Annotated in this window: 47 protein-coding genes, 4 tRNA genes and 2 pseudogenes (1 of these 53 only partly in view); 29 read left to right on the top strand and 24 right to left on the bottom strand. The window is 59.5% G+C overall.

Annotated features, from left to right (window positions below; translation table 11 throughout):
- From DWW12_RS02955 to DWW12_RS02940, 4 genes are all read left to right on the top strand, one after another.
- Window positions 1-436, top strand: the 3' portion of a protein-coding gene (locus tag DWW12_RS02955) for a B3/4 domain-containing protein (RefSeq protein WP_117641034.1). It extends 284 nt beyond the left edge of the window; 436 of the gene's 720 nt are visible here — the last part of the coding sequence; its start codon lies beyond the left edge, outside the window; the stop codon is at window positions 434-436.
- Between the two features lie 172 nt (window positions 437-608).
- Window positions 609-1,058, top strand: coding sequence for a MarR family winged helix-turn-helix transcriptional regulator (locus tag DWW12_RS02950; protein WP_117854908.1), 450 nt, complete (start codon window positions 609-611; stop codon window positions 1,056-1,058).
- 119 nt (window positions 1,059-1,177) lie between these two features.
- Window positions 1,178-2,032 (top strand): DegV family protein, encoded by an 855-nt coding sequence (locus DWW12_RS02945; protein WP_117641033.1) that lies wholly within the window; start codon window positions 1,178-1,180, stop codon window positions 2,030-2,032.
- A gap of 79 nt (window positions 2,033-2,111) precedes the next feature.
- Window positions 2,112-2,432 (top strand): MGMT family protein, encoded by a 321-nt coding sequence (locus DWW12_RS02940; RefSeq protein WP_117854907.1) that lies wholly within the window; start codon window positions 2,112-2,114, stop codon window positions 2,430-2,432.
- 326 nt (window positions 2,433-2,758) lie between these two features.
- Here the strand turns inward: DWW12_RS02940 and trpS are convergent, their stop codons facing one another.
- Together trpS and DWW12_RS02930 are read right to left on the bottom strand one after the other, a co-directional pair.
- Window positions 2,759-3,808 (bottom strand): tryptophan--tRNA ligase, encoded by a 1,050-nt coding sequence (gene trpS / locus DWW12_RS02935; RefSeq protein ID WP_117635005.1) that lies wholly within the window; start codon window positions 3,806-3,808, stop codon window positions 2,759-2,761.
- Window positions 3,809-3,969: 161 nt separating this feature from the next.
- Window positions 3,970-5,169, bottom strand: a complete 1,200-nt coding sequence (locus DWW12_RS02930) for an MraY family glycosyltransferase (protein ID WP_099431892.1) — start codon at window positions 5,167-5,169, stop codon at window positions 3,970-3,972.
- Window positions 5,170-5,693: 524 nt separating this feature from the next.
- On the opposite strand from DWW12_RS02930, the gene DWW12_RS02925 reads away from it, so the two are divergent.
- The 5 genes from DWW12_RS02925 (at window position 5,694) to proB (ending at window position 10,158) form a co-directional block, all read left to right on the top strand.
- Window positions 5,694-6,632: a radical SAM protein gene (locus tag DWW12_RS02925; protein ID WP_117854905.1), complete on the top strand. Its 939-nt coding sequence runs from the start codon at window positions 5,694-5,696 to the stop codon at window positions 6,630-6,632.
- Window positions 6,633-6,783: 151 nt separating this feature from the next.
- Window positions 6,784-6,856 (top strand) — tRNA-Ala (locus tag DWW12_RS02920).
- A gap of 64 nt (window positions 6,857-6,920) precedes the next feature.
- On the top strand, window positions 6,921-7,361 hold the full coding sequence (locus DWW12_RS02915) for a hypothetical protein (RefSeq protein WP_117854904.1): 441 nt from the start codon (window positions 6,921-6,923) through the stop codon (window positions 7,359-7,361).
- 84 nt (window positions 7,362-7,445) lie between these two features.
- Window positions 7,446-8,951, top strand: coding sequence for a nicotinate phosphoribosyltransferase (locus DWW12_RS02910; RefSeq protein ID WP_117854902.1), 1,506 nt, complete (start codon window positions 7,446-7,448; stop codon window positions 8,949-8,951).
- 79 nt (window positions 8,952-9,030) lie between these two features.
- A complete protein-coding gene (proB, locus tag DWW12_RS02905; protein ID WP_117583750.1) occupies window positions 9,031-10,158 on the top strand; it encodes a glutamate 5-kinase in 1,128 nt (375 codons plus the stop codon).
- 101 nt (window positions 10,159-10,259) lie between these two features.
- Here proB and DWW12_RS02900 read toward each other — a convergent pair whose 3' ends face one another.
- Window positions 10,260-11,678, bottom strand: a complete 1,419-nt coding sequence (locus DWW12_RS02900; protein WP_117854900.1) for an alpha/beta fold hydrolase — start codon at window positions 11,676-11,678, stop codon at window positions 10,260-10,262.
- A 112-nt stretch (window positions 11,679-11,790) separates the two neighbouring features.
- Between DWW12_RS02900 and DWW12_RS02895 the strand changes: the two genes are divergently transcribed.
- Window positions 11,791-13,077: a glutamate-5-semialdehyde dehydrogenase gene (locus DWW12_RS02895; RefSeq protein WP_117583748.1), complete on the top strand. Its 1,287-nt coding sequence runs from the start codon at window positions 11,791-11,793 to the stop codon at window positions 13,075-13,077.
- Between the two features lie 70 nt (window positions 13,078-13,147).
- Here DWW12_RS02895 and DWW12_RS02890 read toward each other — a convergent pair whose 3' ends face one another.
- On the bottom strand, window positions 13,148-13,747 hold the full coding sequence (locus tag DWW12_RS02890) for an HD domain-containing protein (protein WP_117854899.1): 600 nt from the start codon (window positions 13,745-13,747) through the stop codon (window positions 13,148-13,150).
- Window positions 13,748-13,863: 116 nt separating this feature from the next.
- On the bottom strand, window positions 13,864-14,349 hold the full coding sequence (locus tag DWW12_RS02885) for a CarD family transcriptional regulator (RefSeq protein WP_089572030.1): 486 nt from the start codon (window positions 14,347-14,349) through the stop codon (window positions 13,864-13,866).
- A gap of 342 nt (window positions 14,350-14,691) precedes the next feature.
- Here DWW12_RS02885 and argS point away from each other — a divergent pair, with 342 nt between their 5' ends.
- The 4 genes from argS (at window position 14,692) to DWW12_RS02865 (ending at window position 21,820) form a co-directional block, all read left to right on the top strand.
- A complete protein-coding gene (gene argS, locus DWW12_RS02880; RefSeq protein ID WP_117563961.1) occupies window positions 14,692-16,545 on the top strand; it encodes an arginine--tRNA ligase in 1,854 nt (617 codons plus the stop codon).
- Window positions 16,546-17,075: 530 nt separating this feature from the next.
- On the top strand, window positions 17,076-19,649 hold the full coding sequence (gene rho, locus DWW12_RS02875; RefSeq protein WP_369832404.1) for a transcription termination factor Rho: 2,574 nt from the start codon (window positions 17,076-17,078) through the stop codon (window positions 19,647-19,649).
- 313 nt (window positions 19,650-19,962) lie between these two features.
- Window positions 19,963-21,363 carry a hypothetical protein gene (locus DWW12_RS02870; protein ID WP_117772975.1) on the top strand — a complete coding sequence of 467 codons (1,401 nt, stop codon included), beginning with the start codon at window positions 19,963-19,965 and terminating at the stop codon, window positions 21,361-21,363.
- Between the two features lie 7 nt (window positions 21,364-21,370).
- On the top strand, window positions 21,371-21,820 hold the full coding sequence (locus DWW12_RS02865; protein WP_117842594.1) for a VanZ family protein: 450 nt from the start codon (window positions 21,371-21,373) through the stop codon (window positions 21,818-21,820).
- Window positions 21,821-21,934: 114 nt separating this feature from the next.
- On the opposite strand, the gene DWW12_RS02860 is transcribed toward DWW12_RS02865, so the two are convergent.
- Together DWW12_RS02860 and DWW12_RS02855 are read right to left on the bottom strand one after the other, a co-directional pair.
- The gene (locus tag DWW12_RS02860; RefSeq protein WP_055252294.1) at window positions 21,935-22,825 is read right to left on the bottom strand and encodes an ROK family protein; all 891 of its coding nucleotides are present in this window, start codon (window positions 22,823-22,825) and stop codon (window positions 21,935-21,937) included.
- 136 nt (window positions 22,826-22,961) lie between these two features.
- On the bottom strand, window positions 22,962-24,143 hold the full coding sequence (locus DWW12_RS02855) for a pyridoxal phosphate-dependent aminotransferase (protein WP_055252293.1): 1,182 nt from the start codon (window positions 24,141-24,143) through the stop codon (window positions 22,962-22,964).
- A gap of 166 nt (window positions 24,144-24,309) precedes the next feature.
- Between DWW12_RS02855 and DWW12_RS02850 the strand changes: the two genes are divergently transcribed.
- The 3 genes from DWW12_RS02850 (at window position 24,310) to DWW12_RS02840 (ending at window position 24,600) form a co-directional block, all read left to right on the top strand.
- A tRNA-His gene (locus DWW12_RS02850) sits at window positions 24,310-24,386 on the top strand.
- Window positions 24,387-24,408: 22 nt separating this feature from the next.
- Window positions 24,409-24,484, top strand: a tRNA-Lys gene (locus DWW12_RS02845).
- A 43-nt stretch (window positions 24,485-24,527) separates the two neighbouring features.
- Window positions 24,528-24,600 (top strand) — tRNA-Lys (locus tag DWW12_RS02840).
- A 264-nt stretch (window positions 24,601-24,864) separates the two neighbouring features.
- Here the strand turns inward: DWW12_RS02840 and dinD are convergent.
- The 5 genes and pseudogenes from dinD to DWW12_RS02820 all read right to left on the bottom strand — a co-directional run.
- A pseudogene (dinD, locus tag DWW12_RS02835) lies at window positions 24,865-25,569 on the bottom strand (DNA damage-inducible protein D); the annotation flags it as partial.
- Window positions 25,570-25,581: 12 nt separating this feature from the next.
- Window positions 25,582-25,725: a hypothetical protein gene (locus tag DWW12_RS09925; protein ID WP_199570650.1), complete on the bottom strand. Its 144-nt coding sequence runs from the start codon at window positions 25,723-25,725 to the stop codon at window positions 25,582-25,584.
- A 161-nt stretch (window positions 25,726-25,886) separates the two neighbouring features.
- Complete coding sequence (locus tag DWW12_RS02830; RefSeq protein WP_117854895.1) at window positions 25,887-27,413, bottom strand: FAD-dependent oxidoreductase; 1,527 nt, start codon at window positions 27,411-27,413, stop codon at window positions 25,887-25,889.
- Between the two features lie 256 nt (window positions 27,414-27,669).
- The gene (locus DWW12_RS02825; RefSeq protein ID WP_117790827.1) at window positions 27,670-28,674 is read right to left on the bottom strand and encodes a GGGtGRT protein; all 1,005 of its coding nucleotides are present in this window, start codon (window positions 28,672-28,674) and stop codon (window positions 27,670-27,672) included.
- Window positions 28,675-28,692: 18 nt separating this feature from the next.
- Complete coding sequence (locus DWW12_RS02820) at window positions 28,693-29,427, bottom strand: iron-sulfur cluster assembly scaffold protein (RefSeq protein WP_006235554.1); 735 nt, start codon at window positions 29,425-29,427, stop codon at window positions 28,693-28,695.
- A 403-nt stretch (window positions 29,428-29,830) separates the two neighbouring features.
- On the opposite strand from DWW12_RS02820, the gene DWW12_RS02815 reads away from it, so the two are divergent.
- On the top strand, window positions 29,831-30,631 hold the full coding sequence (locus DWW12_RS02815; protein WP_117854894.1) for a transposase: 801 nt from the start codon (window positions 29,831-29,833) through the stop codon (window positions 30,629-30,631).
- Window positions 30,632-30,696: 65 nt separating this feature from the next.
- Here the strand turns inward: DWW12_RS02815 and sufU are convergent, their stop codons facing one another.
- The 5 genes from sufU to sufC are packed head-to-tail and all read right to left on the bottom strand — an operon-like array spanning window position 30,697 to window position 35,942.
- A complete protein-coding gene (gene sufU / locus DWW12_RS02810) occupies window positions 30,697-31,131 on the bottom strand; it encodes a Fe-S cluster assembly sulfur transfer protein SufU (protein ID WP_117583738.1) in 435 nt (144 codons plus the stop codon).
- Window positions 31,124-32,449 carry an aminotransferase class V-fold PLP-dependent enzyme gene (locus tag DWW12_RS02805; RefSeq protein WP_197032756.1) on the bottom strand — a complete coding sequence of 442 codons (1,326 nt, stop codon included), beginning with the start codon at window positions 32,447-32,449 and terminating at the stop codon, window positions 31,124-31,126. Before DWW12_RS02805 ends, sufU begins: the two co-directional genes overlap by 8 nt.
- A complete protein-coding gene (locus DWW12_RS02800; protein WP_117854892.1) occupies window positions 32,446-33,717 on the bottom strand; it encodes a SufD family Fe-S cluster assembly protein in 1,272 nt (423 codons plus the stop codon). The genes DWW12_RS02805 and DWW12_RS02800 overlap by 4 nt, the downstream gene beginning before the upstream one ends.
- Window positions 33,717-35,129, bottom strand: coding sequence for a Fe-S cluster assembly protein SufB (sufB, locus tag DWW12_RS02795; RefSeq protein ID WP_117854891.1), 1,413 nt, complete (start codon window positions 35,127-35,129; stop codon window positions 33,717-33,719). The genes DWW12_RS02800 and sufB overlap by 1 nt, the downstream gene beginning before the upstream one ends.
- 12 nt (window positions 35,130-35,141) lie before the next feature.
- Window positions 35,142-35,942 (bottom strand): Fe-S cluster assembly ATPase SufC, encoded by an 801-nt coding sequence (gene sufC, locus DWW12_RS02790; RefSeq protein ID WP_117854889.1) that lies wholly within the window; start codon window positions 35,940-35,942, stop codon window positions 35,142-35,144.
- 220 nt (window positions 35,943-36,162) lie between these two features.
- On the opposite strand from sufC, the gene DWW12_RS02785 reads away from it, so the two are divergent.
- The 3 genes from DWW12_RS02785 to DWW12_RS02775 all read left to right on the top strand — a co-directional run bounded on the left by DWW12_RS02785 (window position 36,163) and on the right by DWW12_RS02775 (window position 40,550).
- Complete coding sequence (locus tag DWW12_RS02785) at window positions 36,163-36,594, top strand: Rrf2 family transcriptional regulator (protein ID WP_117736724.1); 432 nt, start codon at window positions 36,163-36,165, stop codon at window positions 36,592-36,594.
- Window positions 36,595-36,733: 139 nt separating this feature from the next.
- Complete coding sequence (locus tag DWW12_RS09810) at window positions 36,734-38,548, top strand: hypothetical protein (RefSeq protein ID WP_158564364.1); 1,815 nt, start codon at window positions 36,734-36,736, stop codon at window positions 38,546-38,548.
- A 202-nt stretch (window positions 38,549-38,750) separates the two neighbouring features.
- On the top strand, window positions 38,751-40,550 hold the full coding sequence (locus DWW12_RS02775) for an AAA family ATPase (protein WP_117854888.1): 1,800 nt from the start codon (window positions 38,751-38,753) through the stop codon (window positions 40,548-40,550).
- A 20-nt stretch (window positions 40,551-40,570) separates the two neighbouring features.
- Here DWW12_RS02775 and DWW12_RS02770 read toward each other — a convergent pair whose 3' ends face one another.
- On the bottom strand, window positions 40,571-41,590 hold the full coding sequence (locus DWW12_RS02770; RefSeq protein ID WP_117655869.1) for a glycosyltransferase: 1,020 nt from the start codon (window positions 41,588-41,590) through the stop codon (window positions 40,571-40,573).
- Between the two features lie 185 nt (window positions 41,591-41,775).
- Window positions 41,776-42,891 (bottom strand): acyltransferase, encoded by a 1,116-nt coding sequence (locus DWW12_RS02765; RefSeq protein WP_117854887.1) that lies wholly within the window; start codon window positions 42,889-42,891, stop codon window positions 41,776-41,778.
- A gap of 112 nt (window positions 42,892-43,003) precedes the next feature.
- Here DWW12_RS02765 and DWW12_RS02760 point away from each other — a divergent pair, with 112 nt between their 5' ends.
- The 5 genes from DWW12_RS02760 (at window position 43,004) to DWW12_RS02740 (ending at window position 49,914) form a co-directional block, all read left to right on the top strand.
- Window positions 43,004-44,107: a glycosyltransferase gene (locus DWW12_RS02760; RefSeq protein WP_117854885.1), complete on the top strand. Its 1,104-nt coding sequence runs from the start codon at window positions 43,004-43,006 to the stop codon at window positions 44,105-44,107.
- A gap of 6 nt (window positions 44,108-44,113) precedes the next feature.
- Window positions 44,114-45,154: a glycosyltransferase gene (locus DWW12_RS02755; RefSeq protein ID WP_117854884.1), complete on the top strand. Its 1,041-nt coding sequence runs from the start codon at window positions 44,114-44,116 to the stop codon at window positions 45,152-45,154.
- Between the two features lie 74 nt (window positions 45,155-45,228).
- Window positions 45,229-46,347 (top strand): glycosyltransferase family 2 protein, encoded by a 1,119-nt coding sequence (locus DWW12_RS02750; protein ID WP_158564362.1) that lies wholly within the window; start codon window positions 45,229-45,231, stop codon window positions 46,345-46,347.
- A 12-nt stretch (window positions 46,348-46,359) separates the two neighbouring features.
- Entirely contained in the window at window positions 46,360-47,427 is a 1,068-nt protein-coding gene (locus DWW12_RS02745) for a glycosyltransferase (RefSeq protein ID WP_117854880.1), read from the top strand.
- Window positions 47,428-49,914 carry a glycosyltransferase family 2 protein gene (locus tag DWW12_RS02740; RefSeq protein WP_117854878.1) on the top strand — a complete coding sequence of 829 codons (2,487 nt, stop codon included), beginning with the start codon at window positions 47,428-47,430 and terminating at the stop codon, window positions 49,912-49,914. It begins immediately after the preceding gene.
- Window positions 49,915-50,051: 137 nt separating this feature from the next.
- Here DWW12_RS02740 and DWW12_RS09805 read toward each other — a convergent pair whose 3' ends face one another.
- Window positions 50,052-50,330 (bottom strand): hypothetical protein, encoded by a 279-nt coding sequence (locus DWW12_RS09805; RefSeq protein WP_158564360.1) that lies wholly within the window; start codon window positions 50,328-50,330, stop codon window positions 50,052-50,054.
- Between the two features lie 580 nt (window positions 50,331-50,910).
- Here DWW12_RS09805 and DWW12_RS02730 point away from each other — a divergent pair.
- Window positions 50,911-51,210: a hypothetical protein gene (locus tag DWW12_RS02730; protein WP_117854877.1), complete on the top strand. Its 300-nt coding sequence runs from the start codon at window positions 50,911-50,913 to the stop codon at window positions 51,208-51,210.
- 368 nt (window positions 51,211-51,578) lie between these two features.
- Here DWW12_RS02730 and DWW12_RS09800 read toward each other — a convergent pair whose 3' ends face one another.
- The 4 genes and pseudogenes from DWW12_RS09800 to DWW12_RS02710 all read right to left on the bottom strand — a co-directional run bounded on the left by DWW12_RS09800 (window position 51,579) and on the right by DWW12_RS02710 (window position 53,370).
- Window positions 51,579-51,707 carry a type II toxin-antitoxin system RelB/DinJ family antitoxin gene (locus tag DWW12_RS09800; RefSeq protein ID WP_158564358.1) on the bottom strand — a complete coding sequence of 43 codons (129 nt, stop codon included), beginning with the start codon at window positions 51,705-51,707 and terminating at the stop codon, window positions 51,579-51,581.
- Window positions 51,708-51,820: 113 nt separating this feature from the next.
- Window positions 51,821-52,405, bottom strand: a pseudogene (locus DWW12_RS02720) (IS1595 family transposase); the annotation flags it as partial.
- 15 nt (window positions 52,406-52,420) lie between these two features.
- Entirely contained in the window at window positions 52,421-52,783 is a 363-nt protein-coding gene (locus DWW12_RS02715; RefSeq protein WP_117854872.1) for an IS1 family transposase, read from the bottom strand.
- A 137-nt stretch (window positions 52,784-52,920) separates the two neighbouring features.
- Complete coding sequence (locus DWW12_RS02710; protein ID WP_233544215.1) at window positions 52,921-53,370, bottom strand: DUF4869 domain-containing protein; 450 nt, start codon at window positions 53,368-53,370, stop codon at window positions 52,921-52,923.
- 1,099 nt (window positions 53,371-54,469) lie between these two features.
- Here DWW12_RS02710 and DWW12_RS02705 point away from each other — a divergent pair.
- Window positions 54,470-56,857 carry an N-acetylmuramoyl-L-alanine amidase gene (locus tag DWW12_RS02705; RefSeq protein WP_117854870.1) on the top strand — a complete coding sequence of 796 codons (2,388 nt, stop codon included), beginning with the start codon at window positions 54,470-54,472 and terminating at the stop codon, window positions 56,855-56,857.
- Window positions 56,858-56,995: 138 nt separating this feature from the next.
- Window positions 56,996-57,671: hypothetical protein (locus DWW12_RS09920; RefSeq protein WP_199570648.1), on the top strand; the 676-nt coding region annotated here is incomplete at its 3' end.

Genomic DNA, 57,671 nt, shown 5'->3' with positions numbered 1-57,671 from the left:
CAAAGGAAAGCCGGTGGGCCACATTACGCCCGCGGTGGACATCTACAACACGGTGTCGCTGTCCTACGCGCTGCCCGTAGGCGGCGAGGATTTGCACGCGATTGAGGGAGACCTTTGCCTGAAGGTGACCGACGGTGGCGATTCATTTCTGCCGCTTGGCGAGGAGACAGATGACCCGACGCTGCCCGGCGAGCTCGCCTACATCGATGATGCGGGCGCCGTATGCCGCTGCTGGAACTGGCGCGATGGCGTTCGAACGGCGTTGTCCGATGATTCGGCCGATGCTTTCCTGGCGATTGAGTGCGTGGAGCCCGAGCGGATGGGGGATTGCCAGGCCGCGATCGATCGCTTAGCCGAGCTGCTCGAGCGCTATCTGGGAGCGACGGTTGTCGTTAAAACGCTTGTGACCCGCGACAATCCTTGCGTGGGGCTGTAGCGAAGTCTGCGGATCAAACTCGATGCCCCAAACCACCACAAAGGTGCCTGTCCCCTTTGTGGTGGTTTTTATGTTGATGGGTTAACAAATGGGATATTTGGGTACGGGTGTTGCCTTGTGCGGCTAAGATGTTTACCCGTTAGCATCATGTAAGCGAAAGGCGGTCGTCACCATGCAGCAGAACGACGAGACACGTTTTGAGGACTTTGTCGGACTGATCAGCGGCCTCTACAAGGAGATTCAGCGTATCAAGACGTCCGAAGGCGCAAGGCTGGGCCTCAAGGGCTCCGACGTTATGTGCCTGTACTATCTTGAGCGCAGCAAGGAAGGCCTGACTGGCGCCGACCTCGCCCGCATGGCCGGCGTTACCCGTGCCGCCGTTTCGCGCACACTGGCACATCTGGAGGAGGGCGGCTACGTCGAGGTTGACGACTCGGGTGATGCGGCCGTCAAGTATCGTGCTCCGGTGCGCCTGACTGCCCTGGGCGGCGAGAGCATGAGCGAGGCCGATCGCATCATTCGCGAGGTGCTCGATACCACCGGCAAGGCCATGGGCGTGGAGCAGCGCGAGCAGATGTATGCATCGCTGCGCACGATCCTCAACACCCTGCGCGAGATCTAGAGCCGCGCTGGCGCTAGCTTTCAGCCAAGAACTGCATCGTCCCGTTTGAGCGCGTACGCCGTGCCGGGACATTGCTGTCAAAATTCCCTGCGCGAGACCTGCGCAAGAAAGGATTCGTTATGTCCGTCCGCATTATTACCGATTCCGCAAGCGATATGTCGCCGGCGGAGCACCCCGCTCTGCGTGTTCTGCCGCTGTCCGTCACCTTTGGCACCGATGTGTATATGGATGGCGTCGACATCGATCACCAGCGCTTTTACGAGATGCTTGTGGAGCGCGATGAACTGCCCAAGACCGGTCAGGTCAACCCGTACGCCTTTTCGCAGGCGATTGCCGAAGCGCGTGAGGCCGGCGATGAGGCCGTGATTATTACCGTGGGTGCCAAGCTCTCGGGCACCAACCAGAGTGCTCGTACGGCACTTGCCGAGGCGCCGGGCGGCGACATGTTCGTCGTGGACAGCAATAACGTGACCTTGGGCGAGCGCGTGCTGGTCGAGTATGCGTTGCGCCTGGTGGACGAGGGCCAGGGCGCGGCTCAGGTTGCGGCGGCTGTCGAGGCCGTGCGCGACCGCGTGGTCGTCATCGGCCTGCTCGAGACGTTGGAGTACCTGGTGCGCGGCGGTCGCCTGTCTGCTGCGGCCGGTGCCGTGGGTACGCTGCTCAACGTAAAGCCCGTGGTGGCTGCCGAGGACGGTCTGATCGTGCAGCTGGGCAAGGCGCGCGGTTCCAAGAACGGACGTAACCTGCTCAACCAGAAGGTCGAAAAGGCGGGCGGCATCGACTTTTCCATGCCGTTGGCGCTCGGCTATACGGGCCTTTCGGATGCGGTGCTCAAGAAGTATATCGAGGACAGCGCGGCACTGTGGGCTGGCCACACCGAGGGCGAACTGCCCGTTCACACCATCGGCGCCACCATCGGCACCCATGTAGGCCCCGGCGCCGTAGCCGTAGCCTTCTTCCAGCCCGTTAACTAGCCCACCTGCCAAAACCACCACAAAGGGGACGGGCACCTTTGTGGTGGTTTATGCTATTCCGGGTGGAAGGGAGCGAGCAATGGCGTCTGAGGGCTTTTTTGAGCGGGTGTACGAGGTGGTCGAGCAGATTCCCGAGGGGATGGTCGCCACGTACGGTCAGGTGGCGCTGCTCGCCGGTCGTCCACGAAGCGCGCGCTATATGGGCTATGCGCTGCATGGCAATCCACGCCCCGGCGAGATTACCTGTCACCGCGTGGTGTTTGCCGATGGCCGCATTTGCGAGGGTTTTGCTTTTGGCGGTCCCGATGCTCAACGTGAGCTTTTGCTAGGGGAGGGTGTGGCGTTTAAGGACGACATGCACGTCGACTTGGCCGTCTGTCGCTGGCCAGCAGGGCTCTAGCGGCTCGTTCGTGTCAAAACCACCACAAAGGTGCCTGTTCCCTTTGTGGTGGTTTTAGTTTACCTGAGTTAACTTATGGAGAAGGTGTGGCGGCGCGGTTTGTCGCAGCAAAGTAAACCACGGTGAACTATATTGTTTTCAGCAACGGAGCAGGCAATAGGCGATGAAAAAGCCTGCCCTGTTGAGTTTGATTCGCATTCCTCCCCTCTGTGCGATTCAACGGTGTACTTCGGGAACAGGCCCGCTGGCAACTATCTGCCAGCGGGCCTGTTCCTGTTTCGGTGAGGATTTAGCCTCACCGTCTATGTTGTGCGAAGGCGCTTTGCCTAGTACACCATGCCCATGGCGTCCTGAACCTCGGCCAGGGTCTGCTCGGCAATCTCGTTGGCGCGACGGTTGCCCTCGTGCAGCACGTCCTTCACATAGTCCAGATCGTTCTCATAGCGCTGGCGACGCTCGCGGATCGGCGCGAAGTACTCGTTGACGGCCTCGGTCACGTACTTCTTGAGCTGGCCGGAGCCGCCCATGCCAATCTCCTCGGCAATCTCGACTTCGGAACGGCCGGTGCAGATGGCGGCCGTCGAAAGCAGACCGGACACGCCGGGGCGGTTCTCGGGATCGAACGTGATCATGCGCTCAGAATCGGTCTGGCTCTTCTTGATGCGCTTGGCCGTCTCCTCGGCGGTCATCGAGATGTTGATGGCGTTGCCGTAGCTCTTGCTCATCTTGCGACCGTCCAGGCCGGGCAGCAGCGGGGTCTCGGACAGCAGCGCGTCGACCTCGGGGAACACCTTGCCGTAGCGGTTGTTAAAGCGGCGGGCGATGGTGCGGGTGAGCTCGATGTGCGGCAGCTGGTCGCGACCGACGGGCACCACATTGCCCTTGCAGAACAGGATGTCGCAGGCCTGGTGCACCGGGTAGGTGAGCAGAAGGCCGGTGAGCTCGTGGCCCGAGGCCTCCATCTCGGCCTTGACCGTGGGGTTGCGCGCCAGCTCGGCCTCGGAGACCAGCGACAGGAACGGCAGCATGAGCTGGTTGGCGGCGGGCACGGCGGAGTGCGCGTAGATCATGGTCTTGTCGGGGTCGATGCCACAGGCAAGGTAGTCCATGACCATGTTGTACACGTTGTCCTGGATGTGCTCGGTCGTGTCGCGGTCAGTGATGACCTGGTAGTCGGCGATGAGCACGTTGGTCTTGGCGCCCATGTTCTGCAGCTCAACACGGCCCTTAAGGGTGCCAAAGTAGTGACCCAGATGCAGACGGCCGGTGGGGCGGTCGCCGGTGAGCATGGTGAACTTGTCGGGCGTCTTGGCCAGGCCCTCGCGAATGGCGTTGCTCTTTTGCAGCGCGACTTCGTAGCTGTTCTCGTTTGGCATGATTGCTCCTAACGTATGTTCATGGGTCAAGATGATAACGCGTTTATTGGAGGGGCGGGTCGTAAGTAGGCGAGGGGCGGGAGAGCGGCGGCATGTGCGATGGGCGCGGCGTGGCTGCGCGTTTGGCCGGCGGCGCCTGGGCGCATCCTCGGCAGCTTACCCTAGCGCCTGTGGTGGCGCTCTTCCTTACGTTCCTCGGCTGCCTGCTCCTCCTGCTTAAAGGCGGGGTCGTCGGGGGTGACGAGCTCATCCTCGTGCGTGCGCTTGTTGTAATGGTGGCGCAGCACGGGCTCAAACAGATGTAGATGCTTGGCAAAGGCCGCCGAGCCAATGGCGAGCACGGTAAAGATGAGCACGCGCATGGGCACCTCGACCTGGTTGATCGCGGCGGCGCCGGCCGAAAGCATAATGCACCAGGCATAGATGAGCAGCACAGCCTGCTTTTGGTTGTAGCCCTCTTGGATCAGGCGGTGGTGGATGTGGCCCTTGTCGGCCTGCCCGATGCTAATGTGGGCGCGCTTGCGGCGCACGATGGCGCTAAACGTGTCGATGATGGGCACGCCGGCAACGATGAGCGGGATGATAAGCGAGGTGAGCGCGGCGGTGCGGCTCACGTTGAGTAGCGAGATGGAGCCCAGCGCAAAGCCCAGAAGCAGCGACCCCGAGTCGCCCAAGAAGATGCTTGCGGGGTTGAAGTTGTAGCGCAAAAAGGCCAGACAGGCGCCAAAGAGCGCAATGGAGAGCGCGGCGGCGTCGATGCGGCCCGAGAGAACGGCCATCGAAAACATGGTGAACGACGCGATGCCGCAGATGCCCGTGGCTAAGCCGTCGAGGCCGTCGATGAGGTTAATGATGTTGGTGAATGCCACCAGATAGATCACGGTGATGGGGTAGGCGAGCCATCCGAGCATGATCTCGCCGGGGGCAAACGGGTTGACGATGACGCCGATGCGCAGGCCGCCCACGCAGGCGATGAGCGCGGCGAGGACCTGTCCGGCTAGCTTTTGCTTGGGCTTGAGCTGGAAGACGTCGTCGATAGCGCCGGTCGCAAAGATGACGGTAAAAGAAAGCGCAAGTATGGGGTAGCTGATGTGCAGACGGGGGTGGGGCACCAAAACGGGCGGCCAACCCAGGTACCAGGTGCCTAGGATTTGCACAATACAGGCAACGACCAGGCCCAAAAACACCGCCGTTCCGCCCAAACGCGGGATGGGCTTGGTGTTGATGCGGCGCTTAGAAGGATAGTCGACGGCGTCGAGCTTAATTGCCAGGCGCTTGACCAGGGGCACCGTGAGGAAGGTCGTGATAAAGGCCGCCGCTGCCACGCATAGATACGGTATGTAGCTCGGGGATGAAGCCATGAATCTAAAAACCGCCAAGCGTCGAAGGAAAAGGTCAAAGGTTGCTAAGCGCAAAGGGCATAGCCGAACCATGATACTCGACCAAGGGGGGTGCATGGAATTGCACGCAGCGATAATCACGCGCTTACCAGATATTAGGGTATTGTCGATAGTTTGTCGGGATGCCGGCGGGGATCCATATGGGCTGTAATGGTGGTTTTCGGCAAATGAAAACCACCCCCCACGTTACGAAAATGAACCCACCTAAAACAGGTGGGTGCCCTCATCGACTGTTCCAGCGTCCTTAACAACGAAGGATACCTGTACTAGGTACGACTGTGTGGGCTCCCTAAATAAACGCGACGGTTCACCCAGTTGCTCCGCGGGGGGCGGAATACCTACATCATAAAGCGACACTTTGTCGATTCCAGTCTTGACATTATAAAAATCGTGTCGGACGATTACGGCGCCTTGGGCTCGAGCCGTCTGTGCGGTTGGTCCCTTTACGTTTGAGCTGCTGAATCATTGTTTTGGAGCATGTTTTTATGCCGACGTCGTTGACCGAACTTTTTTCGCCCGCCTGCCATTTGTGTCCGCGCCGTTGCGGTGCGGCGCGCGACGAGGGCGCGCGTGGCGTGTGCGGCGCCGACAACACGCTTAAGGTCGCCCGCGCGGCGCTCCATATGTGGGAGGAGCCGCCCATTTCGGGCGAGGCCGGCTCGGGTACGATTTTCTTTAGCGGCTGTTCGCTCAAATGTATCTACTGCCAAAACCACGAGATCTCGACGGGCAATTTCGGTCTTGAGATTTCGCCCGAGCGTTTGGTCGAGATTATGCTGGAGCTGCAGGACCAGAGCGCCAATAACATCAACCTGGTGACGGCGACGCACTATGCGCACCTGTTGCCTGCCGCGATTGCCGCGGCACGGACGCGCGGGTTGGTCATCCCAATTGTCTACAACACGAGTGGTTACGAGCGCGCGAGTGCCGTGGCGGCGCTGGGCGACCTGGTCGACGTGTGGCTTACGGACTTTAAATATGCCGATGCGGCGCTTGCGCAGTCACTGTCTCATATTCAGGACTACCCGCGTGTGGCCGTGTCGGGCCTGGCTCAGATGGCGCGCGAGATTGAGCGCCGCGGGGGAGAGCTGGTGGACGAGGACGGGCTCATGAAGCGCGGCATGATCGTGCGCCACCTGGTGTTGCCGGGACGTGCAGACGATTCGTGCCGTGTGCTGGACCTGGTGTGGCAGACGGTGGGCGATGTGCCGATCTCGGTCATGAACCAGTACACGCCTAATGCGCTCATGCGCGAGCAGGGCGGCGACCTGGCGCGTGCCGTGACGCGCGAGGAATACGAGCAGGTGCTCGACCATGCCGACGACCTGGGCTTTACGACGATGTTCTGGCAAGAGGGCGGCGCGGTAGACGAGAGCTTTACCCCGGCGTTCGACACTACCGGCGTCCTCACCAGCGCAAAGTAGCGCATTCGCCGATGATTTTTCTGGGACGGGGATTAAAAAATCATCGAGGGGATTGCCTGCTCGAAAAGTAGACAAAATGGTCCCGTCCCAAAAAGACTGGTTATTGGGCGTTGACAGCTGGCGAGCCGTAGGTAAAATAACAACTTGTCCTGGGGACGTAGCTCAGTTGGGAGAGCGCTGCCGTCGCATGGCAGAGGCCGAGGGTTCGACTCCCTTCGTCTCCACCCTTGGATTTGATAAGCCGCTGACATTGTGTCGGCGGCTTTTTTTAAAAGAAAGGGCTGCACCATGGCCGAGCTTGAGTCCCAACCATTGTCTGACGAGGAGCGCGCCGAGCTGGAAGAGCTCCGCGCCGAGAAGGCCCGCCGCGAGGCTCAGGAAGAGGCTCGTCGCGAGCGTGAGGAGCTGGCTGCCCTGCGTGCCGAGCGCGCGAAGGCCGAGGAGGCCGCCGCGAACGCCGCGCCCGCGCCCAAGCCCGCCGCCGCGAAGCCTGCGCCTTCCGCGCCCAAGCCTCAGCCTAAAAAGGTGGCTCATCCCAAGCCGGCCGAGCCCATGCCGAGCCGTGACGAGATGACCTTTGCCCAGCGCATGGTCACTTCCAAGGAGCCTACGGGCGAGAATGAGATCCCCGGCATGGCTCCGGCTCAAAAAATCATCATTGTCCTTGCCCTCATCGCGTTTGTCATCTTTATGGGCTACACGATCCTGACCAGCATGGGCCTGCTCTAGCCCATTCGCGCTGGGTGCCATGCCCGAACACTCTGCCCTTTTCCAACCCTCAACCTCTGCACAACGCATCCGAAAGGTCGCCCCATGGCTTTGACCGACATCTCGCATCCCACCGACATTGCAATGCTCACCGATCTGTACGAGCTCACTATGGCCCAGGGCCTGTGGGAGAGCGGCAAGGCCAATGAGCAGGGTTGTTTTACCGCGTTTTACCGCGACCATCCTTTTGGCAGCGCCTATGCCGTCATGTGCGGCACCGCCGAACTGCCCGAGCTGGTCGAGAATCTGCGCTTTACGCCCGAGGACATCGACTACCTCGCCTCGCTCCAGGCCCCGGCCGGCGGCGCGATGTTCAAGCCTGGATTCCTCGACTACCTGCGCGATTTTCGTGCGCATGTAAACATCGACGCCGTGCCCGAGGGCGAGCTCGTCTTTCCGCGCGAGCCCATGGTTCGCGTCACCGGCCCCGCGCTGGAGTGCCAGCTGCTTGAGACGGCGCTGCTCAACATCGTTGGGTTCCAGACGCTTGTCGCCACCAAGACGGCGCGCGTGGTGCTGGCGGCGGACGGCCGTCCCGTTGCCGAGTTTGGCCTGCGCCGCGCTCAGGGTCCCGATGGCGGCTTGGCCGTCGCGCGCGCGAGCTACGTTGCCGGCTGCTCCTCTACGTCCAATGTGCTCGCCGGCCGCCGCTACGGTATTCCCGTCTTTGGCACGCATGCGCACAGCTGGGTGATGAGCTTCGATTCCGAGCTCGAGGCCTTCCGCGCCTTTGCCAAGTCGAGCCCCAAGAACTGTACGCTGCTCATCGACACCTATGACGTGCGCGAGGGCTGTGAACATGCCATTACGGTTGCCAAGGAGATGGAAGCGGTGGGCGAGCGCCTGTCGGCCATTCGCATCGACTCCGGCGACCTCGCCAAGCTCTCTAAGTATGTGCGCGGCCGTTTTGATGCCGAGGGCCTGCCCTATGTGGGGATCTCGGTTTCTAACGATTTGGATGAGTACACGATTCAGTCGCTGCTCGACCAGGGCGCGCCCATCGACAGCTTTGGCGTGGGTACCAAGCTTGCGACCTGCTATGACCAGCCGGCGCTGGGCGGCGTGTACAAGCTTTCCGCCCGCCGTGCGAGCGAGGCAGTTCCATGGACGCCGGTGGTCAAGCTCTCTGAGCAGCCATACAAGCGCACGATCCCGGGTGTGCAACGCGTGCGCCGTTATTACGACGGCTTTGGCGGCCCGGTCTGCGACATGATCTACGACGAGGACCATCTGGCGGGGGAGGGCGCCGCGCGCGGCAATACCCTTGTGGCCGTGAACGATGCCGCCCTGGTGACCGACGTGTCCGAACTCGAGTATCGCGAGCTGCTGGTGCCGATCGTGCGCGATGGCAGTGCGGTGGCTCCGCGTGAGAGCATCCAGGACGCGCGCGAGCGCTGTGCTTGGGCGCTCGACCATCTGGACGCAGCTTTCAAGCGCTTCCTGTACCCGCAGACCTATGTGGTGGGTATGGAGCAGGGCCTGGCTCAGGTGCGCGACGAGCTCGTGCGTAAGAACATGGCCGCGGCCTCTGCCTTTCCCTGGGCTCACTAATTCCTTGGGCGGTAGGGGCGAGTCACGCTTCCCTGGCCGCCGGCTCGGCCGTTCGCTGAACAGTTGATTGGTTTGACGTATGACGACTTCTTATAAAACGATGGTGGTAAAGATCGGTTCGTCCACGGTGGTGGGCGCCGACGGCAAGGTCAACCGCGCCTTTATCGGCGGGCTTGCCGACCAGGCCGCAGCGCTGCGCGAGCTTGGCTGGCGCCTGATCGTGGTGAGCTCGGGCGCCATTGCCTGCGGCTATCCCGTGCTGGGCTTCGACCGTAAGCCGGTCGGCGACCTGCCGAGCCTGCAGGCCTGCGCCTCGGCCGGTCAGTGCATCATCTCGTCGGCCTACGACGAGGAGTTCCATGCGCGCGACCTGCTCACCTCGCTCGTGCTGCTCACGCGTCACGACACGGCGCGCCGCACGTCCTACCTGCACGCGCGCGACGCCCTGCTTCGCCTGGTGGAGCTCGGCGTGGTGCCGGTCGTCAACGAGAACGATACCGTCACCGTCGATGAGATCAAGTTTGGCGACAACGACACGCTGGCGGCGCTTGTGAGCTGCCTGGTTTCTGCCGATCTGTGCGTGACGCTCTCGGACATCGATGGCCTCTACACCGCCAATCCGCATGAGGATCCGACGGCCGAGTTTATCCCGGTCGTGCATAAGATCGATGCCAAGATTATCGCCTCGGCGGGCGATTCTTCCACATCGGTGGGTACGGGCGGCATGATCACCAAGATTCGCGCGAGCCGCATTCTCATGACGGCGGGCATTCAAAGCGTGATTTGCTCGGGCGAGGAGCCCGATGCGCTCGTGCGTCTGGCCCGCGGCGAGAGCGTGGGTACGCTGTTCGATCCGCCGGCGGAGCGCCTGGACATTGCGCCGCGCAAGTTGTGGATTGCACTGGGCGACAAGGCGCACGGCTCGGTGACGGTCGATGACGGCGCCGCGAAGGCGCTGGTCAGCCGCGGATCGTCGCTGCTCGCGGTGGGTATTCGCGAGGTCGATGGCCAGTTTGCCGAGGGCGATGTGCTCGACGTGTGCGACCCGAGCGGCATGGTTGTCGCCCGCGGTATCGCTGAGGCCGATTCGGACGTGCTGGAGCTTGCCGCCGGCCGCCGCCAGGACCAGATTGCCGGCAACCGTCTACTGGCAGACCTAGCCGAGAAGCCCGCAATCCATAGGGACAACTTGATAGTGTTTGCATAAAGAGAGGCAGCGCTGCGGCTCGTTTTGCCAGCAGTGCTGCCTCTCCTTTTCCGGCACTTGGGGACGTTTCTATTGTGCCGGCAGGTGGGGACACTCCTTTGCTAGAAGATTCGGCGCAGGTCTCCGCGGTTGAGGGACTCGTCGAAGAGGTGCTTGAATACCACACTGCCGTGCAGGCCGTCGTGCTCGAACTCGTTGGTTACCCAGGCGTGCGAGTTGCCCACGCGGCTGAGCGTGTCGAGCTGCAGACTCGAATCGACGTACATGTCATCGAAGTACACCGCGGCCTGGAGCGGCACCTCGTTGCAGGCCAGGCGCTGCGGGTCATAGATCTTGTCCCAGCTGGTGTCTTCCATCAGCAGGTCCATGGCGGGCTTGAAGGGCTTGAGCTCGGGCATCTGCTCGAACATCCACGGGAACATGGCCTCGCCGGTAAACATGAGCGGGCGCGCGAGGGTGTCGAACTCGGCGTGGTGTGCCTTCTCTTCAGCTGCGGCCCAGCCAATGGGCATAGTGCCACCGTCGGCGTATATGAACTCCTGCAGCGTCCAGTACAGCGGATTCGTGCGCGTGTTGGTGCGCTCGAAGGCGCGCATCAAAAAGCTGTCGGATACCGAGGAGCCGCAGCTCAGCGTACCGTCGCCTGTAACAAACGCGTGATCGATAATCCAATGCATGCGCTCAAAGCTCGGCTTCATGCCAAAGTCGCTGCCCATGAGCTGTAGGCGCTCGACCGTCATTGGCGAGCCGTCGGGCAGTACGGGCTTCTGAGCCTCGAGCGCATCGGCCAGGGCTGCCACGCGCTCGACATCGGCGGGGTAACGGTCGTAATACTGCTGCGTCTTGGCGGCCATGCGCGGGAAGGTGTGCGCGTAGACCTCGCTGGCGCTCGCCGGCACGTGCGGAATGCCGCCGCAGGTAAAGCTTGCCGCCACGCCCTCGGGGAAGAGCGACAGATAGCTCAACGTCAAAAAGCCGCCGTAGCTCTGCCCGAGTGTGACCCAGGGCTTGCCGCCAAAGCCCACCAGGCGCAGGTACTCAAAATCGCGCACGATGGAGCTGGCGAGGTGACGCTTGAGGAAGTCCGCCTGCGAGCGGGCCGCATCGGAGCCTGCCGCCTCGGCGCGCTCGCCCAGTGCGGCAATCGTGCGCCCGTCTACACAGCTGCTGCGCCCGGTACCGCGCTGGTCGGGCAGCACGACGCGGAAATGCTTGACGGCCTCTTCGATCCAGCCATCGCTTGTGGGCGACAGCGGACGCGGGCTCTCGCCACCGGGGCCACCCTGCAAAAAGAGAAGGAGCGGCAGGTCGTCGTTGATGCGGTCGGGTGCGCAAACCACACGGTAGAAGAGCTTGATGCTCTCGGGCGCGCCGGCGATGGGTGTCGGTATAGCGCCGCGGCGCATGGTGCTGCCGACGGCCAGGAGCATCGGCTCCAGGCCGCGCCAGTCGAGGGGGACGTCGATGCTGTGGTCCTCGACATACAGGCCGGGGACGTGGTACGAAGTGATGAGGGCCATGTGAGTCTTCCGTTCGTTGCGGTGTTTCGGGTTGACCAATTCTACCGCCGCGGGCGAGGCCATGTGCAAATCGGCTACCATGGTTGCAAACTTCTAGGAGAAAGGGCCGCCCATGTCGGTCGATATGGCCACGTATGTCCACGATCTTGCCGTTGCCGCTAAGGCAGCGTCGGCCTCGCTTGCCACGGCGAGCGACGAGCAGCGCCAGGAGGCCGTGCGCGCCATGGCCGCAGCACTGCGCAACGGTGTCGACTCCATCGTCGCCGCCAACGAGCTCGATATGTCCGCCGCGCGCGATGCGGGGACCTCGGCGGGGCTCCTCGACCGTCTGCTGCTGACGCCCGAGCGCGTCGAGGGTATGGCCGCCGGCCTGGAGAAGCTCGCCGAGCTGCCCGATCCTGTCGGCCGCGTGCTCGACCACCGCGTGCTCGCAAGCGGCGTGGACCTCACCCGCGTGAGCGTGCCGTTGGGCCTGGTCGCCATGGTGTACGAGGCGCGCCCCAACGTGACGGCCGACGCCGCGGGCATCTGCATCCGCACCGGCAACGCCTGCATTCTGCGCGGCGGCTCGCTGGCCTATCACTCGTGTGCCATGATTTCTGAGCTGCTGGCCGATGCGCTCGAGGCCAAGGGCTTCCCGCGCGAGGCCGTGTCGATGATCGAGTCTACCGACCGCGAGGCCACCGGCGAGCTCATGAAGCTCCGCGGCGTCGTCGATGTGCTCATTCCGCGTGGCGGTGCGGGCCTGATCCAGCGCTGCGTGCGCGAGTCGCTCGTTCCGGTGATCGAGACGGGCACGGGTAACTGCCACATCTACGTGCATGAATCCGCCGACTTCGATAAAGCGCTCAATATTATCGTTAATGCCAAGACCCAGCGTGTAGGCGTGTGCAATGCCGCCGAGTCGCTGCTGGTCGACCATGCTGTGGCCAATGTGTTTTTGCCTGCGGTCGTTGCCGTGCTGCACGACCACGGCGTGCTCATTCACGGCGACGAGGCCACGTGCGCCGCGTGCGCCGATGCCGGCTTTGTGGAGGGCGATGACTACGTCGCCGCGACTGAGGAGGACTGGGGTCGCGAGTACCTGGCGCTCGAGATGAGCGTGAAGGTCGTGGCAAACGAGGACGAGGCCATCGCACACATCAATCGCTACGGCACGATGCACTCCGAGGCCATCGTTGCCGAGGATACGGATGCTTGCGAGCGCTTCCTGGACGCGGTCGATGCCTCGGCCGTGTACGCCAACGCCAGCACGCGCTTTACCGACGGCGGCGAGTTTGGCCTGGGCGCCGAGATCGGCATCTCGACCCAAAAGCTCCACGCCCGTGGCCCCTTTGCCGCCGAGGCCCTCACCACCTACAAATACAAGCTCCGAGGCACCGGCCAGGTCCGCCCCTAACGCCCGCGCAAACAAAAACCACCACAAAGGTGCCTGTCCCCTTTGTGGCGGTTTTAGGTGGCGTGGGCGGTTAGGCCTGGAAGGTATTGCGGTCGGGGGCGAAGGACTGCATGGCCGCTATGGTGCGGTCAAAGAGCTCGGGGAGCTCCCAGCCCAACATCTCGGCGCCCTGCGAAATCACGTCGCGCGAGCAGCCGGCGGCAAAGCGCTTGTCCTTGAACTTCTTCTTGAGCGACTTGGTCGTAAAGTCCATAACGCTCTTGCTCGGGCGCATGATGACTGCAGCGCCGATCAGGCCGGTGAGCTCATCGCAGGCAAACAGGATCTTTTCCATCTGCAGCTCGGGTTTGGGCAGCGAGGTGTTGAAGTCCGACGTGTGCGTCTGGATGGCGCGAATGAGCTCGGGAGACGCACCTTCGCCCTCAAGAATCTCGGCAGCATAGATGGTGTGGTTCATGGGGTCGTCCTCATGCTCCTCCCAATCCAGGTCGTGCAGCAGACCGACGATGCCCCAAAACTCCTCGTTCTCGGGGTCGAACTCGCGCGCAAAGTAGCGCATAGTGCCCTCGACCGTCTCGCCATGGGTGATGTGGAACGGGTCCTTGTTGTGTTCGTTGAGCAGTTCGAACGCGCGGTCGCGGGTGATTCCGGCGGTAAGCGGCTCTGCCATAAGAGACTCCTTGTGCTCGCAGGTATCGCTAAGAATGAATACTACTAGAACGACTAGAACGAAAAACCACCACAAAGGTGCCTGTCCCCTTTGTGGTGGTTTTTGGCGCGGATGGGTTAGTTGAGGGCGGCTTGGGCTAGGCGGGCTTCGGCGGCCTCCTCGGTGACGCCCAATGCCACGGCGAACTCCTCGATGGAGCGGCGCTTGGCTTCCTTGAGTACACGCATATAGTAAGAGCTGGGCTTTTTATCGGCTTCCTCGGCCTGGCGAATGCGGTGCATCATGGTCTTTGCCACGCGGACCGTCTCGGGCGCGCCCAGCTTGAGCTGCTGCTTAAAGTGTGTCTCTTCAAGCGAGCTGTTGCGCTCGGTAAAGGTGTCGCACTCCAGCTCGTCATAGTGGCTCAGCAGATGCTCGGCATCTTGCTGAGAGATGGCGGCATGCAGACGGTCGGCCTGCGCCACGGGGTACATAAGGATCGTCTGCGCATGCCCCTGCTTGGCCTCGAGCAACAACATGGGCTGCGGCGTGTCGTCCCTAAAACCGACGACGGTGCAGACTCCCTGACCCGGATGAATGACGTGTTGACCGATTGAGAACATGCTACCTCCAACTTATACGAATTTACGTATGTCTAGAATAACACGCTGACGTGCGCAAATCCTCGCTTTATGCAGGAAAAGCACACAACTCTGATAGGTAAGAGTATTCGATAAAAGACACAGCTCATTCACACCTTTATGCATTTTCAACGCGTGCATAATCTGCAGGCAGACCGGCATCTTTGAGTGACTCCATACAAGCTGTAGTCAATTTTGTGCATATGCAATTTCGATTGGCTTTACCCTGCGACAGTGCCCCTCGCTTGTGATAGAGTGCTACAAACTCTGGCTTTTGCCCTACGAGTGACCAAGAGCTCGGGGGCTTTAACACAAGGAGGATCTATGCCCGAGAAGATTGAAGAGCTGGTACGCGCTGCGCTTGCTGCGGCCCAGGAGGCCGGCGACCTTTCCGCATTTGAACTTGACGATTGCGCTATCGAGCGACCGGCTGACACTTCTCATGGCGAGTGGACCTCTACCATGGCCCTGAAGTCCGCCAAGCTGGCCCACTGCGCCCCGCGCAAGATCGCCGAGGCCATCGTTGCCCATATGCCCGAGGATCCCGCGATCGAGAAGGTTGAGATCGCAGGCCCCGGTTTCATCAACTTCTACCTCTCCGTTGCCGTCAAGAATGCCATCTTTGGCGAGGCTCGCGAGAAGGGCATGGACTTCGCTAAGTCCAACGTCGGTGGTGGCCTGAAGACCCAGGTCGAGTTCGTTTCCGCCAACCCCGTCGGCCCCATGCACATCGGCCACGGCCGCTGGGCCGCGCTGGGCGATTCGCTCTGCCGCGTTATGGACCACGCCGGCTATGAGATCCAGCGTGAGTTCTACATCAATGACCACGGCTCTCAGATGAACACCTTCGGCAACTCCATCAGCACGCGCTATATGCAGCTTGCCGACATCATCGCCAAGCAGGGCGTTGATATCGACGAGGCTCACAAGCTGCTGATCGCCGACCGTGACGCCTTTGTTGCCGACGAGAACGACGAGCACCCCGAGACCCATCCGTATCAGGACAACTTTGCCGAGACCTTGGGCAAGGACTCTTACGGCGGCGACTACATCATCGACGAGGCCGCCGAGTTCTGGCGCACCGACGGCGATAAGTGGGTCAACGCCGATCCTCAGGAGCGCATGGAGAGCTTCCGCGAGCGCGGCTATGTAAAGATGGTCGATAACATGCGCGACCTCTGCCACGCCGTCAACTGCGACTTCGATCGTTGGTACTCCGAGCGCTCGCTGTACGTGAAGGACACCGAGGGCGAGACCGCCGGCACCTCCGCCGTCGACCGCGCTTTTGAGAAGCTCGACAAGATGGGCTACCTCTACACCAAGGACGGCGCCCTGTGGTTCCGCTCCACCGATCTGGGCGACGACAAGGACCGCGTCCTGATCAAGTCCGACGGCGAGTACACCTACTTCGCCTCCGACGTCGCCTATCACTGGGATAAGTTCCAGCGCGTCGATCACGTCATCGACATCTGGGGCGCCGACCACCACGGTTACATCGAGCGCGTACGCTGCGTCTGCGACGCTCTTGGCTATCCCGGCAAGTTTGAGGTTCTGCTGGGCCAGCTCGTCAACCTGCTGCGTAACGGCAAGCCCGTCCGTATGTCCAAGCGCAAGGGCACCATGGTGACCCTGCAGGAGCTCGTCGACGAGGTCGGCTCCGATGCCGCTCGCTACACGCTCATCTCCAAGAGCTCCAACCAGATGGTCGACTTCGACATCGAGGCCGTTAAGAAGCGCGACAACTCCAACCCGGTCTATTACGTGCAGTACGCTCACGCCCGCGTGTGCTCCATCCTGCGCCGTGCCGCCGACGTTACCGCCGAGCAGGCCGACGAGATGGGCATGAAGGCCGTTGCCGCCAAGGCCATCGGTGAGAACGTCGATTACTCGCTGCTGACCGACCCGACCGAGCTCGCCCTTTCGCGCAAGCTCAACGAGCTCACCGACCTGATCGCCAGCTGTGCTCGCGACCGCGCTCCGTTCCGTCTGACCCACTTTGCCGAGGAGCTCGCCGGCGACTTCCACAGCTTCTACGCTGCCTGCCAGGTTCTGCCGAGCGAGGGCCGTCCCGTCGACCCCGAGCTTTCGCGCGCCCGTCTGGCAGCTTGCGACGCTGTCCGCGTGACGCTCGCCCTGGTGCTTACCCTCGTTGGCGTTTCCGCGCCCGAGCAGATGTAATCTGCGGGTCATTTGACCGTGTAGGTTTGGTTTAACTGAGCCCTATAAGCCCGATCTTCTACGGAGGTCGGGCTTTTTTCGCAAACGCCGACGTATTGATGAATTTGGAACTGCTGGAAATGCGAAACTATGCCGGTTTACTACGATGAATTGAGGAATTCTAACCACGCCGGCTTTTTGCTAAAAAGTGCAAGGCATCTACCTGCGGTTTTAGTTCAACAAGTTTCGGAGTGGTCGCGGTTGAGCGATTCATCGTAGTAAACCGCCATAGTTTTGGCGGAGGCAGTCAGATTTGTGGGTGGCAAACAAAGAGTGTCCCTTTTGACTAGTCGTTTAAGAACGTCCCCCCAATGACTAAGTTGCAGGTGGCGGCGGTTGTGTTACACTAACGCTGCGTAGTTGACGCAATCATCTCGATACAGATCAATGATGTCCGTCGTTTTGAACGGAACTAGACTGTTTAGCCGCCCTGAAGGTTTATGCAGGGAGCATGTGATCACAGGGCTTGAAAAGAAAGTTGAGCAAACACTGTGTCTGATCAACAGCAAGAAAACGAAATAACGACGACGCAGGCCGCTCCCGCTGCACCGGTTGCGTCGGACCAGGTCGCGGCGCCCGCGCAAGCCTCGGCTCCTGAGACGCCTAAGGCTGCTTCGACGCCTATGCCTGTAGCGGCTGAGAAGGCCGTGCCTGCAACTGGTGAGGAGGCTGCTCCGGCAAAGCCCAAGCGCACGCGCCGCACGGCCAAGCCTGCCGCTGACGGCGAGGAGGTCACCAAGCCAAAGCGCCGTACCACGCGCACGACGCGCGCCAAGCTCACCGTTGCAGCTGACTCCTCGGCGCCGATTTCCGATGAGGTCGCGCAGGCACGTGCGTTGGCGCAGATTAGCGAGGCTCAGGTGGTGCGCGCCCGCCGTCGTGCTGCCGAGCGCGAGGCCGCGGCTCTGACCGAGCTTGCAGCTCCGTCTGTACTCGAGACTCCTGCCGCCACCGAGGTTCTTGCCGCCGACCAGCCGACCGAGAAGCCGGCACCGCGCACACGCCGTCGCACGGCTGCTAAGGCCGAGCAGGTTGCTGAACAGGTAACCCCCGAGCCCACTGAGGCTTCGGTCCGTTCCGCGGCAGGGGAGGGCACATCGCCTGTTGAGCCCGCTGCGCCTGTCGAGGCCAGCGAAGTTCCCGTTGTCGATCCGGCTTTGCGCCCGCACCGTCGCGGTCGCAAGCCCAAGGCCTTTGTCGAGGCCGAGAAGGCCGCAGCCGCAGCCGCTGCCGCTCGGGATGCTGCGGCGACTGCCAAGTCCTCAACTGCTGCCGATGCACCCGTCCAGGATGCCACGACTTCCGAGGCCGTTTCTGCCGATGCCGAGCCCGCCGACGTCCGTCCCGGTCGCAGCCGTCGCACTGCTGCTAAGCGCACGTCCAAGGCTAAGGCTGCCAAGAAGGGTGCGTCCGAGGATTCCGCCGAGACGACCGCCGATGCATCGACTGATGCCGTCGAGCCCCAGGACGTCGAACAGCCTGCATCCGAGAAGCCCAAGCGCGGTCGCAAGAAGTCCGTTAAGGCCAAGGCCGCCAAGCAGCATGCTGATGTCGAAGCGCAGGTTGATTCTGGCGCCGAGGCCAATGACGCCGCTGCGGCCAATGTTGACACCACCGCAACCGATGGTGCCGCCCCCGCCGAGGGCGAAGACGGCGCTCGCCCCAACCGTCGCCAGCACAAGCGCAACGAGGAGCGCAACGAGCGCAAGGACGAGCGCAACAACGACCGTCGCAACCGCCAGCGCGATCGCAAGCAACGCAACAAGGAGCGTAATGCCGCTCCCACCGAGCCAACGCTTTCGCGCGAGGAGCTTGCGGCCATGAAGGTCGCCGAGCTGCGCGAGAAGGCAAAAGAGTTCGAGATCGAGACGACCGGCAAAAAGAAGGCTGAGCTCGTCGAGGAAATCTACGTCACCGCTGCGAAGGCCGAGGGCTTCCGCGACATCAAGGGCATTCTGCAGATTCGCCCGGACAGCTCCGGCATCATCCACGCCCATGGCTACATGAAGTCCAACGACGACGCCTTCGTGCCCGCCTACCTCATCCGCTCCGCGCGCCTGCGCACGGGCGACGTCATCGAGGGCTCGCTGCGTCCTTCGCGCGGCGGCGACAAGCGCGCCGGCCTCGCCAAAATCACGACCGTCAACGGTCTGGACCCCGAGCAGATTCGCAACCGTCCCAAGTTCGGCGACCTCACCCCGGTCTATCCCAACGAGCCGCTGCGCATGGAGCACGGCAAGGACTCTATTACCGGTCGCGCCATCGACATCGTGTCACCGATTGGCAAGGGCCAGCGCGGCCTGATCGTGTCCCCGCCCAAGGCCGGCAAGACCACGATCCTCAAGAAGATCTGCCAGTCCATCTCGATTAACAACCCCGAGGTGCACCTCATCTGCCTGCTCGTCGACGAGCGCCCCGAAGAGGTCACCGATATGCAGCGTTCCATCAAGGGTGAGGTTGTGGCGTCGACCTTCGATATGCCTGCCGACAACCACACCCGCGTGGCAGAGCTCGTCATCGAGCGCGCCAAGCGCATCGTAGAGCTGGGTGGCGACGTCGTGGTGGTGCTCGACTCCATCACGCGCCTCGCCCGCGCCTACAACTTGGCGGCGCCCGCCTCGGGCCGCATCCTTTCGGGCGGCGTCGATTCGGCGGCCCTATATCCGCCCAAGCGCTTCCTGGGTGCAGCCCGCAATATCGAGAACGGTGGCTCGCTTACCATCCTGGCCTCTGCCCTCATCGACACCGGTTCCAAGATGGACGAAGTCATCTTTGAGGAGTTCAAGGGCACCGGCAACATGGAGCTTAAGCTCGACCGCGACCTGGCCGACCGCCGCATCTTCCCGGCTATCGACCCCGTTGCCTCCGGTACGCGTAACGAGGACCTGTTGGTCGACGAGCAGATGCGTCCGTTTGTCTTTGGTCTGCGTCGCATTCTTGCCGGCATGAACAACACCGAGCGCGCAGCCGCATCGTTTATCAAGGGTCTTAAGGGCACCAACACCAACCAGGAGTTCCTGGTGCGTTCGGCCAAAAAACACAGCGACTACGAGCAGACGTTCTAGGTTGTCATCCACGCGCAGCGATAGTCATCAATGCGATAAAGGGTCGGGGCTTTGAGCCTCGGCCCTTTTCTATAGCGCCGCTCCGCGCTTATTTTTGACCGTAAGACCGACGAGCAGCAGGTTTCCCGTTTCAATCCGACATCGTCACTTGCAATCGACAGGACGGTTTCGCATAATAACTTTTAAGCTTCGCGACGGAAAACGCAGATGAAACGAACCATATACCGTTGCTTTGGGGCATAGCCCCGCTTCATCTTCTCTCGCGCAGCCAACTGAATGATGCGATTTGGGTGCTGGAAGATGGGGAGAGCTCATGGCTTCTTCTGATGCAACACAACGAGCAGTCCTTGCCGGACTTTCGTGCGGGATCGGCCTTGCCGCTCCCGTGGTTATGTATGCCGCGACGCTGCCGTTTTCGTCGGTGAACGAGACGGTCGTGGCGGGTGCAGTTCCCTTCGCCGTGGGCGCGGTGGCGGGCGTGGGTATCTATGCCGCCTCGCTGGGTATCTCCGAGTATCGTGCGCAGCGTGAAGAGCGTCTGTTCCAGCCCGATGCCATGGGCGGTGCCGCCAATCTCAATCAGCATCAAAGCGAGTTCAAGACCGCCTCGATTCCAGCTCAGCAGCAGGATGCGATTCCGTACGCTGCGGCTTCTGCTTCTCAGGCTCAGTCGGAGCAGTCTACCTCGGCATTCCTTTCCGGCCTGACTGGTGCGTTCCAGCGCCGTCATGCCGATGATGGTGTCCCTACCATCGCTCGAGCCGCAGATGCTATGGACGAGGCCGAGGCTTGGTCCATGATCGACAGCATGCTCGACGACGATTCGCCGGTGAGCTGCGACCCTGCGCGCTCGCGCGACGTCTATCAAGTCGCCATCGACGAGCTCACCAACGGCGGGCAGACCGGCTCCTTCAATCGCGATGATATCGCCGCCGCGGCACGCGCCGTGTCGGGCTCCCAGGCCGCCCCTGCGGGCAGCACGGCGGCTTTCGTGGCACTCGTTGCCAATGCGGCGGTCAATAACGCCTACAGCGCTACCTCGGCGGACGCGAACGCTTCTGCCGATAATTCGTACGTTGATGAAGCCATGACCGCGGACGAGGAGGCTGTTGCCGCCCGCCGTGCCGCCGAAAGCTCGCTTTGGGGCGCTCCTGCCCAGCAGCAGGCGGCTGAGGCTGCGCCGTACAACGCAAACCTCGCCAGCATGCCTATCATCTCCGGTGCCGCTGACATCGATCTCGATGACCTCGATGAGCCTGCAGCCATCACCGCATCGATTGATGCCCAAGATCGCATCGACACCGGCGACCTTCCGGATGCCTCGCTCGAGGTTGATGTCCCCATGGCCGATTACTCGGGCCACGAGGACATGTGGGCCGCTGCCACCGCGATTCTGGACGAGATCGACGAGCCTGCTCCTGTTGCAGCTCCCGCTCCCGTCGCTGCCCCTCAGCCTGCTGCACCCGCCTATGTCGGCCGTCACAGCGCTGTGTTCCCCGAGGATACCGCCCGTATCTCGCGCGAGGGCATCGAGCGAGCCGAGGCTATTGCCGCCGGCATTATGGAAAATCGTCGTCACGAGCGCGTCAATCAGATCCTCGAGGAAGAGATCGAGCGCCTGCAGTCCTCTACCGCCAAGCGTACGGGCCGTGCCTATCTGAGCGTTATCGAGGGCGGTACCGCCAGCTTCGCGCCGCTCCGCGCGGAGGCATAACTTCTGCATGGTTAAGATCAATCGAAAATGGGCGGTCGTGACCTGCCTGATGGCGCTCTTGATCTGGGGCAATTCGCTGGTTCCCGGCTCGGGGTCGGGTTCGCTGAGCCTAACGGTCATGGAAGCTATCCGCGGTTTCCTGCGCGGCGTGGGACTTCCATATGAATGGGTGACCAACTTTGTTGTTCGCAAATGCGCGCATTTTACCGAGTATATGGTGCTCGGCATCTTGGCAACGCACGCCTTTGATTTTGAGGGCCGGCGCACCTTTGACGTGCTGCTGCCCACGGCGGTGTTCCTGCTGCTGATTCCTTCGATCGACGAGACGATTCAGCTCTTTGTGCCGGGACGCGCCGGCATGATCACCGATGTGATGATCGACTGCTGTGGTGCGGCAACGGGCGTTGTGCTCCGATATCTCTTACGGCCGCTGATGCGCGCCAAAAAAGCCGCCTAGGACGTATTGTTTGGTCCTAGGCGGCCTTTTTTATTTGAGGGCTTATATGAGGCGTGGTGGCGTCGTTCCGTAGGTCGGATTTGCCGGGCGCGCCACGCCCTGTGGGTGCGTCTGCTACTGAAGCGCCTGAGCGCCCAGGGCCAAGCAGCCCATAATGCCCTGTTTGCCCTCGAGGCTGTTGTTGACGATATAGCTATCGATGTCGGCCATCTCGGGCGTGACGATGTAGCCGTTGAGCATCTCGGCGCACTTCTTGCGCGCGAGCGGCACGATGGGGGTGTGGTCGGCCACGCCGCCACCGATGACGATCTTTTGCGGTGCGTAGCACAGGATGTAGGTCATGAGCGCCTGCGCCAGATAGCCGGCGAGCAGGTCCATGGCCTCCGGGTCATCGGCCATCTCTCCGGCGCTCTTGCCACCCCAGCGCTTTTTGACGCCGGGACCGGCGATGAGGCCCTCGAGGCAGTTGTCGTGGAAGGGGCAGCCGCTGTGCTCGCCGATGGTGTCGCGCGGGTCGCGCGTGACCAGGATGTGACCGGCCTCGGGATGCATCATGCCGTGCACGAGCTTACCGCCCGAGAGCACGCCGGCGCCCACGCCGGTACCGATGGTCAGATACACCACGTCAGTGAGGCCCTGGGCGCAACCAAAGGTGACCTCGCCCAGGCAGGCGACGTTGACGTCGGTGTCGTAGCCGCAGGGAATATTGAGCTCGTTTTGGATGGTGCCCAGCAGGTCAAAGTAGCGCCATGCCGTTTTGGGCGTCTCCAGGATCTTGCCGTATTGGGACGAGGCAGGGTTGACTGCGGTGGGGCCAAAGGCGCCGATGCCCAGCGCGGCGATGTCCTTGTCGGCAAACCATGCGTTGACGGCCTCAACGGTCTCCTGCGGGGTCGTGGTCGCAATCTGCTCGCGTTCCAGGACCGTGCCGTCTGCATAGCCCGTGGCGCAGACCATCTTGGTGCCGCCGGCCTCGAGCGCTCCGATAAGCTGCTGCTCTGCCATAGTATTCCTCTCTGGACGAGTTGCTCCGTGACTAAAGTATAGCGCTCTAAAAAATAAATGAGGTCGCTATAAAAAGAAACCTCATGGCCCAACGGGTTCACGAGGTTTCTTTAGTGCCTTTAGTTACTGACCGTCCTTACCCGCGCGGGTTGATTTTATCACGTAGCGACTTGAGGTTCTCAAGCGCAGCGTTGAGCGTCTCGTCTCGCTTGGCAAAGTGGAAACGAATCAGATGGTTGACGGGCTCGCGGAAGAAGCTCGAGCCCGGAACGGCGCCCACGCCCACCTTGGAGGCCAAATCCTCACAGAAGTCGAGGTCGCTGTCATAGCCAAACTCCGAGATATCCATCATCACATAGTAGGCGCCCTGCGGCACGTTGTGCTCAAGACCGATGCTATCGAGCCCCTGACAGAATAGGTCGCGCTTGGCGGTGTAGAGGTCGAGGACCTCCTGGTAATAGCTGTCGTCGAATTTGAGGGCGGTGACGACAGCTTCCTGCAGGGGAGCGGCAGCACCCACGGTGAGGAAGTCGTGGACCTTTTTAATGCGCTCGGTGATCTGGGCCGGGGCGATGGTGTAGCCCAGACGCCAGCCGGTGATGGAGTACGTCTTAGACAGCGAACTGCAGCTGATGGTTCGATCGAACATGCCGGGCAGCGTGGCCATATAGACGTGCTCGTGGGGCGCGTAGACGATGTGCTCGTATACCTCGTCGGTAATGCAGTAGGCGTCGTACTTTTTGCAGAGGTCGGCGATTAAGGTGAGCTCCTCGCGCGTAAAGACCTTGCCGCAGGGGTTGGAAGGGTTGCACAGGACGATGGCCTTGGGATCGTTGTCGCGGAAGGCCGCCTCGAGTGTCTCGCGGTCAAAGTCGAACGCAGGTGGGTTAAGCGGCACGTAGATGGGCTCGGCACCCGAGAGGATCGTGTCGGCGCCGTAGTTCTCGTAGAATGGCGAGAAGATGACGACCTTGTCGCCGGGGTTTGTGACCGTCATCATGGCGGCCATCATGGCCTCGGTGGAGCCGCAGGTGACCACGATGTTCTCGTTGGGGTTGATCGGCATGCCCATAAAGTGCTCCTGCTTGGCGGCAAGCGCCTCACGCATGGCCTGGGAGCCCCAGGTGATGGAGTACTGGTGATAGAGCGGCTTGGGGTCGCTGGCGATGGCGCTCAGGCTGTTGAGCAGCTGCGCCGGGGGATCGAAGTCGGGGAAGCCCTGCGACAGGTTGACGGCGCCATACTTATTGGAGATGCGCGTCATGCGGCGGATGACCGAATCGGTAAACGTTGCCGTACGGTTGGAGAGTTCTTTCATGCTTGTCCTTTCGAGCATTTGCAGTGGGGCAAGTTTACTCCTATGAAACCGGTGGGAATTGCTCGAAATGGTCTCGAAAAACTCTTTTCAAAATTCTTGAAAATTGGGGCTTGCATCGCGTGGCGTTCCTTGCAATAATAGTCGAGCGCGAAGCGCACAGGACACGGTGGGTGTAGCTCAGTTGGCTAGAGCGACGGGTTGTGGTCCCGTAGGTCGAGGGTTCGAGTCCCTTTACCCACCCCAGTTCTTGCTTCGTGTTGATATCGGGTCGTTAGCTCAGTTGGTAGAGCAGGGGACTCTTAATCCCAAGGTCCAGGGTTCGACCCCCTGACGGCCCACCACACGATATCTCCTCTAAAGTCCGCTACGACGGACTTTAGCTTTGGGTCGTTAGCTCAGTTGGTAGAGCAGGGGACTCTTAATCCCAAGGTCCAGGGTTCGACCCCCTGACGGCCCACCCAAAGTATGTTAAAGCGACTGGCTTAGGCTGGTCGCTTTTTTTGTTGACCTCGCATGGGGTCGAACCCGTCGGGGCGCGAAGCTGAGGAAATGCGTAAGCATTTACCAGCGCAGCGCGCAAGGCGCAAAGCGCCGAAGCGGCCGCCTGCAAAGCAGGCTGACCCCCTGACGGCCCACCAAAGATTGTTAAGACGGTCAACTTCGGTTGGCCGTCTTTTTTATTAACCTCGCATGGGGCCGAACCCGTAAGGGCACAGACGCTTTACAAGTCGAGCCTGCCCTGGGGGTCGGTGAATCCGTCTGTACCCTCCTTGAGCTTTTTCTCGTCTGCTTTCACGCGACGTTCGAGCTTCTTTGTATCTTCGGCAGGCGGTAGGTTCTCGGGTACAATTCCGCGGTCGATGAGGCTGCCACGCACGCTTGTGTTGTTCTCGACGTGCTCTTGCTTGATCTGGTCCAGACCGTACAGGTCGTGTTCCTCGGCGTTGAAGGCCGTCATCGAGTTCGTAAGGTCCTTTGCTTTGATGAGGACATCGGCTAACCTGTCCGCCAATGCCGCGCTCTTGGGTTTGCCGAGCTGCTGCTTCATTTCCGCCGTGCTTCTGCCGCCGAATAACGCTTCATCGCCCTTCGACTTGATGATCGCGAATCCTTTGGAGTCCACGCCGCGTTTGAATGCAATACCCGAGAGCTGTTTCTCTGAATCGGATAGCGAGTGGCGCGCCTGCAAGCGCTGAATCTCTGCGAAGCGCTGCTCTATGAGCTCTTGGCGGCGCGTCTGCACGGCAAAGTATGCTTGGGCGAGTGCAATCTCTGGCTTGTTTGAATCTCCGTTCTGGGCGATTAAATAGCATGCATAGCGCGTAAGTTTGTAGTCTTTAACCGCGCGAGCGGCGACACCGGCAATTACCATTTTCGTGGTGTCACGAAAATGGGAATCAACTGGAGTTTTGTTTGTTTCGCACGAGACTTTTGCCCTCTAAACAACTTCGGCGAAGTTTTCCCATCGCGTGTACCCCATGGGTTCCATTAAATCTCGTGCGAGCCAATACTCAACGCCGTCTTCTACATTGGCGTAGCTATCAAGTTCGACACGCCACTTCTCGATATCTCTACTGTCCATATCTCCTCCTCGCTGGCCTATTGTCTATGCGGGCTTTGCCCGCTCCGTATTCAGAACAAGGATACGCTGCCGTACGGACACGAATGGGCCCCGTGCCACTTCGAGCTCACGGGGCCCATAGATATCGATTAGTTGTGTTCTGCTTTAGATGGGTGTTCGAATTAGTCCGCTCGATAGTGCGATCCGAGGCTTTCGGTTCGTTTGCGCATGGCTTTGACCATTTCCTGTGCTAGTTGAATCTGCGATTGCAGGCGGGCGAGGGCTGCGACTTCGCTGTCCTGGGCTTTCTGTGTGCTCAAGGTCGTTGCCTCCGTCTTCAAGCCCTCAAGCTCGTGTAGTGCCTCGGATAGGCCTGTTTCGGTCCTGTTGATCATGCAATAGGTGCTCATCGTGTGCCTTAGGCTGTGTGTCAGGCGTTCGGCATCTGTTGCGGCTATGCCGTACTGGGGGAGGGCGATATCCGCCTTCAGGGCTGTCTCGGGCTCTTTCTGTGCTGCTTGGGCTGCCGATGCGCCCGCGATGCGCCCGAACACGATGCCGTTGGCGCTTGACAAGCCACCAATGCGGTCGGCGCCGTGCATGCCGCCTGTCGCCTCACCGCAAGCGTAGAGGCCCTCAACGCCCGTTTGCGCGGTCTTATCGATCTTGATGCCGCCGTTAGCGGCGTGGGCATACATCGCAACGCGCATCTCGTCAGTCGGGGCGATGCCGTGCTCGTCTTGCAGCCAGGTGGCAAAGGTCTGCACAAACTCTGGGACATCTTCGCGGGGAAAGTCGTAGTGGAGTGCCAGGCCTTCGACACCTGCCTGATCGATGACGAGATCGATGGCGCTGGAAGCCAGGCGCGAAGTGAAGGGACCGTATCCGGAGCGTTGCTCAAGCAGGTCGTCCAGCTTGTCGTCGGCAATATCTACCGGCTGGTCTACATGTACGTAGCGCCAGGTTTTCTCGTTGAAGACCAGGTTGCGCTTGGGCTCGATGAAGCCGGGCATCATCTGCATGAACTCTATATTAGTAAGTGTTGCGCCGTGCGCCAGCGCGATGGCCTGCGAGGAGCTGAGCACATCAGCCGACGTAAGGCTGCGCTCGAACAGGCCGCCTGTGCCACCGGTTGCGATGATCGTGGCCTTGGCAGCAAAGGGCACGATTCGATTTTCGGTGAGGTCGTAGAGCATGGTTCCGGTTATTCTGCCGTTCGTGTCCTCAACAAGGTCGATAAGCTCATGGCGGGGGAGCAGGCGAATGCCGAGCGACTCGATCCGGGTCGTCAGAGCGTCCTCAAGGGGCTTGCGGGTGAGGCCGCGCCACATGCGCGTCTTGTGGTCAAAGCAGGGGATAAATTGCTTTTGCTGAGCGCTTTCAGCGCTTTGCGGACGCTGGAGCTCAACACCCAGGTCTTGCTCGAGCCATTCAATTGCCTGGGGAATGCTGTGGACAAACGTCTGGACAAGATCGGGGTCGGCGACGCCGCCACCAACGGTCTGGATGGTATCGATAAGGTCTTGTTCGTCGTCTTCGTTAACGGGTCCGATAAGCCCCAAGCCCCAGGTTCCGGGGAAGAAGCTTGATCCACTCATAGTCTTGCCGGCGCTTGCCACAGTGACGGTCACGCCCGCGCGCGCCGCTTCGATGGCGGCGCAAAGGCCCGCAATGCCAGATCCAATTACCAGTACATCAGTCGATTCCATCGGATTCCTTTCTCGTCCGGCGCATTGTCGCACGGGTGATCGGCAATGGGGCCGCAAAGACTCGGCAAATCGGTAAAGGGCAATTATGGCAGGTGGGTGTCATGGACACTTTGACGTTCCATCTCGTCTCATCTCGTATTTCGCCCCAACTGGTATATCGGCATTAGCTACCCTGCGACAGCGTAAACAAAAAGAGCCGCTACCTCGAAAGGTAGCGGCTCCAAAGCTCAACTATATGAGCATCGCGCGGGCGCGATTAGGCCTTGAGGGCCTCCTCGACAGCGACAGCGCAGGCGACGGTGGCACCGACCATGGGGTTGTTGCCCATGCCGATGAGACCCATCATGTCGACGTGCGCAGGCACGGAGGAAGAACCGGCGAACTGGGCGTCGGAGTGCATACGGCCCATGGTGTCGGTCATGCCGTAAGAGGCAGGGCCGGCGCCCATGTTGTCCGGGTGCAGGGTACGGCCAGTGCCGCCACCAGAAGCGACGGAGAAGTACTTCTTGCCAGCCTCGATGCGCTCCTTCTTGTAGGTGCCAGCGACGGGGTGCTGGAAGCGCGTGGGGTTGGTGGAGTTACCGGTGATCGAGATGTCGACGTTCTCGTGCCACATGATGGCAACGCCCTCGCGGACGTCGTCGGAGCCGTAGCAGTTAACGGCAGCGCGGGGACCATCGGAGTAGGGGATGGTCTCGACGACCTTGAGCTCGCCCGTGTAGTAGTCGAACTGGGTCTTCACATAGGTGAAGCCGTTGATGCGGGCGATGATCTGGGCGGCGTCCTTGCCCAGACCGTTAAGGATAACGCGCAGCGGCTTCTTGCGAGCCTTGTTGGCGTTCAGAGCCAGGCCGATAGCGCCCTCAGCGGCAGCGAAGGACTCATGGCCGGCCAGGAAGGCGAAGCACTCGGTGTCGTCGGAGAGCAGCATAGCGCCCAGGTTGCCGTGGCCCAGACCGACCTTGCGGTCCTCAGCGACGGAGCCGGGAACGGTGAAGGCCTGGATGCCCTCGCCGATGATGGCGGCAGCCTCAGAAGCGGTCTTGGCGCCACGCTTGACAGCGAGAGCGCAGCCGAGGGTGTAGGCCCACTCGGCGTTCTGGAAGGCGATGGACTGGGTGTTGTTGACGATCTCACGCGGGTTGAAGCCCTTGTCGGTGCAGATCTGCAGAGCTTCCTCGAGGGAGGCGATGCCGTTGTCGGCGAGGCACTTGTTGATCTTGTCAGCGCGGCGCTCGTAACCTTCGAACGTAACAGTCATAGTTATTTCCCTCCCTTTCTACTCGTGAACCGGGAACACGCTGGCGACGGAGTGAGTCTCCTCGTCGGTGCGCGGGTCGATGTACTTGGCAGCGTTCTCCCACTGACCATAGTGGCCCATAGCGCCAGCGATGGCCTCCTCGGGGGTCTTGCCGGCCTTGACGGCGTCGGTGAACTTGCCGAGGTTCAGGAACTCGAACGCGATGATCTCGTTCTTGTCGTTGAGAGCCATGCGGGTGACGTAGCCCTGAGCGAGCTCGAGGTAACGAGCGCCCTTGGCCTTGGTGCCGAACATGGTACCGACCTGAGAGCGAAGGCCCTTGCCGAGGTCGTCGAGGGAGGCGCCCACGGGCAGGCCGCCCTCGGAGAACGCGGTCTGGCTGCGGCCGTAAACGATCTGCAGGAAGATCTCGCGCATAGCAACGTTGATGGCGTCGCAGACGAGGTCGGTGTTGAGGGCCTCGAGGATGGTCTTACCGGGAAGGATCTCGGAAGCCATGGCAGCAGAGTGAGTCATGCCCGAGCAGCCGATGGTCTCAACGAGGGCCTCCTCGATGATGCCGTCCTTGACGTTCAGCGTGAGCTTGCAGGCGCCCTGCTGAGGTGCGCACCAACCCACACCGTGCGTAAGACCGGAGATGTCGGAAATCTCCTTAGCCTGGACCCACTTGCCCTCCTCGGGGATGGGTGCGGGGCCGTGGTATGCACCCTTGGCAACGGGGCACATGTTCTCCACTTCCTGTGAGTACTGCATGCCTCTCCTCTCTATCGTGTTGGCGTCCCGTCTGGGGGTCGTGGCTGGCGATTGCCGGGCGACCCTTCGAAAGGGACATGACATGCAGCCCCTATAATACCGCGAAATGCACGGAATATTCGGCGAACGGCTCAGTTTTCGTAGCGAGAAGTCCGGAAGTTTTAATTGAAACGGTTTAACTATATGTTCTGTGGTCGCGAACTTCCGTAGAGGGGGTTCGTCTTGGGCAAGCTTTTGGTCAGCTCTTGTAAGCGTTGCAGGGGTTGACCTGTTGCAACGGTGCCGTTCGCCGCCCGTTTACTGCCTTTGGCCGCGCGAGTGTATTGTTTTGCGTGAATGTTTTGATGGCACGCTTCAATCGTGCTGTATTGGATGGCAATCAGATCCCGGCGAAGGGAGCGCCATGCAGCGCGTTTGGAGAACGGTTACCGGCTTTTACCATGTCTGTGCCCGCGGTGTGGGCAAGCAGCTCATCTTTGAGGGCGATGAAGACCGGTGGGAGTTTTTGGAGCTGATGCGCGAGTGCTGCCGCGAGGTGGGCGTGACGGTTATCGCCTGGTGCCTTATGGGCAATCACGTGCATCTGGTGCTTGCAGATTACGAGGACGCGATGAGCGCGGCGATGCACCGGCTGCTTTTGACGTACGCGCGGCGGTTCAATAAGCGCACGGGGCGCACGGGTCATCTGTTCCAGAACCGTTTTGACCGGCGCTCGCTCGATACCGACCGTTATCTAATGGCTGCCATTCGCTATGTTCACGCTAATCCGCAGGAGGCGGGTATCGCCCTGATCGAGCGTTATCCCTGGAGCAGCTTTGCCGAGTATCTGAGAGCGTATGACAACGATACGACGAGGGGATTTTCGGACCCTTCTTGTGTGCTTGAGCTCTTTGAGTCTGCCAAGGGGTTTCTGGATTATTCTCTGTCGATGCCCGATGGTTCCGATCCGGTGATTCACGATATGGATGAGACAGAGTGGGAGCGGCGTGCGTTTGCCGACAAGATGGCGAAGCGCCTGGGCGTGCCGCTCAACGAACTCAAGACCGTAGCGCCCTCGCGGCGAGATGGAATCATTTTCGCCCTGCACGATGTCGGCTACACGGTGCGCGAGATCGAACGATATACGGGAATCAGCAAGAGTACCGTCTCTCGTATCGTGCGCGCTTATGTTCGGGTGAATGCTCAGGCTGAGGGCTCGGAATAGAAAATGGCCGAACCACTCTTGTCAAGCGATTCGGCCAACAAAATTCTTAAGATTTGGGACAAATACTACTGATTATTTTGTCCCGTGAGCATGCCGTCGAGGGTGCGCCAGGCGAGCTCGGCGCATTTGACGCGGGCGGGCATGTGCGAGATGTCCTGGAGCTGGGCGGCCTCGTCCAGGTCTTCCAAGTCCTCCTCGGAGAGCTGCTCGCCGCGGATCATGGCGAGGAAGAGCTCTGCCAAGCGGCGAGCTTCCTCGACGGTCTCGCCGGTGATGAGGTCGGCCATGATGTCGGCGCTGGCCTGGCTAATGGCGCAGCCGTGGCCGGTAAAGGACGCCTCCTCGATCACGTTGTTCTCGACACGTAGCTGCAAGGTGAGCTCGTCTCCGCAGCTGGGGTTGATGCCGTCGTGCTCGTGCGTGGGGGCGTCCATCTCGTACTTGTAGTCGGGGTGCGAGTTGTGCTCCATAAACGTGGTGGAGGTGTACAGATTACCCATTGAACGTGCTCCAAACGTGATGCAGGCCGGCGATGAACTTGTCGATATCGGCCTTGTCGTTGTAGAAGGCCACGCTGGCGCGGCAGCAGGCAAGGTTCTCGACGCCCAGCCAGGTGAGCAGCGGCTGCGCACAGTGGTGGCCGGCGCGAATGCAGACGCCGTCCATGTCCATGATGCTCGCTACGTCGTGCGGGTGGATGCCCTTGACGTTAAAGCTCACGACGCCGTGGTGGTTGTCCCAATAGATGGAGCCGATGATCTGGACAAAGTCGAGCTGCATAAGCTCGCCCATCAGGTAGTGGACGAGTGCCTGCTCGCGTGCCTGGATGTTCTCGTAACCCACCGTGTTGACCAGGTAATCGAGTGCGGCGCCCGTGGCGAAGATGCCGGCGGCGTCCTGCGTGCCGGCCTCGAACTTCTCGGGGACGGGAGCCCAGACAGCGTTCTGCTCGGTGACCGAATCGATCATCTCGCCGCCGGTAAGCATGGGCGGCATGGCGTTGAGCAGGTCCATCTTGCCCCACAGCACGCCGATGCCCATGGGGCCCATGGCCTTGTGCGCACTAAAGGCAAAGAAGTCGGCGCCCAGGTCGGCCACATCGACCGGCATGTGCGGCAGCGACTGCGCGCCGTCGACGACCAGGTAGCCGCCGTACTTGTGCACGAGTTTGCCAAGGTTCTTGACCGGGTTCTCGACGCCCAGCACGTTGGAGACCTGTCCCACGGCCAGGATCTTGGTCTTGGGACCCACCTTGGCAAGAACCTCCTCGGTGGTGAGCTGGCCGGTCTTGGTGGGGTAGAGGTAGACGAGCTTGGCGCCGGTCTCGCGGCAGACCTGCTGCCACGGAATCAGATTGGAGTGGTGCTCCATGATGGTGATGACGACCTCGTCACCCGGTTCGAGCACTGTGGGCGCAAAGCTCTTGGCGACCAGGTTGAGCGATTCGCTCGTGTTGCGGGTGAAGACGACCTCGTTGGCCTGTGAGGCGCCGATGAGGTCAGCGATCTGCTGGCGGACCTTCGCGATGGCGTCGGTGGCCTCGACGGACAGCGAGTACAGGCCGCGCAGGGGGTTGGCGTTCATGCGCTGGTAGAAGTCGCGTTCGGCGTCGAGCACACGGGCAGGGCGCTGCGCGGTGGCGGCGCTATCGAGGAAAGCGATCTCGGGGTGCTGCTGGAACAGCGGGAACTGGCCCTTGTAGGGGTTGGTCTCGATATCTACGGTGGGCCAGCCGCGCGAAGCCTCGTCGCTGGCGTCGAGCTCCATAGGCTCCGGTGCGGTACAGGTGTCACATTTAACGTGCTCGGTATCGATCATGCGAGCTCCTCCTCAAAGTTGTCGATCAGGTTGTTGCCCAGGCGGACGACGGCGGCGCGGGTGCGCTCGTCGGTGGCGGAAAGCGCGGCGTCCTCCAGCTTGGCGCGGATGAACAGGTCCTCGGCGGCGTTTTGGTCAAGACCGCGGCAGGCGAGATAGAACAGCTGCTCGTCGCGGACGTGGCCGATGGTGGCACCGTGGTTGCCGGCGACGTCGTCCTCGTCGCACAGGATGACGGGGACGGTCTTGTTGTCGACGCCCTTGTTGGCCAAAAGCACCGTCTCGCGCTCGGTGCCGGTTGCACCCTTGCAGCCGTGCACGAGGTCGATGGTGCCGCGATAGACCTTCTTTGACGTGCCGGTCAGTACGCCGTTGGCGTCGATCTCGCACTCGGTTTTGCGACCGCGGTGGCGCAGCTCGTAGTTAAAGTCGCGCACCTGCTCGCGGGCGCCCAGGTAATCGGTATCGATGGTGACCTTGGCGGTATCGCCCAGCAGGTCGCCGGCAAGGCCGGTGGCGCTGGCGCCGGCACCCAGGACGGTGTGCTGCACGTTGACGCGCGCACCCTCGTCCAGGAACAGGCCGGTGTCGTCGAGCGCGATCCAGCTATCGTCGAGCGTCTGCGTGCAGGTCACGTTGACGATGGCGTACTCGTGGGAGCACACGCGTAGCACGGAGCCCACGACACCCTCGCCGGCAACGGGGGAGTCCAGGGCAATATGCAGGTCGAGCGTTGCCTGCGGGCGGGCGACGACGTCGATGGCGGCGATGGCCGCGGCGGCATCGACACCGCTCACGCGCACAGCAACCGTGGCGTGCTTGTATGCGGGCACATCGATGACGATGCGCTTGGTAGCGTGCTCGGCCAAGTAGGCGTAGGCAGCCTCGCCCATGCCGGTTTCGAAGGCTTCAGCGGGGGAGAGCTCCTCCTCGAGCTTAATGGCACCGGCCTGGTAGACGGAGGTGGCGGGCACGTCGAGCTCGGTCTCGGGCGTGATGCGGGCACGGTCGGCAGCGTCGCCGGGGGCGGAGGCGCGGCGCTCGGGGAAGCGCTCGGCCATGGCGTCCATGGCGGCGTCGAAGGCGTCGGCGGCGCCGCAGAGCTGCTCGTCCAGCCCCATGACCTCGACGGCCTCGGCGGGAGCGGCGGCAAGTTCGTCCGAAAGCTCGAGCTTGGTCTGGTTCATCTTGAGCCAGCCCCAAGTGGCAGCCGGCATCGCGTTGACCTGCTCGAGTGTGGTAGCAGCGGTGTTGGTTTCCTGTTTCATTATCCGATCGCTCCTTCCATCTCGAGCTTGATCAGGTTGTTCATCTCGACGGCGTACTCCAGCGGTAGCTCCTTGGAGACCGGGTTGGCAAAGCCGTTGACGATCATGGTGCGGGCCTCTTCCTCCGAGATGCCGCGGCTCATCAGGTAGAACACCTTGTCGTCGCCGATGCGGCCGATGGTGGCCTCGTGGCCGATGTCGACGTTCTTGGCGCGGATGTCCATGGCCGGAATGGTGTCGGAGCGGCTCTGGTCGTCGAGCATCAGCGACTGGCAGCTCACGGTTGCCTTGGAGCCCTCGGCCTTGGGTGTGGCCACGATGGAACTGCGGAAGGTCTGGATGCCGCCGCTCTTGGAGATGCCTTTGGTCTCGACGGTTGCCGAGGTATCGGGCGCGTTGAGCACGACCTTGCAGCCGGTGTCGAGGTTCTGACCGGCGCCGGCAAAGGTGATGCCGGTAAAGCTCGAGCGGGCGCGTCGGCCGTTAAGCACGCTCATGGGGTAGAGGTAGCCCACGTGGCTACCGAAGGAGCCGCTGATCCACTCGATGTCGCCGTCCTCGTCCACGCGCGCACGCTTGGTGTTGAGGTTGTACATGTTCTTGGACCAGTTCTCGATGGTCGAGTAGCGCAGGTGCGCACGCTTGCCCACAAAGAGCTCGACGGCGCCGGCGTGGAGGTTGGCCACGTTGTACTTGGGCGCGGAGCAACCCTCGATAAAGTGCAGGTCGGCATCGTCCTCGACGATGATGAGCGTGTGCTCAAACTGGCCGGCACCCTTGGCGTTGAGGCGGAAGTAGCTCTGCAGCGGGAAGTCGAGCTTGGTGCCCTTGGGCACGTAGACAAACGAGCCGCCCGACCATACGGCGCCGTGCAGGGCCGCAAACTTGTGGTCGGTGGGCGGGATGAGCGTCATAAACTTCTCGTGGATGAGCGGTTCCCACTGTGGATCGTGCAGGGCTTCTTCAATACCGGAGTAGACGATGCCCATCTTGGACGCCGTGTCCTGCATGTTGTGGTAGACGAGCTCGGAGTCGTACTGCGCGCCGACGCCTGCCAGGTAGCTGCGCTCGGCCTCTGGGATGCCCAAGCGCTCAAAGGTGTTCTTGATGTCGTCGGGCACCGACTCCCAGTCGTGCTTTTGGTCGGTGTTGGGCTTGACGTAGGTGACGATGTTGTCCATGTCCAGGCCCTCGATGGAGGGGCCCCACGTCGGGTCGGGAAAACGGTTGAAGATCTCGAGGGACTTTAAGCGCAGGTCGAGCATCCACTGCGGCTCGTCCTTTTTGGCGCTGATCTCGCGCACGATGTCGGGCGTGATGCCGGCGTCGAGGCGCTCGAATCCCTCCTCGCCATAGGTGAAGTCGTAGAGGCTGCGGTCGATGTCCGCGACCTCGGTGCGGTTCTTGGTCATTACGTCGCCCCTTTACGCCTGCTGCTCGGCAGCGGCGGCCTCGGCCTGGGCGCGCTGCTCGGCGGCCTCGCGCTCGAAGGTCTCAAAGCCGTTCTTGTCGATCCAGGGGATGAGCGAGGCGTCGTCCTCGCGCACGATGTGACCCTTGACCATAACGTGGACGCGGTCGACACCCAAGTGCTCCAGGATGCGCGTGTTGTGCGTGATGATGAGCATGGAGCCGTCGCAGCTCTTGCGGTAGGCGTCCATGCCGTGGCTGACGGTGGAAAGCGCGTCGACGTCCAGGCCGGAGTCGGTCTCGTCTAGGATGGCGAGCTTGGGCTGCAGCAGCAGAAGCTGGAGCATCTCGACCTTCTTTTTCTCGCCGCCCGAGAAGCCCACGCCCAGCTCACGGTTGAGGTAGGAGGTATCCATGTTAAGCTCGGCCGCGAGCTCCTTGACGCGACGTCGGAACTCCTTGCCCTTCATCTCCAGGCCGGGGCGGCCGGCGATGCTGGCGCGCAAAAAGCTCGACAGCGGCACGCCCGGGATCTCGACCGGGGCCTGGAAGCTCAGAAACAGGCCGGCGCGCGAACGCTTGTCGGTGGTGAGCTCGGTGATGTCCTGGCCGTCAAAGACGATACGTCCGTCGTTGACCGTGTAGACGGGGTCGCCCATGACCAGGTGGCCGAGGGTGGACTTGCCGGCGCCGTTGGGGCCCATCAGCACGTGGGTCTCGCCGGCGGCGACGTTGAGGTTGACGTTGTGGAGGATGGTCTTCTCGTCCACGGAGGCGGTCAGACCTTCGATGGAAAGCAGCGGATTTGCGCTCATGCTGTCCCTCTCTGTATATGGTGTACTCATAGGTGTGCTAAACCCTAGGAATCTTCTCGGAATAAAGTTACTATGGGTTCGGCGTTAGTCAAGGGAAAACCCGACTAATCCACTCGACTTTTTAGATGAGGGACATAATAATCAGGTTTGTTTGTTCCGCTTGCATAGGATTTGGGACAAACAAGCCTGGTTTTGTCCCAGTAACGATGGGAGGGTAGGTATGCTCATTTCTTCCAAGGGCCGCTATGCCCTCCGACTGATGATCTATATCGCGGCGCTCGGTGACGCCGAGGGCAAGATTGCTCTGCGCGAGGTTGCCGACCGCGAGCGCATTTCGCAGAAGTATCTGGAACAGCTGGTTCGTCCGCTTATGAAGGCTGGCCTGCTTAAGAGCGTGCGCGGCAAGGGCGGCGGCTACATGATGGCCAAGGACCCGGCCGAGGTGCGTGCTGGCGACATCCTGCGCGCTGTCGAGGGCAGTACGGCTCCGGTGGCGTGCGACGGCATCGACAACAGCTGCGCCCGTAGCGATCTGTGCTCAACCGTCAAGTTCTGGCGCGGCCTGGACGACGTGATCGAAAACTACGTCGACGGCGTGACGTTGGCCGACCTTGCTGCCGTCCCCGAGATCAACTTCGACATTAAGCTGTAGGTTGAGCGCAATTCCTTAAGATTTCGCGGAGGGTTGTTGCCGTTTACCGAGGGGTTGTTGTGCAACAACGGGCGAGCTGCAATACTTACTCTTATCTTTGCAAACTGCACTTTAACTACACCAATGCAGGGAGGATCTTATGCAGCGCAAGCATTCTGCTATTGTCGCGGGCCTGACGCTGGCGCTTTCGTTTGGCGCCGTTTCCGCGCCGGCACCCGCCGCTGCCGAGGAGCCCACGCCGGGCGTTGCCTCGGGTGCCACCGATATCGATAAGGGTCTCTATACCCAGCAGTCCTTCTCGGGCGTGCTGAGGTCGGTCCAGGGCGTTTCGTTTGTTAACGTTACCCCCGAGATGAAGTACTTTACCAAGTACGAGAGCCATGGCAACTATAACCAGGGCTTTTCGTATGGCGACGGCTATAACGCGCTGGGTTATTACCAGTTCGACCGTCGATGGTCGCTCATTCCGTTTATGAAGCAGGCCTACAACTACAACCCCGAAAAATACAGCATGCTCAAGGATGCGATTGATCGCGGCAGCGAGATTTCCAACACGAGCAATGCCATGTACGAGAACGGCCAGCTCACCGAGTTGGGCCGTATTGCGCAGGAGGCTTTCCAAGGTGCTTATAACACCGACCCTGTTGAGTTCTCGGCTCTGCAGGATGCGTATGCGTACAACTCGTACTATGCGGTGACCGAGGCGTGGCTCAAGAGCGGCCTGGGCATTGATATTTCGGGCCGTGCCGATTGCGTTAAGGGCATGGTGTGGAGCATCACCAACATGTGCGGCACCGGTGGCTGCAGGGACTTCTTCCGTTGGGCAAACCTTTCTAACAGTATGACTGATCGCGAGTTTGTGACGGCGCTTTCCAACAGTGTGGTCAATAACGTGGCGACCAAGTATTCGAGCCAGCCCCAGTATCATGAGGGCTGGAAGAACCGCTACCGCAACGAGCTGAAGGACTGCTTGGGGTATATCGCCGAGGACGAGGCCGCTGCCGCTGCGACGCCCGTGCAGCCCGAGCCCACGCCGGCGCCCTCGCCGACGCCTGATTCGAATGACGACTCGAGCGACGATGCCAACGATGACAGGATGGATTCGCCCTCGACCGATGCTGACGGTGATGGCTCTGCTGGTGGCACTACCAACAACGGCTCTACCTCGAACGGCTCCGTTTCGAACGGCTCTGCTGCGGGCGATTCGTCTTCAAGCTCTGCAGGCAATACGGACAGCGACGCTTCTGGTTCGACCGGCGCTGGCACCTCTAACTCATCCACCGGCTCGAGCGATTCGTCCGTTGGCACCGGCTCTAACAACGGCTCCGGCTCTGACGCAACCCCTGGTTCCGATGCTTCCAAGGATGACTCGAATAAGGCGCCGGACGTTCCCGTTGCTTCGCCGGACAAGAAGCCTTCTTTCTCCGAGCAGCTTGGTTCTACGCTGGGCTCTTCGCTGATGGCTGGCGTCAATAACGGCTCGACCCAGAACAAGGGCAACTCTGATCAGGTTTCCACGGAAAAGATCGAAGCCGCAAAGGGCGACTCCAAGGACAAGGCTTCCGAGAAGACCGAATCCGATAAGGGTTCTAGCTCTGAGGAGAAGAGCGACAAGTCCGAACAGAAGAAGGACGAGGATAAGAAGTCTGAATCTGAGGAGAAGGACAAGAGCAAGGCCGAGGGCGAAAAGAAACAGTCCGAAGACGACGACAAGAGCGGTGCTGACAACCAGGTCCAAGAGCAAAATGACTCCAAAACGGTGACCACCACGACCACGACGACTACAACTACCAAGTCCTCGGGCGGCAACATGCCCAAGACGGGCGATCTGATTGTGATGGCGAGCCTTGCCAGTGCAAGCTTGGCCACACTGGGCGCTACGTCTATCGTAAGTGGTAAGCATAAGCTCGATCAGCAGAAGAAGGCTTCTGGGGAGGACGGCTTGGAGGAGTAATCTTCCAGATCGTTTTCTATAAGAGTTTGGGACGGGGTCCGGTGCGGCGGCATCGGCCCCCCTTTTTTTGTTGTGCAACGATTTGTTATGCCCCCTCGGGGGTCTGTTGCTACCGCTGCCCGAAACGTTTGCATGTCGATATTGTTGCGCTCTACCCGCTCGCTACAATGGGCATCGTGCTGCGTTAGAAGGAGAGTTTACGGTGTCTGAACAGGTGAATTGTGGTTTTACTCATGCGTTTGGTGCACGGTTGCTCAATCATGCGGATAGCGCAGCTCTACCGGTTGATGCACGCGACTTTTCCGATGCAATCAATCGGTGTTTACTCGTCGATAAGACTATGTTTATTGCCGATATATTGGACAGTGAAGCACCTGTTGCGCTTTGCTGTCGGCCCAAGGGTTTTGGCAAGAGCATGAATTTATCGATGCTCAAGTGCTATTTGGAACGACCTGATCGCCGGCTGCCGGATCGAAGCCTGTTCGCTGGTACCCAGATTTGGCAGGCGGGCGGCGGTCGCTATCGTGATGAGTACGCGAGTTATCCGGTCATCATGCTCGACTTTACAGCTGCCGCTTCGAGGCATGGTGCTGGTGCTGCGGCAGCAATTCGCGGGGCTGTCGTGCGCGAGTGCGCCCGATTACTGCCGCTGCTTGCCGCGCCTGATCTGTCAAGACGTGAGGTTCGTCTTATCGAGAGGGCGGCGCGTGGGGTGGCCAGCGATAAGGAGATCGATGCGGCGCTTGGCGTGCTTATCAAGCTGCTCCAGGCAGCTTTCGATGAGCAGGTTGTTCTTCTGATAGACGACTACGACGCGGTATGTCCAAAGCGTTTGGACGCTAAGGACGACGGTAGCGTGGATTCCCTAGAGTCGCTCAGCCGAATGCTGTTCGACACCATTGCCGACGCCGGCGACTCGTTGCGATTGACGTGTCTTATGGGCGAGCGCCCCGGTCCTGCCGAGCTTGCGTTGTCCCAACGTGGGGTTTCCTATCGGTCGGCGACAGCGTTGTCGAGTTGGTGTGATCGATGGTTCGGTTTTTCGGACGACGAAGTCCAAGTGCTGTTGGATTGCATCGGTCGCAACGGCTGTCTGGATGACGCGCGTGAGTGGCTCGAGGGCTATCTGTTTGGTGGTTTTTATTGCTCGAGCCCGGAGCGCGTGGTGGACTACGCACATCGCGATTGCGTCGCGCCCGTTCGGGCGGATCTGTATTGTTACGCCGACCGTCTGGGCGCATGCGTCGGCGACTGGAATCTCATTCGCCTGTCCACATTGTTCGATTTGGTTGAGCCGCATGGGTTTATTGAGGCGCCAGTGCATATGCATGCCGAGGAGGTCGATGCCGCCAAGCCCGAAGATATCTGGACTGCGCTGTATCTGTCTGGATTCCTTACGACGGATATGACGGGGCATTCGGAGGACGGCGCGTGCCTTCGTTCCCTGCGTCTGCCTAATAACGAAGTGCGTCAGGCGCTCCGTCTTGTAATTCTGGAATGGTTTGAGTGCGCCGTTGAGGACGTTGGAGTTATCGACTCGTTCCATGACGGGCTGTGTCGAGGAGACGAGGACACTGTAAAGCAAGCTTTGAGCTGTGCTATCGGCGATCTGGGCATCGATGTGGGCCAATCAGATATGCCGACAGCCTATCATCTGGCGCTTCAGGGGCTCTGCTTTGGACTGCCCGGCTATTGCAATCCCAGCTCCAAGCGAAGTGGCGTCTCGGATCGCTGGGATATCCAGGTGATTCCCACCGGTCGGGTGTTTGACGTGGCCGACACGCTCGGCATGCTCGATGAGCGACCGCTCATTACGGTCAACATGTTGTACGACCCTGGCGTCGATGCCCTGGGCCTGGAACTGTTGGCGGTTCAGGCGCTGCTCGACATAGAGCGCGACGGCATCGATGATATCCGCGTGCCGCGCCCCGCCGTCGGGCGCATGCGTTGGGGTTTTGGCTTTGACGGTCAGCGTGTGTCCGTGGTGTGCCAACGACTGTAGCGGCGGGCGAAAGCCCTTTACTACTCGGCGTCCTTCAGGGGCGGCATGGGCTTCCAGTTGGGATCCTTAACGATCTTGCGGGCGTCCTTCATGCCGCGGCGCAGCGCCGGAATGCCGGTCTTAAAGCATTTGTCGACTGCTGCCAGACGAATGAACTCCTTGCAGAAGGTCGCGGCATTGCCCAGACGGAACAGCATGGGGTGGTAGTCACCGTAGATCTGCATATAGCGAGCGAGGAAGCCTCGGTTGCGCATGATGTAGTAGCGGTTGGTGTCGCTCGTGGAGTTGAGCTGTCGTTTGCCGGCGATATCCCAGTTGGAGACGGCGCGGGCGCGCTTGAGCACCACGTCGGCAACCACGGCGGCGGGGAAGTGCTGGCTGGCCACGTAGCCGTAGCAGGCATCGTCGCCGTAGATAAAGAAGCGCGCGTCGGGCAGGCCAATCTTGTCGACCACGCGGCGCGAGAACATGCCGCCCTCAAAGCACAGTTGGTTCATGGTGCGGTAGCCCTCGGGCCCCAAGTCCCACTTGGCGATGGGGTTAGGGATGCCGAGCGAAAGGATGAGCTGGTACTGCCAAAAGAAAGCGCCGCCGTCAAAGTCCAGGCGCGAACCCTGGATGACATCGTAGCGGTCGGTCCACTTGGCAAGACGCTCGATGCCTTCGGGGATGACGAGCACGTCGTCGTCCATCACCCAGAACCACTGGGCCCCCAGATCGTAGGCGCATTTAGTGCCAGCGGAGAAGCCGCCCGCACCGCCGCCGTTTTCGAGCTGCGGGGCGTAGATGACACGGTCGGTGCCGCCCTGCGCGTCGGGCTGCTCGGTGTCGATGCCCCACAGGCTGGCCAGGCGCTCGTTGAATGCGGTGCACATGGCCTCGGTCTCGCGCGAATTCTCGTTATCGACAATCACGATGCGCCAGGGCGTTGCCGTGAGCTCGGTCATGGAGTCGAACAGGTTGGCCAGGAGTTCCTGGCGCTTGTACGTAACGACAACGATGGCGAGCTTATCGATGGGAGCGGGAAGGGTTGAAGGCATGGGGCAATATATCCTTTCACGCGCGGCGGGCGAGCGCTGCGCGGAAGCTATCGAATACGTCCTTGGGACTGTTCTATTGTAAAGGCTCACCGCACCTTGTCGGCAAGCTTTGAATAAAACGCAGGAACCTGCCACGGGTGTAGCGGCTTTGGCGTCTGACGGCAGCGTGTCTATTGCCGCTTGAGCTAGCGAGCGATAAGGCTTCTAGCTGCATCGATGATGAGAAGCGCCAGAGCAAAGACGATGCTAATGACGGTACCCGTGACGATACATATAACTGCCGGGCTGTTTTGGCTGACCAGTATGTTTGCGAGCAGGGTGTTGAAGACGGGACGCCACAGGCTACTGGTGAGCGACTGCATCACATAGAAACCGAGCGTGGCGGTCGATAAGGTGACGATGACACCTGCATTCCGCGGATTGCCTAAGGCCCTGCGTCGGGTAGCCGCAAAGAGCAAGGAGGCGGCAGCGAGGGCAAACGAGATCAACGAGGTCGATTTGTAGGAGAGGACTGCCATCGCCGTGAGGTTGCCGGTGAAGGAGAGTGCTCCTTCCAGGATGGTGGCGAGCGCCAAAATCGCAGCGAGCGACCGCATGCCCAAGGCGCCCGCCCTGTCCGAATCCATGACATCGGTAACGTCGCGGAGCAGACCGCCGATCAAAAACGCGATTACGTACGTGGCAGCGCTCATGAGCTTCTGGAGCCAAGAAAACTCGCCGGTGCTTGTCGTACTCATGGCGGCTATATACCCGTTAACAACAAATGCGAGGATGCCAACGGCGATGACCGTCGTCGTGTAGCTCTTCTGGGAGAGTCGACTCTTAGCCAGTCCAAACCATGGCGCCATGAAGACCGTGGCGGCATAGACCCAGATAAACTCAAGGCCTAGCGTGTACCAGTAGTGCGTGCTGAGGGTAACATCGGGAATGGGGGAGACGACCGTGGACCACGCGAGCGCCACGACGCAATAAAACGCAGTGGGCATAACGACCTTGCCCAGACGCTGCGCCGTCCGTTGCATTTGCGACTTCCACGTTGTTCCACCGTCCCAAGCACGCGCGGCTGAGGCGATGAGAAAATAGCCCGAGATCATAAAGAAGGCCTCGTTGGCCCAGCAGCCTAGCAAGTTAATAAAACCAAGCACGCCGGAATGGGGGAAGGCGGCAAGCGGCGCGTATTCCGGCAAGCCGACGCAGGTCGCTTGGAAGGTCCACTGAAAGGTGTGAAACACCGCGATACCGGCGACTGCGACCAAGCGCAAGGCCTCGATGGATATGTTGCGTGCGGCTTTGGGCTGCATGACGTCCTTTCGTATCAGTTTGCCTCTGCGAGCTCCATAGATTATATAAACGCCCGCTGGCGCGCTGACCCTTTGATACCATGAAACGACAGGTATTTCCTAAGGAGCACATTTGTCTACTAACGCCTCTGGCAGCCCTGTTCTGTCGCTGCTTATCCCCATTTACAATGTTCAGCGCTACCTGCGCGAGTGTCTCGATTCCGCCCTGGCGCAGACGCTCAAGGATATTGAGATCATCTGCATTAACGACGGGTCGACCGACAACTCGCCGGCGATTATCCGCGAGTATATGGAGCGCGATGGGCGCGTCAAGATGATCGACAAGGCCAACAGCGGCTACGGCGACTCGATGAACCACGGTCTGGAGATGGCGCGTGGCAAGTACGTTGGCATCTTGGAGTCCGATGACTTTATGGCGTCCGACGCACTCGAAAAGCTTGTCTCGGCCGCCGATACCAATAATGCCGACTTTGCGAAGGCGAACTTTGATTTCTACTGGTCTAAGCCCGAGGAACGCCGTTCGCTGCATGAGATGTTTAGACCTCAGGATTGTGGCAAGCCGGTGCACCCGAGCGATACGACGCAGTTCTTTAAGCAAAAGCCGTCGATTTGGTCGGCCGTGTACCGTCGCGATTTTCTTGAGCGCAACGGCATTAAGTTCCTGCCGACTCCGGGGGCATCCTTTCAGGACACGTCATTTGCCTTTAAGGTGATCGCGTGCGCCGATAAGGCTGTTTACCTGCATGATGCCGTGTTGTCGTATCGCCAGGACAACGAGAATTCCTCGGTCAATTCTTCGGCTAAGGTCTTTTGCGTCAATACCGAGTATGCCGAGATTGAGCGTTGGATTCGAGAGGATTATGCCCGCGACCACGCAAGTGATGACGTCGCGCGCATGCTCAAGTTCAATCAACTCATTAAGTACGATTCGTACATGTGGAACTATGTGCGCCTAGCGCCTAAGTTCTATAAGGAGTTCCTGGTGCAGATGGCTAAGGAATTTCAGGCGGCCTTGGACGCGGGGGAGTTTTCGCTTGACGACCTCAAGCCGTGGAAGCGCGCGAATCTCGCTGCCATTCTCAAAGATCCTGAGGGCTGGGTTGACGAGCATCCGAGTTTTGCGACGGATGGTGCCTTGGGGCGCGCTAAGTATTACGCCTCGGTTGGAGGCCCTGGCGTGGTCGCCGCCTTCCTCATCGAATCGCTGAGGGGGTAGGTCGGCATGGGAGAGGTCTCGTGTCCTAAAGCTACCATTGTCGTCCCCGTTTATAACTCAGTGCGTTCCATTCAGCGATGCCTCGATTCGCTGTTGGCCCAGTCCGAGCGCTCGATTCAGGTTGTCTGCGTCAACGACGGTTCGACCGATGATTCGTTGAACGTGTTGCACCAGATCGCGCAGGCCGACGATCGCGTACTGGTGATTGACCAGGAAAACGCGGGTGTCTCGTGTGCTCGAAATGCCGGTATCGATGCCGTCGAGGGCGAGACCGTCTTTTTTGTGGACGCCGACGATTACATCGATGCCCAGACGGTCGAGCGCGTGCTGCATTCCATGGAGTCTGCAGATGCCGAGGTCGCCGTCTTTGGCGGCGTCTGTGAACCAGCCGATGCTGCCCCCAAACGCGTCCAGCAACTCATGAGCCCCAAAGCCGGTACCTTCGGCGCCCGTGATCCCCAACTGCTGTTCCATTCGAATGCGCAGCCCTATGCCTGCCGTGCGGCTTTTTCGCGCCAGCTGCTCAATCGCGAAGGCATTCGCTTCGCCCCCGGTTTGGCTTTGGGCGAGGACGTCGTCTTCCAATTCGCGGCTTATGCGCTTGCCCGCAAGACCGTCGTCATGCCGGACAAGTTCTACCACTACGTGATGGAGAGCGAATCGGCGACGCACGAGTTCAACAGTGCCGAGGCTCGCGCCAAAAAGCTTGACGCCCACATGAGAATGCTCGAGGAGGTCTTGGAGGACTGGGCAGCCTACGGTCTTTTGGACCTGTGTCCCGGCGAGCTGATAACTTGGTTTTTGGACCTCATTGTGTTCGACCTGGCGCGCTTGGATGCCGATGACTTCCATCGCGTGGCGGCTCGCGTCAACATGGACCTCACCACGTTTTTGGGAACGGAGTGGGCGGATATGCCTGCTAAGGGCGCCGTTCGCCGTGTTGCCCACAAGCTCGTTGCGGCGACCTCGGGCGTTTCGATGGTAGACGCCACGCTGTTCTATCTTTCGACTCGCGGTCTCAAAGCCTGCCTGGAGCGCTTTCTCTAATTCCAAGCGCTGCCGCCCGCCGCAACTCGGCTGCTAAAATAACCCTGTTACACGCTATTCAACAGGAGGTTCTCTTGCAGAACTCTGATACCCCTAAAGTTTCGTTGCTCGTCCCCATTTGCAATGTCGAGCGCTATCTGTGCGAGTGCCTCGATTCTGCCGTGGCGCAGACGCTCAGGGACATCGAGATCATCTGTATCAACGACGGCTCCACCGATAGCTCGCCGGATATCATCCGCGAGTACATGGAGCGCGACCCCCGTGTAAAGATGATCGATAAGGCCAACAGCGGCTATGGCGACTCGATGAACCGCGGCCTGGAGATGGCGCGCGGCGAGTACGTGGGCATCCTTGAGTCCGATGACTTTATGTTTGAGGATTCGCTCCAAAAGCTGGTCGCCAAGGCCGATGCTGAACATGCCGATGTGGTAAAGGGCGACTTTTACCTGTATTGGTCCACGCCCAGCGAGCGCCGTGAGCTGTTTGGGATTGTCGACGAGCATATGACGGGCGCCGCGTATCGCCCCGTCGATCGCCCGGGCATCTTCTACCGCAAACCTTCCATTTGGTCGGCTATCTATCGGCGCGAGTTCCTCAACGACAATCAGATTCGGTTCCTTCCCACGCCAGGTGCTTCGTATCAGGATGCGGGTTTTAACTTTAAGGTCTGGGCATGCGCCGAGCGTGCTGCGTTTATCGCGGACCCCATTTTGTGCTATCGCCAAGATAACGAGAAGAGCTCCGTTAATTCTCCTAACAAGGTGTTTTGCGTGTGCGACGAATATACCGAGATGCAGCGCTTTTTGGATGAACGCCCCGAGCTTAAGGCTCAGCTTCAGGGTATTTTAATGCGCATGAAGGTCGATACGTACCGTTGGAATGATGAGCGCCTGGTCGATGAGTTGCGCGAGCAGTTTTGGGAGAAGGCCTCTCCCGAGCTCAAGTCCGATTGGGATGCCGGTTGCTTTGACCTGTCGCTGTTCGATCCGCGTGGCGAGACCGACTTGCGCCTGATGATCAAGTCGCCCCGCGCCTATATCGATTCGCGCTTTGGCTTTAAGAAGCCGGGCAAGCTCAATACGTTTAAGCATTACTTTAAGATTGGCGGCCTGCCGCTGGTCTGGCGCGTGCTGACGTATCAGCGTACCTACGGCGACAACCCACATCCCGATGACGTTCCGGTCGCACAGTAGGAGCGAGTGACTATGGCTACCCCCAAGATTTCCGTTGTCGTTCCTATCTATAACGTGGAGGAGTGCCTGGCTTGGTGCCTGGACTCCCTGCTTGCGCAGGACATGCCCGATTGGGAAGGCGTGCTGGTCAACGATGGCTCGCCGGACGGTTCGCGCGATATTGCGGCTGCCTATTGCGAAAAGGACGCGCGCTTTACGCTGGTCGATAAGCCCAACGGCGGTCTGTCGAGCGCCCGCAATGCGGGTATCGCTGCGTCCACGGCGCCTATTGTTGCTTTTTTGGATTCCGACGACCGCTTTACGCCCGATGCATGCCGCGTGATCGTCGATGCCTTTGAACGCGAGGATTGCGACGTGTTGACCTTTGGCGCGAATCCGTATCCGCTGGAGGCGGGGTATCCGTGGCTTAAATATGTGCTGAGCCCGCGCGATGTGTCGTTTGAAGGCTATAGCTCTGACCTGCTGTTTAAGGAAGCGTCTCGCCCCTTTGCATGGCGCACCGCCTGCAAGCGTGAGTTTTTGCTGGGCAACGGGATCGTGTTTGACGAAACCGTTAAGTATGGCGAGGACCAGGTCTTCGATTTTGCCGTGTACGGTCGTTCGCGTAAGACCGCGCTTATCTCGAACAAGCTGTATGACTACCGCGTGGCGCGCAAGGGCTCGCTTATGGACACCATGCGTTATGACGACGAGACGCGACTGCTGGAGCACGTGAAGATTTACTCCGCGGTGCTGGCTGACTGGCAACGCGACGGTCTCGATGTCCAGTATGCCGATGACCTGGCGTACTTCCTATGCGATCTGGTGCTGTACGATGCGCTCAGGTTGCTGGGTTCGGACTGCGGCAAGGTGTTTGCCGCCGTTGCCGCGGCGCTTGCCGGTTCTGCCGTGGGCAGCGATGCTGCGCTCGCACAATGCGCTCCTTCTGTTGCCGCTATGGTGCGTGCGGCGCTTACCAGCAAGGCCCCCAATGCCCGTGAGTGCAAAAAGCTCATGTTCGATTACGACGTCTTGAGGTTTGGACGCCTGGGTGCCTGCAAACGTATGGCAGCGAACGCCCTGGGAAAGCGAGAAGTGTAGATGAGTATCAAGCGTTTGGCACTTTGCCGCAGTCAGGGCCGTCTGTTTGTGCTGCTTCGTTTTGCCGGTCAGGATGTCGCCGCGCTTATTGAGTGGGAGGGTTCTCAAGCGTTTGCCCATGCGACGACGAGCGGTTCTTGCGTGCCGTCGCTGGTGCTCCCGGTCGATCATGGCCGCGTGCTGGCGCTTTGCCCTTCCGTTTCCGATTACGGGCGCGAGCTCGCCGTCTTGGTGCTTCCGTTTTTGGATGGCTCGTCGATGGATGTCGTTTTTGCATCCGGTGGCCAAAGGTTGGGCTCCATTCGCCTCGATAGCCGCGTGGCCAAGCTGGAATCCAAGATTAACTACAAAGCAAAGTCTGCGCTGTGTGCGCTTATCCGCGATGCGCAGCGTGGCGAACACTGCGGCCGCTACGAGATCGATGCCATTCGCTATTTGCCGGCAGACGCCGGCGCGGTGTGGCGCTATGAGGTTACGTGGGTGGGGGACTCCAAGTGCACCCCTGAGCTCCAGATTTTCGATGCGCATATGAATGCCATCGATGTCACCGTGCATGTGTTTGAATCGCAGATCGATGTGCCGCAGCAGAACGGATGCCGCGTCAATAAAACGTATTTGAGCGTTGAGATGCCCCAGGATATACGTGATTTTGTCGCGATTGCGGCTGATCCCACGGGCCTAATCCAGAGCGGTTTTTGCGCCATGGATGGTCGCCTGTACAACGGCATGGTCAACGACCGCTGGAACCGTATGAAGGACGCGCGTGCAGACGGCGCAGCTTATCGACGTTGGTTTGAGCAGCATCGCGCAAAGCCGGGCGATTTGGCGTGCCAGCGTGTCACTTCGGTGGCTTTTGCCTATAGACCGCTCGTGAGCATTGTGGTGCCGTGCTACAAAACCGATCGGGTCTACCTGCGCGAGCTGCTGGACTCGGTGCTAGCCCAGAGCTATGACAACTGGGAATTGCTGCTGATGGATGCTTCGCCCGAATGGGACGCGGTGTCTAATCTTGCGGCCGACGCCAATGACGAGCGCGTTCGCCGCATCGAGTTGCCCGGCAACGGCGGCATTGTGGTCAACACCAACGCTGGTATTGAGCAAGCGACGGGCGACTACATCGCGTTCTTGGACCATGATGACATCCTGGAACCGGACGCATTATTCCACTATGTTTCCGCGCTGAATAAGGCTGCCGAGGGCGAGCGCCCCCAGGTCCTGTTCTGCGACGAGGACATGTTCCAGAAAACGGGGGAGTGGGGTCAGCCGGTCTTTAAGACGCGGCTCAACGTCGACCTGCTCTATAGCCATAATTGCGTGACGCATTTCCTTATGGTGGAGAAGGCGATCATCGATCACATTGGTATATCTCCAGAAGACGTTGCGGGTGCCCAGGATTACGACCTTACGCTTCGCTGTCTTGCGGCGGGCGCACGGTTTGAGCATGTCGCGCACGTGCTGTATCACTGGCGCGTGCATCCGGGATCGACCGCCGATGGTTCTGCCGATAGCAAGCCGTATGCTATTGAAGCCGGGCGCCTTGCGCTTCAGCGCCACTTTAACGCGCTGGGCGTTCGCGGAACAGTCGAGGAGACCGAGACGCCGTTTGTCTATCGCATGCGCTATGCGCTACCAGAGCCTGCGCCGCTGGTGAGTATTGTGATTCCCACCAAGGATCACATTGAGACGCTCGACGCCTGTGTGATGTCGATCGCCCAGAAAGCAACGTATACCAACTACGAGATCGTTTTGGTGGAGAACAACAGCGAAGCCCCGGAGACGTTTGCGTATTACGAAACCCTGCCAGAGCGCGTGGCTGCAGCATCTGAAGGCAAGGGCATCGCGCGCGTTGTGTGCTGGCCGGGCGAGTTCAATTACTCCCAGATCATCAACTTTGGCGTGGAGCATGCCAAGGGTGATTACCTGCTGCTGCTGAACAACGATACCGAGGTCATAAGCCCCGATTTCATCGAAGAGATGATGGGCTATCTGCAGCGTCCCGATGCAGGCGTGGTGGGCGCCAAGCTCTATTTTGCCGACCATCTGGTGCAGCACGCTGGCATTTTGGTCGGCGTGCGTGGCGCACTTGCCCATGCCAACCAGGACTTCTCGGCAAAGCGCGAGGGCTATCTTGCCCGCGCTGTGCGCCCGGGCAACTTTAGCGCCGTAACGGGCGCCTGTCAGATGGTGCGACGCGACGTATTTGAGCAGGTCGGCGGTTATAACGAGGAATTCGCCGTCGGTTTTAACGACGCTGACTTTTGCCTGCGCGTATGGGAGGCGGGCTACCGCACCATCTTTACGCCCTATGCCGAGCTGTACCACTACGAGTTCACCTCGCGTGGCAGGGAAGAAGCCAACGAGGAAAAACTGCGCCGTTGGAAGCGCGAGCAGGCCCTGTTCATGCAGTGCTGGCCGGAGTTCTTCCTGAAGGGCGATCCGTGGTTGGGGCCGAACCTATCCTCCGAGAGCGAGTATTTCTCGGTCTAAAGCAATGGTTTTTGGGATGTACTAAACTTTCTTTCGCTATGAGCTTGGAAGAAAGCAACGTTGGACTACCTACTAAGACAAATTACGAAAGCTCGATACTTCTGCGATAAGTTTATACAGGCTTATATAACTCGATATTATCCGATATAAGTAGATATTGCACTCGCCTTTGCCGGCTTACCCGCCGGCGTTATGGATCTTATTAACGGCAAGGCGCTTACGTTCTTGCGTCGTGCTCTTCCCGAAGATCTGGCCCTCCTTTGGGGTATCGTCGCGGCGGGTGACATGTCCTCTATGTCGGCGTACTTCGCCACGGTGTTGCGGCTCAGGTGAAGTGCCCGGGCTATCTTGAACCCCGGGCGCCCGGCCGCCTCCGTCGACCGTATATCATTCACTGTGTCCAGGGGCACGGTCATCTCCCCATCCTTCCCGGGCGGCCTCGCCAAAGTGCCCGCCCGGGGAAACCGTATGGCGAGGGCCGCGCTCCCGGTTCCCGGGGGTACGGCCCTCCTGCTCAAACTGCTCAGTTTCAGTGCTCACGGTGCTCGATTGCCGGCGATCACGCGGACCTCTTTTTAGTGATAATTAACACCCGTCGACATGCTCGACCTGACGCCAGGGGCTCATAGAGCCTGCGCGCGCCGAGATGGGCGATACCCCGCTGGCCTAGCCTTAAGGTAAAACGGAATAGGCGGACCGAACGTCCGACTGGGTCTGGGAAGCGGCGTCAGGCGGAGGGCGAAGCATGGCCACCGAACCCATCGAAACACATCTCCACCGTTCCTCCAACTGGGAAAACGCCGCCCCCCTGGGCCCACTGGGTCCGCGGGGGCGTTCGGATAACTGCCGGAACGGCCTATTGGTTCAATGCGATCGGCTGAGATCGGAAATCAACCGATGTTTAGCGATTGTGTATGATTTTCAACCGGATAAATGTTATCGAAACTCTTTTCCTCTCTATTTTGGGGTATCAAGAGTAGAAAGGGAGGTGATTTTATGAATCATAATCAGGCTATTGAATTGGAGAGAATAGTTAGACGTGTATATGACTGCGATAGGGCCGGTATGGGTGGCTATATTGATGCTGATAATTTTTCCTCCAATCCTTTTGATGCGGCGTTGATTGCACTTGCTCCACTGTGGAAGAATGACTCAGATCGACAGGTTGAAAATTTCCTGTATAAATGGGACCACATTATTCGAGCAGAAGTCTCGCCATCGGATGATTTGGTTGAGTCCTACATTGTCGAGTTGGAGCGGATAGTACATGACTTGGGCGGCGCTTCTCTCTGTTAGTCTGAGATTGACTCAACTTGGTCTCAGCACCTAAGTCAATTGTGCAAATAATGGGGTCGCTTCGAAAGCATCGCTTCTCGAAGCGACCCCATTGTTTGTCTCTACTTGTGTGCCCCGAAGGGGCTCGTTCTTTCCATATCTATCTGTCCCATCCGGCCGAACGCCCTGTTCCCGAATCATTACCCGTTATCTAAACTGTTGGATTGATTTGGCTCTGTTGGACCATGATTGACATTCTGCCCCAATCATCTTTTTGAAATTGCAAGATAATCGCCCCCTTGCCGGGTTTGAATCCGGCAAGGGGGCGATGTGCTAAAGATCTGTCGGGTCAATCGTGAGGGTCCCATCGCCCCAAGTCGATTTGCCGGCTATCTCGCCGTCTTCCCCTCGGGCGCCGGCGTCTTGACCCTCATCTCGAACGGCATCCCGCCCTCCCGGACGGTCGCCCTGAGGAACGCGTTGACGGCGGTGGAAATGGACAGGCCGAGCTCGTCCAAGATGGCCTGGCCTCCTTTTTGGCCTCCGGGTCGATCTGGATCGTCGTGGCCGGTATGTTCGACGGCATGGCTGCACCTTCCTCGTATATCGCGATGCGACCATTCTACCGTCTCTATGCGGCGGCTTCGGTCCAGTAGTCAATGTAGGGCGGCAGGACGTTGAACATATCACGGATGCGGCTCCTGCACATGCCGTTGGCGAGCTGTCGCGCAACCGTGCGCTCGGCGGTGCCGGAATCGATCGCCATGAAGGTCCGGCACCACTTGAACCAAGCGAGGTAGGCGCCGAGGTGCTTCGTCGACACGCCCTTAAACGGCTTCATGAAGGTATCGAGGAGCGAATGGACGGTGTTGATCCGGTTGATGGTCCCCTCGGAACGGTCCTTGGAATCGTGGGCCGTGTGTGCGGCGACCTCGAGCTCCGCGAGGACGTCGATATAGGCGGACGCCTTGTCCGTCGCCACGACGGAAGCGGACGCGATGCGGTCCCTCAGCACGTCCACGGCGCGTTTCCTCGACAGGATGCCTCGTCCCGAGACCTCGAGAAACGTCTCGTTCGAGTCGTTCACGCCGGTCATGACGCAGATCCGGTCGCGCGACAGTCCGCGCCTGTGCACCTGCTTGCCGGGATGTCGGGAGGGACGTGGCATCGTAAATGACCCCTTCGTGTGGTTGCCCCTGAACGACTCGGGGAAGTAGGTCTCTTCGAGCTCTCAGCCGCAGCCCCGCCCGGTCTTGAGCGAGGGCGAGTAGGCCGAGAGACGCTCGATGAGCCTATGGCGCATGGTGTAGGCTGTTTTGATGAGGCAGACATGGCAGCGCCCCGCGCATTCGCGCAGGGGCAGCATGAGAACGAAGCACTCGGCATAAGCCATCCAGGTCTCCTTCGGGAGCCTGCTCGTCCCCAAGATGTGCCCGCTGCCCATGCCGAAGATCCTGCCGCAATCCCGGCAGAGGTAGCGCTGCTCGCCGTTCTTTGATTTGCCCTTCTTCACGATCGCGGCGGACCCGCAGCGCGGGCAGCGCTCGGCCTCGTAGGCGGAGCCGGCGGCGTTCGGTCCTGCTGAGGCTCGCAACGCCCCTCTTGAAGGTGATTACCAGGTCCTCGGCGTTCATGATGCCCCCATCGTCGCGGTCTACGGGGCTAACGATATGGCACCGTGATGACATATGTATGTCAATCTTGCTCTAACAGAGCCTAACGAAAACGGCGTCAGGAGTTCACCCTTAGGCATTTTGCGGCTATAGGGACAAGGTCGAACATCGTGTGAACGACATCACCCGTGTTTGCAACGGTTGCCGTGAACTTGCCGTTTCCAAAATCCATCAGATGGTAGAGGTTGATCGTCAGATCATGCTGTGCGGCGATTCTTAGAATCCAATAAGCGCAATTGTCGCCACAGGTTGTGGCGTTGTATATGTTCTGAGGCATGAAGTACATGAGCAACAGCGTCTTGGTGCCTCCCGACAGCCTTTCAGGAGGGATGATGCCTAAGATCTTGGTGTTTATTGCGCCGAGTCCAACCACACTGCCTTTATCGATGGATTTAATAATTCTTTGCGCAAAAGCATCTTGAAACCATTCGGGCGAATAGACGTTATCGAAGTAAACCGACGTATTATAGATAACGTTTTCCATATCATCATAGTGAATTGTTAGCACGCTGGTCCCTTCGACTTACTGGTTTAGCATTTAGTGAGATTGATTGTATCGCAGCGTATGAGACGGACGATATTTGCTGGTAACGCATGTGATTGATAACTATTGATAAACAAGTCTTGTATTCAGTGCCTGTTTTGTTTGTCCGTGCTTGAACCCAAGTTGCTTTGAAGGTCTATATTTTAGAAAATAATCCACGAGCTAAGATCCGTGTGGCGGCACGTAAAAGCTGTACTGTGCTTGGGCAGGTTAAAGTCCAAGACGATTAGATATCCGAGAGGATATCGAGCCCGCACCGGGGAGATAAGGTGAGTCCGCGCCGGGGACTATAATTCCGGCGACAACTAGGTTTCCGTGAGGATGCCACGGCTGACAGCCAGCAGAAAACCGCCTCTTTGATTATCGGCCGGGGTTATCTCGGCTGTTTTGATTGGGACGGTTGTTATGTTGTTGAATCTTTAAGGGATGAAGACTGTTTTTCAAAGGCCCACGATGTGCATCTGGTCACTCATATCTTTTCGAGACAGAACGATAAGAAGCTATATGATTCTCTCTTGTATAAAGATGATGATTTCGATGATTCCCAGATTCCACGAACTATTAGGTCTCTCCTAGATCCCTCTCTTCTTGCTCATTAGAAGATTCAATGACGCGTGCGAGCGTTGCTTACTGGTGTTTGATTCATGAAGACCACGCTCTACTTTTCTTGAATGCGTTAGCCAGGTTACTCTGTCGATGAAGCCCCAGACGCCTCTGATGCAAGCGAAACATTGGGGCATTTTGCTGTATTTCGCGGCTGTGTATACGCTTTCGTCGTCCGCCACGTGCTTAAACGAATTGCGTGTTTCAGTGGCTTATCGTGTCACTGGCGCTTGCGCTGTTTTGGGCGCCGCTAATTGCTTCAAAAACTAGAGCTAACACTGTGTCCATGGAAGGGCGAAAAAAACAAAAGTTTGCTGAGAAAGTAACCTGCTATTTATAAGAGCAGGTTACTTTCTGCCTTTATAACAATTCCCGCGCTTCGAATAACTGGACTTCCGATGCAGAGGTGATTGTAAGATAATCTTCTCTTAGTAACATTATTTGTGACGGGGGATTCGATATGAAAAAGGCATTGCGTGCCTCAACAGCTTTTTCTCTTGCTGGTCTTTTGACCATTTCATCCTTGATAGGTCCTGTGACTGCTGCCTACGCTGTGAGCAACGTCCCGTCTGCGGACGCTGCCGTGTGCGCTGCGACTGCAGACGATGATGGCGTGGCCTCGCGTGATGCGGGCTCTGTCGATGTCGGCGCTGCAGATGACTCATCGCCGGCAACGAACGTTGACGAATCGGCTGATGAGGATTTTGATGTTGATGTATCTGAGAACTATCAGCAGGCTGAACCGCTCGATTCTTCTTTCCAATATGTATATCTTGCCTACCCGAGCCTTCCCAGCGGGACTGATCAGGTCATTGCCTTTGCTACTCCCGATGACGACGATAGCCTTTCCTCCGCAACTCTCAACTATGTAAGTGCCAATGGAATTCAGGGGACCATTGAAGCATCTGCAACGGCTGATAATTCTGTTGCTTTTACTTTTGGCTCGCAGTTGGAATCTAATACATATTTCCTAACATCGATAACCTACGTTTTGCAGGGTGATGGCACTGAATATGTAGTGGATCTCTCTGACAGGGATTATTCGTTTACGATTATCGATAGCTCCATGAATTCTGAGGGCACTTCTGTTTACTATGCAGATAGTGATGGCAATGCCGTTGAGGCTCAATCGATCCAGCAGGCGTTGGAATGCGCCGATTCGCCTGATGGCGTATCTACCTACGCTGAGCGCTCCGCGCGCAATGTTGGGGTAATTGCACTTGATGCCGGCCATGGCGGAGTTGATTCCGGTGCGCAGGGAAATGGCAAGAGTGAAGCCGACCTTACCTGGAAGATCATGACAGCCTGCAAAAATAAACTTGAAGCTTACGGCTTTAAGGTTGTTCTTGCCCGTGAGCAATCCGGTTACTATCCCAGTAATGACTATCTCTATCGTGTGCAACGCTGCATTGACCAGGGTGCGCAGGCTTTTGTTAGTTTCCACATCAACTCTGGGTCTTCAGGTGCTCACGGAGCAGAGGTTTATGCTCCTACCGCAAATGGCACCGACTACACGCAGGTTTCGGTTGAGCTTGCCAATAAGGTCATGAACAACCTTGCTGCTATGGGACTAACATACCGCGGCGTATTTCAAATGGAAGTTGGCGACGAGTTCGCTGTTATTCGTTGCGCTCGTGAACAGGGGATTCCTGGCATTCTTATCGAGCATGGTTTCATTTCGAATTACGGGGATGTGGCCAACTTTTTCTCGGACGATGGTTGCCGTCGTCTGGGAGAGGCTGACGCTGCTGCGATCATCGCTCAGTTCCCGCATCCTTACTCCATTGATGGGATTTCGTTCTCGGAGGATATGGGACGGGCTGGTACATCTATTAATATCGGCGTGAATGTGGTCGGTAAAACCAATGGGCTTAAATATAAGTTCGTTTGGCATAAGTCTGGTATGGATTGGTCTGACGATAACTGGGGTATTATCGGACAAGACTTGACGAAACCGTCAGTTTCTTGGACTTTACCGAAAGCCGGTAATTATGAGATTTACGCAGATGTTATCGACTCTAATGGTTATATAACGAGCACTTCTGAATATAAGGTTGTCAATTGGTCCCTCGAGTCGCTCGACGTCTCGGGCGACGCCCGCTGCGGCAAGCCGGTCAAGCTCCGGGCCAAGGTGTCCGGCGACGCCTCCGGCCTCAAGTACAAGTTCGTCTGGGAGAAGGGCGGCTGGGCCAAGTGGGGCGTCGCGCAGCAGCCCTCCGCGTCGTCCTCCTGCGAGTGGACCCCGACCGAGCCGGGCGACTACACCGTCTACCTCGACGTGATCAACGGCTCCGACCAGAAGCACATGACCCGCAAGGTCACGGTGGTTGGAACTCCTATTATGGGGAAATCGAGCGTATCTGCTGAGTCGATGGCCAAGGTGTTTACTGCTACGGGAAACGCATATCCCACTCATGTCTATTCGCAAAAAGGCGCTGCGGATATTTCCGAGTTTTGCGAGCAGGTAGTCAATGCTGCTTCCTCGGAAGGGGTTCGACCTGAGGTTGTGTTTGCCCAGGCTATGCTGGAGACCGGCTGGCTTCAGTTTGGAGGCTCGGTTTCGGTTGATCAGTGCAATTTCGCCGGCTTAGGAGCCACCGGCTCACAGATCAAGGGTGCAAGCTTTGATAGCGTTTATCAGGGGCTTCTTGCTCAAACGCAGCATTTAAAGGGCTATGCGACCACCGCATCGCTGACCAACACGTGTGTTGATCCTCGTTATCAGGTTCTTGTCGACAAAGGGCTTCTTGGGGTTTCACCTTGCTTGGAAGACCTTAATGGACTGTGGGCGGTTCCTGGCGACGGTTATGGCCAGAGAATTTCAAAACTCATTGATCGTTTGATTTAGGTCGCAGCCATTTCTTAAACTTCGATTTATTTGATGCTGCTAGTCAGGTGATCTTGGTAAAGGCGGAGGATATTGATGAAGGTCGCATTTCGAAGATTCGTTGCTGCTCTATTTCTTTCTTTGATGGTTTTGCCATTCATGGCATCTTATTCGTTTGCGGCCGACTACGATTCTTCGTCTTCGAATGAAAAACTAACAAAAGAGGTCGTGGGGTCAGCCGAGGACTTCTCCCTCGACGGCCTCTCCGCCGAGGCGTCCGACGGCGGCGCGCCCCTCCTCGGCGACGAGTGCAAGCTCGGCCTGTCCGTGTCCGGCAATTCCGGCTCCCTCGCCTACAAGTTCGTCTGGGAGCAGGGCGGCTGGGCCCGCTGGGGCACGATCCGCAAGAGCGACTCGTCAGCCTCGTGCTCGTGGGTCCCCGAGGTCACCGGCGACGTGAATATCTGGGTTGACGCCGTCGACTCGAACGGTAGGGTTACCACCCGCAAGTTCCCGGTGCACGTGGACGCCTGCCGCGTCTCGGTCGATGGGGGGACGGACATGCAGTGGGCTCCCGGCATGAGTGTCGGTATCCATGCTGCCGCAGCGCCGGGGGCTGAGCTCAAGTTCGTCTGGCAGAAGGATTCCTGGTCCAAGTGGGGGACGGCCCAGGCTGCCTCCACCGAGACGTCCTGCACTTGGAAGCCGTCTTCCTCGGGCAAGTACGAGATCTATGTCGATGTCACGGTCGGTGGCTTGTCTGCGACTGAGACGCTGTCGGTCAGCATAGCCGAGGACTTCTCCCTCGACGGCCTCTCCGCCGAGGCGTCCGACG

This window comes from Collinsella sp. AF14-35 (assembly GCF_003464565.1).
Classification (GTDB): domain Bacteria; phylum Actinomycetota; class Coriobacteriia; order Coriobacteriales; family Coriobacteriaceae; genus Collinsella.
This window is presented reverse-complemented; position numbering and strand designations above follow the sequence as displayed.

Excerpts from the sequence above, each read along its gene's own strand:
- sufC (WP_117854889.1), bottom strand. The coding sequence starts at position 35,942 with ATGAGCGCAAATCCGCTGCTTTCCATCGAAGGTCTGACCGCCTCCGTG.
- DWW12_RS02765 (WP_117854887.1), bottom strand. The coding sequence starts at position 42,891 with ATGCAGCCCAAAGCCGCACGCAACATATCCATCGAGGCCTTGCGCTTG.
- DWW12_RS02865 (WP_117842594.1), top strand. The coding sequence starts at position 21,371 with ATGGTTAAGATCAATCGAAAATGGGCGGTCGTGACCTGCCTGATGGCG.
- DWW12_RS02855 (WP_055252293.1), bottom strand. The coding sequence starts at position 24,143 with ATGAAAGAACTCTCCAACCGTACGGCAACGTTTACCGATTCGGTCATC.
- DWW12_RS02705 (WP_117854870.1), top strand. The coding sequence starts at position 54,470 with ATGAAAAAGGCATTGCGTGCCTCAACAGCTTTTTCTCTTGCTGGTCTT.
- DWW12_RS02915 (WP_117854904.1), top strand. The coding sequence starts at position 6,921 with ATGGCCGAGCTTGAGTCCCAACCATTGTCTGACGAGGAGCGCGCCGAG.
- DWW12_RS02805 (WP_197032756.1), bottom strand. The coding sequence starts at position 32,449 with ATGATCGATACCGAGCACGTTAAATGTGACACCTGTACCGCACCGGAG.
- DWW12_RS02820 (WP_006235554.1), bottom strand. The coding sequence starts at position 29,427 with ATGCAGTACTCACAGGAAGTGGAGAACATGTGCCCCGTTGCCAAGGGT.
- DWW12_RS02925 (WP_117854905.1), top strand. The coding sequence starts at position 5,694 with ATGCCGACGTCGTTGACCGAACTTTTTTCGCCCGCCTGCCATTTGTGT.
- DWW12_RS02900 (WP_117854900.1), bottom strand. The coding sequence starts at position 11,678 with ATGGCCCTCATCACTTCGTACCACGTCCCCGGCCTGTATGTCGAGGAC.
- DWW12_RS02730 (WP_117854877.1), top strand. The coding sequence starts at position 50,911 with ATGAATCATAATCAGGCTATTGAATTGGAGAGAATAGTTAGACGTGTA.
- DWW12_RS09805 (WP_158564360.1), bottom strand. The coding sequence starts at position 50,330 with ATGACCGTGCCCCTGGACACAGTGAATGATATACGGTCGACGGAGGCG.
- DWW12_RS02870 (WP_117772975.1), top strand. The coding sequence starts at position 19,963 with ATGGCTTCTTCTGATGCAACACAACGAGCAGTCCTTGCCGGACTTTCG.
- DWW12_RS02755 (WP_117854884.1), top strand. The coding sequence starts at position 44,114 with ATGGGAGAGGTCTCGTGTCCTAAAGCTACCATTGTCGTCCCCGTTTAT.
- DWW12_RS02890 (WP_117854899.1), bottom strand. The coding sequence starts at position 13,747 with ATGGCAGAGCCGCTTACCGCCGGAATCACCCGCGACCGCGCGTTCGAA.
- DWW12_RS02830 (WP_117854895.1), bottom strand. The coding sequence starts at position 27,413 with ATGGAATCGACTGATGTACTGGTAATTGGATCTGGCATTGCGGGCCTT.
- DWW12_RS02950 (WP_117854908.1), top strand. The coding sequence starts at position 609 with ATGCAGCAGAACGACGAGACACGTTTTGAGGACTTTGTCGGACTGATC.
- trpS (WP_117635005.1), bottom strand. The coding sequence starts at position 3,808 with ATGCCAAACGAGAACAGCTACGAAGTCGCGCTGCAAAAGAGCAACGCC.
- DWW12_RS02815 (WP_117854894.1), top strand. The coding sequence starts at position 29,831 with ATGCAGCGCGTTTGGAGAACGGTTACCGGCTTTTACCATGTCTGTGCC.
- DWW12_RS02745 (WP_117854880.1), top strand. The coding sequence starts at position 46,360 with ATGGCTACCCCCAAGATTTCCGTTGTCGTTCCTATCTATAACGTGGAG.
- DWW12_RS02910 (WP_117854902.1), top strand. The coding sequence starts at position 7,446 with ATGGCTTTGACCGACATCTCGCATCCCACCGACATTGCAATGCTCACC.
- DWW12_RS02940 (WP_117854907.1), top strand. The coding sequence starts at position 2,112 with ATGGCGTCTGAGGGCTTTTTTGAGCGGGTGTACGAGGTGGTCGAGCAG.
- DWW12_RS02740 (WP_117854878.1), top strand. The coding sequence starts at position 47,428 with ATGAGTATCAAGCGTTTGGCACTTTGCCGCAGTCAGGGCCGTCTGTTT.
- DWW12_RS09925 (WP_199570650.1), bottom strand. The coding sequence starts at position 25,725 with ATGGACAGTAGAGATATCGAGAAGTGGCGTGTCGAACTTGATAGCTAC.
- DWW12_RS02930 (WP_099431892.1), bottom strand. The coding sequence starts at position 5,169 with ATGGCTTCATCCCCGAGCTACATACCGTATCTATGCGTGGCAGCGGCG.
- DWW12_RS02860 (WP_055252294.1), bottom strand. The coding sequence starts at position 22,825 with ATGGCAGAGCAGCAGCTTATCGGAGCGCTCGAGGCCGGCGGCACCAAG.
- sufU (WP_117583738.1), bottom strand. The coding sequence starts at position 31,131 with ATGGGTAATCTGTACACCTCCACCACGTTTATGGAGCACAACTCGCAC.
- sufB (WP_117854891.1), bottom strand. The coding sequence starts at position 35,129 with ATGACCAAGAACCGCACCGAGGTCGCGGACATCGACCGCAGCCTCTAC.
- DWW12_RS02945 (WP_117641033.1), top strand. The coding sequence starts at position 1,178 with ATGTCCGTCCGCATTATTACCGATTCCGCAAGCGATATGTCGCCGGCG.
- DWW12_RS02770 (WP_117655869.1), bottom strand. The coding sequence starts at position 41,590 with ATGCCTTCAACCCTTCCCGCTCCCATCGATAAGCTCGCCATCGTTGTC.
- argS (WP_117563961.1), top strand. The coding sequence starts at position 14,692 with ATGCCCGAGAAGATTGAAGAGCTGGTACGCGCTGCGCTTGCTGCGGCC.
- DWW12_RS02825 (WP_117790827.1), bottom strand. The coding sequence starts at position 28,674 with ATGACTGTTACGTTCGAAGGTTACGAGCGCCGCGCTGACAAGATCAAC.
- DWW12_RS09810 (WP_158564364.1), top strand. The coding sequence starts at position 36,734 with ATGCAGCGCAAGCATTCTGCTATTGTCGCGGGCCTGACGCTGGCGCTT.
- DWW12_RS02800 (WP_117854892.1), bottom strand. The coding sequence starts at position 33,717 with ATGAAACAGGAAACCAACACCGCTGCTACCACACTCGAGCAGGTCAAC.
- DWW12_RS02895 (WP_117583748.1), top strand. The coding sequence starts at position 11,791 with ATGTCGGTCGATATGGCCACGTATGTCCACGATCTTGCCGTTGCCGCT.
- DWW12_RS02885 (WP_089572030.1), bottom strand. The coding sequence starts at position 14,349 with ATGTTCTCAATCGGTCAACACGTCATTCATCCGGGTCAGGGAGTCTGC.
- proB (WP_117583750.1), top strand. The coding sequence starts at position 9,031 with ATGACGACTTCTTATAAAACGATGGTGGTAAAGATCGGTTCGTCCACG.
- DWW12_RS02785 (WP_117736724.1), top strand. The coding sequence starts at position 36,163 with ATGCTCATTTCTTCCAAGGGCCGCTATGCCCTCCGACTGATGATCTAT.